The sequence below is a fragment of the Pseudomonas palmensis genome, from assembly GCF_017848315.1.
GTDB classification, from domain to species: Bacteria; Pseudomonadota; Gammaproteobacteria; order Pseudomonadales; family Pseudomonadaceae; genus Aquipseudomonas; species Aquipseudomonas palmensis.
On the sequence record NZ_JAFKEC010000035.1, the window covers coordinates 1 to 51,756 of the forward strand.

A 51,756-nucleotide genomic window follows, 5' to 3' on the forward strand; every position below is an offset into this window, starting at 1 on the left:
GTAGGCGCCAGCAACGCTGGCGCCTACAGGTTCACGCGGCCTGCCGCAGGAGCCAGCGTTGCCGCCAAGCGGGCTTCAGTCAAACACCTTCTTCAAAAACACCTGCAGGTCTGCCCACGAGCTTTCATCGGCGGCCTTGTCATAGCCGATATCCGGCCCGCCGTGCTCGCCGTGGCTCAGGCGGTCGGCATCCGGGTTGGTGAAGCCATGCTTGGCCCCCGGGATGCTCACGAACTTCAGGTCGGCGCCGGCTGCCTCCATCTCCTTCCTGAACGCAGCCACCTGCTCGGGCGTGACCATGCTGTCGCTGGCGCCATGCTCCACCAGCAACGGCGCCTTCACACTGCCGCTGGTTGCCGGCGTGGCCGTCACCAGCGCTCCGTGAAAGCTCGCCACCCCCGCCAGCGGCTCACTGCGCCGCGCAGCGTCCAGCACCACCTTGCCGCCGAAGCAGTAGCCGATGGCGGCGATCTTGTCGGGGTTGGTCTGCGGCTGGATCTTCAGCAACTCGACCCCGGCATCGAAGCGTATTGCCGCCGTTTTCGGGTCTTTCAGGGCCGTCGCCATGAACGCCTGCGCATCGGCCGGGTGCTCGGTGTTCTTGCCGTCGCCATACATGTCGATGGCCAGCGCGCTGTAGCCCAGCCCGGCCAGGTCGCGGGCACGGCGCTTGGCATAGTCGTTCAGCCCCCACCATTCGTGCACCACCACCACCCCGGGACGTTCGCCCTTCACGGCGTCGTCATAGGCGTAGTAGCCCACCAGGCGCTTGCCGTCGGCGTCCTGGTAGTCGATCTGGCGGGTTTGCACCGCGGCCTGGGCCAGGCCAGTGGCGCCGATCAGGGCAAGTGCGAGCAGGTAACGCATGGTCAGTCTCCTTTTTTCCGTTGATGCCCGCTCGTTCAGCCGGGGTTCAGCCAGCATTCAGCGGCGGTTCAGGGCGCCCTGCTTACTCTAGCTCCCACACAAACACCGCGCATCACTCTGGAGTACACACTCATGAAAAGCCTCAATACCGTACTGATCGCCATCACCATGCTGGGTGCCAGCTCCCTGGTACAGGCTGCCGACACCACCTTCGCCGGCCTCACCTACGGCCAGACCAGCGACAAGATCAAGAAGTCCGGCTTGCTCAGCAGCAACACCGACCACCTCAACACCGACGGCATCATCAGCAAGGACGGCACCTGGGGTGCGCGCATTGGTCAGCAGAACGACCAGGGCCGCTACTACCTCACCTACGACAACGTCTCCAACAACCACAGCGGCCTGAAAATGCGCCAGGAAAACCTGCTGGGCAGCTACGACGTGTTCTATCCGCTGGGTAGCAGCACCAAGGCATTCGGCGGTGCGAGCCTGGGCGTGACCAAGCTCAGCCAGGAATCCTCCGGCTACAGCCGCGACACCGACACCGGCTACGCCTACGGCCTGCAGGCTGGCGTACTGCAACAGGTCAGCAGCAATGCTTCGGTCGAACTGGGCTACCGCTACCTGCGCAGCAACGCCACCACCGAACTGTCCGAGCACGACGGCGACAAGCTCGGTGCCCTGCGCCTGAAAAGCAGCGCGCAAACCTACCTGTCGGCCAACTACCTGTTCTGAACCCCCGCGCAATACCCGAACCGGCCTTCACTCTGGCCGGTTCGCTGTTATTCTGCCGTTATGTAGCGAGATGCCCGGCCAAGCAGGCCGGGCCTGGTTATGGAGGAGCGTATGAAACTGCTGGTGGTCGAGGATGAAGCCCTGTTGCGGCATCACCTGTTCAGCCGTCTGAGCGAAAGCGGGCATGTGGTCGAAGCGGTGGCCAATGCCGAGGAGGCGCTGTACCAGGCCGAACAGTTCAATCACGACCTGGCCATCGTCGACCTGGGCCTGCCGGGCATGAGCGGGCTGGACCTGATCCGCCAACTGCGCAGCCAGGGCAAGACATTTCCTATCCTGATTCTCACCGCCCGTGGCAACTGGCAGGACAAGGTCGAAGGCCTGGCCGCCGGTGCCGACGACTACGTGGTCAAGCCGTTCCAGTTCGAAGAGCTGGAGGCGCGCCTGAATGCGCTGCTGCGCCGCTCCAGCGGCTTCACCCAGTCGACCATCATCGCAGGCCCCCTGCGCCTGGACCTCAACCGCAAGCAGGCGCTGCTCGATGACCAGCCCCTAGCATTGACTGCCTACGAATACCGCATCCTCGAATACCTGATGCGCCATCACCAGCAGGTGGTGGCCAAGGACCGTCTGATGGAGCAGCTGTACCCCGACGACGGCGAGCGTGACCCCAACGTGATAGAAGTGCTGATCGGCCGCCTGCGCCGCAAGCTCGAGGGCGACAACGGCTTCAAGCCCATCGACACGGTACGTGGCCTGGGCTACCTGTTCACCGAGCGCTGCCTGTGATTCGTTCGCTGCGCCTGCGTCTGATGCTGGCCGCAGCGGTGCTGGCGCTGCTGTTCATGCTGGCCCTGTTGCCGGCCCTGCAGAAGGCCTTCAGCCTGGCCCTGCAGGAGTCCATCGAGCAGCGCCTGGCCTCGGACGTGACCACGCTGATCTCGGCGGCGCGCATAGACGGCGGCAAGCTGCAGATGCCCGATCTGCTGCCGGACGAGAAATTCAACCTGCCCGACAGCCGCCTGCTCGGCTACATCTACGACCGCCAGGGCAACCTGGTGTGGCGTTCGCGTGCCACCAACGACGAGAACATCAACTACACACCCCGCTACGACGGGCGCGGCAACGAGTTCGCGCGCATCCGCCAGGACCACGGCGAGGAGTTCTTCGTCTATGACGTGGAGGTCAAGCTGCTGGGTGGCAAGAGCGCGGCCTTCAGCATCGTTGCCCTGCAACCGGTGCGCGAGTACCAGCAAACCCTCAACGGCCTGCAAGAGAAGCTCTACCTGGGCTTTGGCGCGGCGCTGCTGGCCCTGATGCTGCTGCTCTGGGCCGGGCTGACCTGGGGCCTGCGCTCGCTGCGGCGCATGAGCGTGGAGCTGGACGACGTGGAGTCCGGCGCCCGCGAGGGCCTCAGTGCCGAACACCCGCGCGAGCTGTTGCGTCTGACCGGCTCGCTCAACCGCCTGCTGCGCAGCGAGCGCGAGCAGCGCGGGCGCTACCGCGACTCGCTGGATGACCTGGCGCACAGCCTCAAGACCCCGCTGGCGGTGCTGCAAGGGGTCAGCGAAAGCATGGCCCAGCGCGAAGGCGAGCGCGAGCAGGCGCGGGTGCTGCAGAGCCAGATCGAGCGCATGAGCCAGCAGATCGACTACCAGTTGCAGCGCGCCAGCCTGCGCAAGAGCGGCCTGGTGCGCCACCAGGTGGCCTTGCACCCGCTGCTCGACAGCCTGTGCAGCACCCTGGCCAAGGTCTACCGCGACAAGCAGGTGCACATCACCTATGCAGTGCCCGACCAGGCACTGGTACCCATGGAGCAGGGCGCATTGCTCGAACTGCTCGGCAACCTGCTGGAAAACGCCTACCGTCTGTGCCTGGGGCAGATCCGCATCAGCCTGCGGGTCAGCGACACGGCGCTGGAGCTGTGTGTCGAGGACGACGGCCCGGGCGTACCGGTGCACCAGCGCGAACGTATCCTGCAGCGGGGCGAGCGCCTCGATCGCCAGTACCCGGGGCAGGGCATCGGCCTGGCGGTGGTCAAGGACATCATCGAGAGCTACGACGCCACCCTCACTCTCGACGATTCGCCCCTGGGCGGCGCTGCCTTCCGTATCCGCTTTCCGCTCGACTGAGCGCCTGCCACATTCCGCCCAGTGGGCGGATTACCGCCATCATCGGGTCTATTCTTTGAGTGCCGGGCGGAAATCCGCCAACTGGCGCGTCCTGCCTTGCTGCCTTGCGGTGCACGAAATGCCCTGAAACAGGGTGTTTGCACCGCCTTGGCACATCCTGGCATCAGCCTTGCTATTGACTCCGCAGAGCATTGCCACGCAGCTCGACACAACAAATCCCTCCAATGCAGGAGGGTTCGCGCTTTAGGTGCCGATCGCCTCCTGGGAAGGATGGGCCGGCACATTGAGGAAAATAGCCATGACGACGCGTCAGCCGCTGTACAAATCGCTGTATATCCAGGTGATCATCGCCATCACCATCGGTATCTTGCTGGGTCACTTCTATCCCGACACCGGTGTGGCGCTCAAGCCGCTGGGTGACGGTTTCGTCAAACTGATCAAGATGGTCATCGCCCCCATCATCTTCTGCACCGTGGTCAGCGGCATCGCCGGCATGCAGAGCATGAAATCGGTCGGCAAGACCGGCGGCTACGCGCTGCTCTACTTCGAAATCGTCTCGACCATCGCGCTGATCATCGGCCTGGTCGTGGTCAACGTGGTCAAGCCGGGTGCCGGCATGCACATCGACGTGACCACCCTCAACGCCAGCAGCGTGGCTGCCTATGCCGCCGCCGGTGCACAGCAGACCACCGTCGGCTTCCTGCTCAACATCATCCCCAACACCGTGGTCGGTGCCTTCGCCAACGGCGACATCCTGCAGGTGCTGATGTTCTCGGTGATCTTCGGTTTCGCCCTGCACCGCCTGGGTGCCTACGGCAAGCCGCTGCTGGACCTGATCGACCGCTTCGCCCACGTCATGTTCAACATCATCAACATGATCATGAAGCTGGCTCCGATCGGTGCCTTCGGTGCCATGGCCTTCACCATCGGCCAGTACGGCGTGGGTTCGCTGGTGCAGCTGGGCTACCTGATGGCCTGCTTCTACATCACCTGCCTGCTGTTCATCCTGGTGATTCTGGGCGGTATCGCCCGTGCCCACGGCTTCAGCGTACTCAAGCTGATCCGCTACATCCGTGAAGAGCTGATGATCGTGCTCGGCACCTCGTCGTCCGAGTCGGCCCTGCCACGCATGCTGGCCAAGATGGAGCGTCTGGGCGCGAAGAAATCGGTGGTTGGCCTGGTGATCCCGACCGGCTACTCGTTCAACCTGGACGGCACCTCGATCTACCTGACCATGGCTGCGGTGTTCATCGCCCAGGCCACCGACACCACCATGGACATCACCCACCAGATCACCCTGCTGCTGGTGCTGCTGGTGGCCTCCAAGGGTGCTGCAGGCGTTACCGGCAGCGGCTTCATCGTGCTGGCCGCGACCCTGTCGGCGGTCGGCCACCTGCCGGTTGCCGGCCTGGCGCTGATCCTGGGTATCGACCGCTTCATGTCCGAAGCCCGTGCCCTGACCAACCTGATCGGCAACGCGGTGGCAACCGTGGTGGTGGCCAAGTGGGTCAACGAGCTGGACGAAGACAAGCTGCAAGCCGAGCTGGCTTCGGGTGGTTCGCCGCTGGTCGACACCCGTCCTACCGACGACCTGGGTGTCGCCGAAGGTGCGGTACGCCAGGGCTGAGGTTAGCCAAACGCAAAAAGCCCATCTTCGGATGGGCTTTTTTTTGTGCCTGTGCAGGCGTCTTCGCCGCAAGGCCGGCTCCTGCAGGGCGCTGGCTTGCCGGCGAAGCGTCTACTCCACCCGCGTCTCGCCGGTGAACACCAGCGTCTGCCGACACCGCCGGCACAGATACCGCCGCCCCTGGCGCACCAGCCCGTGGCGCTGCGCCGAGAACGGAAAGTCACTGCCCGCACATGGGCACTTGTAGATGTAGCGGGTCACGCTGCGGCGCTTGACTGCATAGTTGTGGCAGCGGTTGGGTGGCAGCTCGTACACCCCGCGCATGATCAGCTGCCACTCCTCGCCATGGGGCTGGATGCGGTCGCCGAACAGTTGATGCGCCACCAGGTGCGCGACTTCGTGTGGCACGGTCTGGCGCAGGAAGTCTTCACTGTTCTCGCGGTACAGCTGCAGGTTGAAGCGCAGCAGGTTTTCGTGCAGGTGCGCGACACCGGCCTTCTGCCCGCGCAGCTTGAAGCTCACCTCGGGACGCAGGAAGGGGCGCTTGAAAAAACTTTCGGCTTGCTGGTAACAGCTTTCGACGCGGGAATTGAGCAGCTCTGGCATATCGGTTGGACACTCCTGGCCGGCAATTATGCCGCAACCCGGGCGGCGCTGCCGAGACCGCTGGTCCGCACAGCATCAAGCCGCCTTGCGGCGGCCTGATGGGTACAGCCCCTAGGTTGGCGTATTGTCTAGCTGGTATAGACGGGCCCCACGCCCAGTCCCCAGACGATCACGGTGAAGGCCATGATGGCAACCAGCACCACCAGCCCCACCGCCAGCACCGAACTCGAGAACAGAAAGCCCTCGTCGGACGGGATGTTCATGAAGGTCGGCAGGCCCACGTACAGCAGGTACACCGTGTAGCAGATGGCTGCCGTGCCGACGATCATTCCCAGCCACAGGTGCGGGTACAGCGCCGCCAGGCCGCCGATGAACAGCGGGGTGGCGGTGTAGGTGGCGAACGCGATGCATTGGGCCATGCTCGGGGTGGCGTCGTAGGTGCGCGCCATCCAGTGGATGAAGGCGCCCATCACCGCGACGCCGCCCAGCATGGCCAGGTAGGACATCACGGTCATCCAGATCGCGCTGTCGACGGTGAGCATGACCGGTGCGCGGTTGCCGATCACCCAGCCCACCTGGGTGGTGCCGATGAACGCGGAAACGGCGGGTATCGCCGCCAGTATCAAGGTGTGGGTCAGGTACATGTGGCTGATGGTTTCGTCTTCGCCACGGATTTCTTTCCATTCCTGGTCAGGATGGGTGAACAGCCCCAGAACGTGATGGATCATGCCAGTCACTCCCTCGTTGTTGCCATCGCCCCCCAGCGGAGCGCTTGCGCGGCCCAGTGGCTGGGCCTGACGGGATCAGGTCACGCTTGCTGTGGCCTTATGACGCAGTATAGGAAGGGGTTCGCTGCACAAATCCGCTTTTTTAGAGCAAATTGCGCTGTAAGCGCGGCGCTTCATTTCCTTGCAGTCTTTATCGGATGGGCTACGCGAGCGTCAGGTTTGTGCGTAAAATGTGCCGCTTTTGTCACACCTTGCGGATTCAATCGCCATGGGCACCCTTTCGGTCAACCAGAACAAACTGCAAAAACGCCTGCGTCGCCTTGCCGGCGAAGCCGTCGCCGACTTCAACATGATCGAAGAGGGCGACAAGGTCATGGTCTGCCTGTCGGGCGGCAAAGACAGCTACACCATGCTCGATGTTCTGCTGCACCTGCAGAAAGTGGCGCCGATCAAGTTCGACATCGTCGCGGTCAACATGGACCAGAAGCAGCCAGGCTTCCCCGAGCACATCCTGCCGGCCTACCTCGCGACCCTGGGCATCGAGTACCACATCGTCGAGAAAGACACCTATTCGGTGGTCAAGGAACTGATCCCGGAAGGCAAGACCACCTGCTCGCTGTGCTCGCGCCTGCGTCGCGGCACGCTGTACACCTTCGCCGACGAGATCGGCGCGACCAAGATGGCCCTGGGGCATCACCGCGACGATATCGTCGAGACCTTCTTTCTCAACATGTTCTTCAACGGCACGCTCAAGGCCATGCCGCCCAAGCTGCGCGCCGACGACGGTCGCAACGTGGTGATCCGTCCGCTGGCCTACTGCGCCGAGAAGGACATCCAGGCCTACTCGGACATGAAGCAATTCCCGATCATCCCGTGCAACCTGTGCGGCTCGCAGGAAAACCTGCAGCGCCAGGTGGTCAAGGACATGCTGGTGGAGTGGGAGCGCAAGACCCCGGGACGCACCGAGAGCATCTTCCGCGGCCTGCAGAACGTGGTGCCGTCGCAGCTGGCGGACCGCAACCTGTTCGACTTCACCAACCTGCGCATCGATGAAACCGCCACCCCACGGTTCGTCGATGTTCTGAACCTCTGACCGGCATGCGCGATTATCAGTGGCTGCATGAATTCTGCCTGAACCGCTTCGGTTCGGCGGCGGCGCTCGAGGCGCACCTGCCCGAGCCGTTGAGCCCGGCGCAGCTGCGCCAGATCAGCGACGACCGCTACCTCTCGACCATGGCCCTGCGGGTGTTTCGCGCCGGGCTCAAGCACAGCCTGGTGGACGCCAAGTGGCCGGCGTTCGAGCAGGTGTTCTTCGGCTTCGACCCAGAGAAGGTGGTGCTGATGGGCGCCGAGCACCTGGAGCGGCTGATGCAGGACACCCGCATCATCCGCCACCTGGGCAAGCTCAAGAGCGTGCCGCGCAATGCGCAGTTCATGCTCGACGTGGCCAGGGAGAAGGGCAGTTTCGGTGCGTTGATCGCCGACTGGCCGGTGACCGACATCGTCGGCCTGTGGAAGTACCTGGCCAAGCAGGGCAACCAGATGGGCGGGCTGTCGGCGCCGCGTTTTCTGCGCATGGTCGGCAAGGACACCTTCGTGCCGAGCAATGACGTGGTGGCGGCGCTGGTGGCGCAGGATGTGATCGACCGGCAGCCGACCAGCCAGCGCGACCTGGCCACCGTGCAGCAGGCGTTCAACCAGTGGCATGCCCAGAGCGGGCGGCCGATGTGCCAGTTGTCGATGATGCTGGCGTATACCGTCAACCATTGAGAACGACGGTGTCGCAATCGCCTGTAGGAGCTGGCCTTGCCAGCGAAGGCCGCAACGCGATTCAGTCTGATGCTACAGGGCTGCGTTGCAGCCCTTCGCCGGCAATGCCGGCTCCTACATTGCCACCCGCCGCTCATACTGAAAGCGCCAGCGCACAAACAGCAGCGCACTCACGAACAGCACCAGGCTGATCCCCACTTCCAGCCACCCCAGCAGCGCCCGCGCCGGGTCGAACGCGGCCAGCACGCCCTTGATGAAGTACAGGTTCACCACGAAGCACGTCCACGCATGGGCCCGTGCACTGCCCATCAGCATGCCCGGCAGCACCAGCAGCAACGGCACCAGCTCGATGGCCAGGATCACCCCCACGCGCGCGCCGTGCAGGTTGGCGAACCACAGGTTGTTCACCGTCAGCAACGCCATCAGGCTGAAAAACGCCACCAGGCTCAGCACCCGGGTAGCGCGCACACGTGGCTCCAGCCACTCCAGCGGCGGCAGCACCTTGGGCTTCTTAGCCACGGCCGTTCTCCAGCAGTTTGGCAGTGCTCGCCAGGCGCTGGCCCAGGGCACGGCACAGGGCGATCTCGTCGGCGTCCAGGTCGCGCTTGCCATCGGCCCCGGCATGGTGGCTGGCGCCATACGGCGTGCCGCCGCCCCGGGTGTCGAGCAACGCCGATTCGCTGTAGGGCAGCCCCATGATCAGCATGCCGTGGTGCATCAGCGGCAGCAGCATCGACAGCAGGGTCGACTCCTGGCCGCCATGCAGGCTGGCCGTGGAGGTGAACGCCGCCGCCGGCTTGCCCACCAGCCCGCCACTCAGCCACAGGCTGCTGGTGCCGTCGATGAAATACTTGAGCGGCGCGGCCATGTTGCCGAAGCGCGTCGGGCTGCCCAGGGCCAGGCCCGAGCAATGGCGCAGGTCGTCGAGGGTGGCATACAGCGCGCCGTTCTCGGGGATGTCGGGGGCCACCGCTTCACACTCGGTGGAAATCGCCGGCACCGTGCGCAGGCGCGCCTCCAGCCCACCCAGTTCGACGCCACGGGCAATCTGCCGGGCCATTTCGCTGGTGGAGCCGTGGCGGCTGTAGAACAGGATCAGGATATAGGGCGCGCTCACGGCAGAATCTCCAGCACCTTCTCGGGCGGCCGGCCAATCACGGCCTTGTTGCCCGCCACCAGGATCGGGCGTTCGATCAGCTTGGGGTGCCGGGCCATGGCGTCGATCAACTGGTCGTCGCTCAGGGCCGGGTCGGCCAGGCCCAGGGTCTTGTATTCGTCTTCGCCACTGCGCAGCAGCTGGCGCGCGCCGATGCCCAGCTTGCCGAGCAGGGCCTTGAGGGTGGCGGCGTCGGGTGGGGTTTCCAGGTAGCGCACCACCTCCGGGGTCAGGCCACGGGCTTCGAGCAATTCCAGCGCGCCACGGGACTTGGAGCAGCGCGGGTTGTGATACAGGGTCAGTTCGGTCATGTTCGGGGTCGCATCCGGCAGGGGGTGGCGGCTATTCTAACCGCAGCGAATTGGCATTTTGCCTGAATCTTGAAGAAGGATTGACCCATGACAAGGCGATTGGCAGCAGCCCTGGCCATCACCGCGAGCCTGTTGCTCGGCGGATGCGGTGTGGACTACGGCCTCGACCAGAACGGCAATGCGGTGAAAGCCGAGCAGATCGAAGGGCGCTGGGTGGTGCTCAACTACTGGGCCGAATGGTGCGGGCCGTGCCGCACCGAGATCCCCGAACTGAACGCAGCCGCCAAGGACTGGCAGGCGCAGGGGATCACCGTACTGGGGGTGAATTTCGACGGCTTGCGCGGCGATGAGCTGAAAAAGGCCAGCCAGGCGCTGGGCATCGACTTCACCGTGCTCGCCGACGACCCGGCCGAGCGCTACGACCTGCCGCGCAGCGAGGCACTGCCGGTGACCTACATCATCGACGACAAGGGCAAGGTGCGTGAGCAGTTGATGGGCGAGCAGACGGCCGAGGGGCTGGCCGAGAAGATCAAGGTGCTAAAGGGCGCCTGATCGGCGGTGCGCCGATCGCGGGTCAAGCCCGCTCCCACAGCGTTGTGGGGCGGGCCTGGCCCGCGATGCAGGCGATGCGGGCTGTCAGCCTTCCTCAGGCCAGAAGCGCAGCGGCTTGCCCTGTTCGGGCCAGAAGCGCACCTGCTCGATCGGCGAAATGTCCCAGCGCTGCACGGTCTCCAGCGCCTTCAGAAAGCGCTTTTCCTGCTCCATCAGCGCCGGCGCGCACTGCTTGCGCGTGCTGCCCACCGGGCCAAAGCTGAGTTTCTCGCCGTCCAGCGTATACGGCGCAAACCAGTGGTTGCAGCCGGCATTGCCATACGCCCGGCCATCCTCGGCCAGCGTCAGGGTCAGGTGGCTGTAGTCGATCAGCGGACGTTCGCCAATCCACTCCAGCACGTAGCTCTGTTCCTGTTGCAGCTTCATCGGCTCGGCTGCGCAACCGGCCAGGGTCGCGACCACCGCTGCACAGACCATCACGGGTTTCACTTTGCAGCCTCCTGGCATTTCGGGCACAGGTGCTTGTCGCCCTGTGTGCGCCAACCCAATTCGGCGATGCGCGCCACGGCCGCCGGCTTCTGCGCCTTGGTGCCCAGCTTGGCATCCACGGCGAATTCGAAGTCCAGGGTGGCCTGGCAGCCATCGCAGTTGACCTGCCATGCATGAATCGCCAGCTCGCCGAACACCGGGCCCGCCGCTACCGCCACCCACTGGCCGGTGGGGTTGATCAGGTGGCGCACGGTCTCGACCGTCAGGCGCATCGACAGGGTCTTGCTGCCCTTGAGGGTCACCAGCAGTACGTCGCCTTTCTGGATCGAGCCACCGTTGCCGGTGACCTGATAGCGACCGGGTACCAGCGAGCGGCATTCGATCAGGGTGTGTTGCGGATTGAACAGGGTGTAGCGGAAATCGTGTTCGACCATGGGTCCTCCAAATATGGCGCGTATCCTAGCATCATCCCTCGACCAGATTCTGCGGATTGCCTGCCGCCCAGCGGGCAATGTTCTCCAGCGTGGTGGCGGCGATCGCCGCCAGTGCCTCGCGGGTCAGGAAGGCCTGGTGCGCGGTCACGATCACGTTGGGGAAGGTCAGCAGCCGCGCCAGCACGTCGTCCTGCAACGGCAGGTCGGAGCGGTCCTCGAAAAAGATCTGCGCCTCCTCCTCGTACACGTCCAGCCCCAGGTAGCCGAGCTGGCCGCTCTTGAGCGCGTCGATCAGCGCCGGTGTGTCGACCAGCGCGCCGCGCCCGGTATTGATCAGCATGGCGCCCGGCTGCAGGCTGGCCAGGCTCTGCGGGTTGATCAGGTGCCGGGTCTGCGGCGTGAGCGGGCAGTGCAGGCTGATGATGCGCGATTCGCGCAGCAGCTCCGGCAGGTCCAGGTAACGTGCACCCAGCGCCTCCACCTCGGGGTTGGGGTAGGGGTCGTACGCCAGCAGCTGGCAGCCGAAGCCTGCCATGATCCGCGCAAAAGCCAGGCCGATCTGGCCGGTGCCGACCACGCCGACGGTCTTGCCGTGCAGGTCGAAACCGGTCAGCCCGTGCAGGCTGAAATCGCCCTCGCGGGTGCGGTTGTAGGCACGGTGCAGGCGGCGATTGAGGGCAAGAATCAGGGCCACGGCGTGTTCGGCCACCGCATGCGGCGAGTAGGCCGGCACCCGCACCACCGTCAGCCCAAGGCGCTTGGCGGCGGCCAGGTCGACATGGTTGTAGCCGGCCGAGCGCAGCGCGATCAGGCGCGTGCCGCCGGCCTTGAGGCGGCTCAGCACCGGCGCCGAGAGGTCGTCGTTGATGAACGCGCACACCACCTCGTAGCCTTCGGCCAGTGCCGCGGTGTCTTCGGTCAGGCGCGCGCCTTGAAAGTGCAGCGCCAGTTGCGTGGCCCCTGGCGCGCTGCTGAAGCTGTCCTGGTCATAGTGTTGGCTGCTGAAGAGCAAGGCTTGCATGGCATGGTTCCCAAGGGTCGGATGCCGTCAGTGTAACCAACCGGCAAGGCCCGGGCCTTGCCAGAGATCAGGCGCTCTGGCGGGCCACGGTCGTCAGGCGGTTGATGGCCTGGTCCAGTTCGTCGAGGGCACGCTGGGCCTCGGGGTCGTCCTGCTTGAGCAGGGTTTCGCTGCGCTGGCAGGCGGCGCGCAGCTGCGGTACGCCGCAATAGCGCGTGGCGCCATTGAGGCGGTGCACGCGCTCGATGGTGGCGTGGCGGTCGTCGGCCTCGCGGGCGCAGCGGATCGCGTCGCGGTCGGCATCCAGCGAAGCCAGCAGCATGGCCAGCATGTCGGCGGCCAGGTCCGGCTTGCCTGCCGCCAGGCGCAGGCCTTCCTCAGGGTCCAGCACCTTCAGGTCGTTGCCGTCGACCGGCAGTTCGGCGCCGCGCTCGTTGGTCGGGCTGCCCAGTTGCAGGCCGGTCCACTTCAGCACCACCTGGGCCAGCTGGCGCTCACTGATCGGCTTGGTCAGGTAGTCGTCCATGCCGCTGTGCAGCAGGGCGCGCTTCTCGTTGGCCATGGCATGCGCGGTCAAGGCCACGATCGGCAAGGCCGGGGCGCTGCGCGTGGCCTCCCACTGGCGGATCTGTTCGGTGCATTCGCGCCCGTCCATCACCGGCATCTGTACGTCCATCAGCACCAGGTCGAAGTGCTCGTCCTGCACTGCGCTGATCGCCGCATGGCCGCTGTCCACCGCCAGCACATCGGCGCCGAGGTCTTCGAGCAGGGTCTGCACCAGCAGCAGGTTGGCCGGGTTGTCGTCCACGCACAGCACGCGGGGTTGGCGCTGGCCGCTGGGCACCTTGTATTCGCCGCTGGTACGCCTGGGCTGCACCAGCTCGAGCAGGGCCCGGCGCACCTTGCGCGTACACGCAGGCTTGGCGTGCAACTGGCCGTGGGCATTGGGCAGGTGCGGGTGGTACAGCGCCTGTTCGGTGGTGGGGCGCAGCACCAGGGCCTGACAGGCAAAGTGCTCCAGGCGCTGGATGTACTGGCCCAGGCGCTCGGGCGCCAGCGATTGCAGGTTGACCCCCATGATCGCCAGCTCGAACGGCTGGCCGGCAAGGAAGGCGGCCTCGATGCCCTTGAGCAGCTGCTCGCTGGTGGTGAAGGTGGTCACGTCCAGGCCGCAGTCCTGCATCTGGTGCGCCAATGCCTGGCGGGCCAGTTCGTGGTCGTCCACGATTGCCATGCGCCGGCCTTGCAGCGCCTGGGGTGGCAGGTCCTCGGCGTCGTCGCGGGCCTTGGGCAGGTTGAGGCTGATCCAGAACTGCGACCCCTCGCCCGGGGTACTGTCGACGCCGATCTCGCCGCCCATCTGTTCGATCAGGCGCTTGGAGATCACCAGCCCCAGGCCGGTGCCGCCGGGCTGGCGCGACAGCGAGTTGTCGGCCTGACTGAAGGCCTGGAACAGGGCACGCACATCCTGGCTGGACAGGCCGATGCCGGTGTCCTGCACGCAGATGCGCAATTGCACGCTGTCTTCGGTTTCGTCATCGAGCATGGCGCGGGCAACGATGGTGCCTTCGCGGGTGAACTTGATCGCGTTGCTCACCAGGTTGGTGAGGATCTGCTTGAGCCGCAGCGGGTCGCCCACCAGCGACAGCGGGGTGTCGCGGTACACCAGGCTGACCAGTTCGAGCTGCTTGGCGTGGGCCGCCGGGGCGAGGATGGTCAGGGTGTCCTGGATCAGGTCGCGCAGGTTGAACGGGATGCTGTCGAGCACCAGCTTGCCGGCCTCGATCTTGGAGAAGTCGAGGATCTCGTTGATGATGCCCAGCAGGCTGTCGGCGGATTTTTCGATGGTACCCAGGTAGTCGAGCTGGCGCGGGGTCAGTTCGCTTTTCTGCAGCAGGTGGGTAAAGCCCAGGATGCCGTTGAGCGGCGTGCGGATCTCGTGGCTCATGTTGGCCAGGAATTCGGACTTGATGCGGCTGGCTTCCAGGGCTTCCTTGCGCGCCATGTCCAGCTCGATGTTCTGGATCTCGATGGTCTCAAGGTTCTGGCGCACGTCCTCGGTGGCCTGGTCGATGCTGTGCTGCAGCTCTTCATGGGCGTTGTGCAGGGTTTCGGCCATGCGGTTGATGCCATTGGCCAGTTCATCCAGCTCATGGCTGCCCAGGCTCGGCAGGCGCTGTTCGAGGTTGCCGTCCTTGAGCTGGTTGACCGCGAACTTGATCTGCCCGATGGGGCCGTTGATGGTGCGGCTCATGCGCAGCGCCAGCAGGGCGGTCGCGCCCAGGCCCACCAGAATCAGCAGCAGGCTGGCGAACAGGCTGCGGTAGCCGCGCAGCAGCGTGCCATCGTGGGACAGCTCGATCTCGACCCAGCCCAGCAGGCGGTCGGCTTCACCGGGAACCCGTTCGCCGGCCAGCTCGCGATGGCGGCCGAACACCGGCAACAGGTAGCGCGTGGCATCGTTGCCGCTGCGTTGCAGCAACTGGGTGCCGCCACCGCTGGGCTGCTGGTTGAGCATGCTCGGGCCGGCGTGGGCCAGGTGGCTGCGGTCGGGGTGCAGAAACGACACGGCGCGCACGTCGGCCTGCTCCAGCGCCTCGGCGGCGATGCGCTCGAGCTGCGCCGAATCGTTGCGGGCCAGCACCGGGGCCACCAGGGGCGCCAGTTGCTCGGCGATCATGCGACCGCGTTGCAGCAGCTGGGCCTGCAGTTCGCTTTGCTGCAACCAGGTGAAGTAACCACCCAGCACCAGCGCCATCATGCTGGCCGGGAGCAGGGCGAGCAGCAGTACGCGGCTTCTGATTCCCAATCGATTCAGCACGCCCACTCTCCTGTGCTCGGTTAGCGCTGTAGGACCTTCGTCGGCATGTTCCGACGACCCAACTCTGAAAATTACCGCGACTGTGTATCTAATGCACTCATTTGTATCTGTTTTTGTCGATTGTAGGAGGCGCAGGTGCTTTTGTCGGCGCGTGTTGCTTGCATGGGGGGAATGCTCAATAATCGAGCGATTGAGAATTGCTAGCACCCGCCAATGAATCCCGTCGCCATTAACGCCTCAAACATACTTGCCATCGAGGATGATCCGGTCCTGGGTGCCCACCTGCACGAGCAGCTCGAGCGCAGCGGGTTTCTGGTGACCTGGTGCCGCGATGGCCGCGAAGGGCTGCAGATGGCTCGCCAGCGCAGCTTCGATGTGGTGCTGATGGATATCCTGCTGCCCGGCCTGAACGGGCTGGATGCCCTGGCGCGGCTGCGCGAGAAGAGCTCGATACCGGTGATCCTGATGTCGGCGCTGGGCGCCGAAGGCGATCGCATCACCGGCTTCCAGCGCGGCGCCGACGACTACCTGCCCAAACCGTTCAGCATGGTCGAGCTGCGCGTGCGCATCGAGGCGATCCTGCGGCGGGTGGCGCTGGAGCGCCGGCACCAGCCGGGGGAGGGCACGCCCGCGGGCGAACTGGTGTTCGATGAACTGGCCTGCGATGTGCTCCACGGGCAGCAGCGGGCCGGCCTGACCTTAAGCGAGTACCGCCTGCTCGACACCCTGCACCGCAGCCATGAAGAGGTGTTGAGCAAGGCATTCCTTTATCAGCACGTATTGCAGCGCGGCTATGCCCGGCATGACCGCAGCCTGGACATGCACGTGAGCCAGATCCGCCGCAAGCTCAAGGCCATCGGTTACCTGGAGCGCCAGGTGCGCACGGTGTGGGGCAAGGGCTATGTGCTCAGCGCCAGCGAGGACCTGTAGGTGCTCAGCCGTCATTCCCTGTTCTGGAAGCTGGCCTTGCTGCTGGTGGTGTTCTGCCTGCTGATGATTGCCCTGAGCTGGCAGTGGGGCCGGCACATGGAGATCCGCAACGCCTACCTGTCGCCCAAGGCGCGCGCCACCCTCGAAGACTACGCCCGCGAGGCCGAAAACGCCGTGCGCCGCGGCGGGCAGGCCGGCGTGGATGCGTGGCTGACGCAGATGCACGAGCGCGAGCGCGGTTTCGTGGGCGTGATCGGCAGCGACCTGCAATCGCTGGGCAGCGTGCCGCTGACCGACGCCCAGAGCCAGCGCCTGACGTTTCTGCGCGGCACCGACTGGCCGGTAAGCCGGCATTCGGCGCGCTCGCCATGGATGCTCGTGCCGTTCCCGGACGACTCCAGCCTGGGCAGCCTGGTGATCGAACTGCCGCAGCGGCTGATGCCGGGGCGCCTGAACATGCTGTTCTGGCGCATGGTCACCAACGGCCTGATCCCCGGCTTGCTGACCCTGGTGTTCTGCGTGGGCCTGTATCGCATGCTGATTCGCCCGCTGAGCCAGTTGCGCGAGCAGGCCAATGCCTGGCGCGCCGACCGGCTCACCGCGCGGGTGGCCAGCGACACCACCAGCCGCAAGGACGAGTTCGGCGAGCTGGGGCGCGCCTTCGACGACATGGCCGAGCGCCTGCAGGGCACGGTGGCCCTGCAGCAGCAGTTGCTGCGCGACCTGTCCCATGAAATGCGCACGCCGCTGAGCCGCCTGCGGGTGGCCAGCGAGGGCGAGACCGACCTGGAGGCGCTGCGCGAACGCCTCGGCCGGGAAGTGGACAACATGCAGCGCCTGGTGGAAGACGCCCTGCAACTGGCCTGGCTGGACGCCGAGCGCACGCAGTTGGTCAGCGAACCGATCCAGGTGCAGGCGTTGTGGGAGATGCTGGCGGAGGATGCCTGCTTCGAAAGTGGCTGGCCGCGGGAGCAACTGGTGTGCACGCTGGGGGCCGACTGCTGGGTGCAGGGCAACCTCAACAGCCTGGCCCAGGCGTTGGAGAACATTCTGCGCAATGCCATTCGCCACTCGCCGCCGGGCGGGGTGATACGCCTGGCGGGAAGCCGCCAGGGGGGCCAGTGGCTGCTGTGGCTGGAGGACGAAGGCGGAGGCGTGGACGAGGCCCAGCTGGAACACATCTTCGCGCCGTTCACCCGCCTGGACGACTCGCGGCCGGGGAACGGCGGCTTCGGCCTGGGCCTGAGCATTGCGCGCAATGCCCTGCAGCGTCAGAGCGGGCAGCTGTGGGCGCAGAACAACGCCAAGGGCTTGCGGGTGAACATGCAGCTGCCGGCGGTGATCTAGCACCGCTGCGGCTGTAGGTGCCGGCCTTGCCGGCCAATGCACCACCACCGTTTCAAGTTGCTGCGCGCGGGCTGCTTATATCCCTCGGCTATAACCCTCAACCATTGCGTGATATGGGCCAAAGCCGTTTGCCGGTATGATAGGCGCCCCCGCAGTCTGGATTGCGAAATACGCCATGACCTTGCAGTACCCTACCATCGCCGATTGCGTCGGCAACACGCCCCTGGTTCGCCTGCAGCGCATGGCCGGCGAGACCAGCAATACCCTCCTGCTCAAGCTCGAAGGCAACAATCCGGCAGGCTCGGTCAAGGACCGGCCGGCGTTGTCGATGATCACCCGTGCCGAACTGCGCGGGCAGATCAAGCCAGGCGCCACGCTGATCGAGGCGACCTCCGGCAACACCGGTATCGCCCTGGCGATGGCAGCGGCGATCAAGGGCTACAAGATGATCCTGATCATGCCCGACAACTCCAGCGCCGAACGCAAGGCCGCCATGACCGCCTACGGCGCCGAGCTGATCCTGGTCAGCAAGGAAGAAGGCATGGAGGGCGCCCGCGACCTCGCCGAGCGCCTGCAGGCCGAAGGCCGTGGCCAGGTGCTCGACCAGTTCGGCAACGGTGACAACCCCGAAGCCCACTACGTCAGCACCGGCCCGGAAATCTGGCAGCAGACCGGCGGCAGCATCACCCATTTCGTCAGCTCCATGGGCACCACGGGTACCATCATGGGCTGCTCGCGCTACCTCAAGGAGCAGAACCCCAACGTGCAGATCGTCGGCCTGCAACCGATGGAAGGCTCGGCGATCCCCGGGATCCGCCGCTGGCCCCACGAGTACCTGCCGAAGATCTTCGACGCCAGCCGCGTCGACCGTGTGGTCGACATGGCCCAGAGCGAAGCCGAAGAAACCACCCGCCGGCTGGCCCGCGAAGAGGGCATTTTCTGTGGCGTGTCCTCCGGTGGTGCGGTGGCGGCCATGCTGCGCCTGTCGCGCGAGCTGGAAAACGCGGTAATGGTGGCGATCATCTGTGACCGTGGCGACCGTTACCTGTCGACCGGCATCTTCGACGCGGCCAACTGATGTCCAAGGCCAAACGCAATGGCGGCCTGCGCTTCCAGCCGACCGGTGGTACCCGTGCGCCCCAGGTGCCAACGGGCAAGAAGCAGCGCTTGAGCATCGAGCGCCTGGCCGGTGACGGCCGCGGCATCGCCTTCTTCGAAGGGCGCACCTGGTTCGTCAGCGGCGCCCTGGCCGGTGAAGAGGTCGAGGCACGGGTACTCAATGCCCACGGCAAGGTGGTCGAGGCACGCCTGGAGCGTGTGTTCAGCCCCAGCGAGGCGCGGCGCCCGGCGCCGTGCAAGCACTTCGATCGCTGTGGCGGCTGCAACCTGCAGCACCTGCCCCATGCCGCTCAGCTCGAACTCAAGCAGCGCCTGCTGGTCGAGCAGTTGCAGCGGGTGGCCGGCGTGGTGCCCGAGCAATGGGCCGCGCCGTTGTCCGGCCCCGAATTCGGTTACCGCCGGCGCGCCCGCGTTGCGGTGCGCTGGGACGCCAAGGCCCGGAAGCTCGACGTGGGCTTTCGCGCCGAAGCCAGCCAGGACATCGTCGCCATCGACGACTGCCCGGTGCTGGTACAACCCTTGCAGTCGATACTGCGTCACCTGCCGCTGCTGTTGCAGAGCCTGAGCAAGCCACAGGTGGTGGGGCACGTGGAGCTGTTCAGCGGTACCGCCCTGGCACTGCTGCTGCGCCATACCGCGCCACTGGTCGAGGCCGACCTGGCACGTTTGCAGGCGTTCTGCAGCGAGGCGGGTGTACAACTCTGGTTACAAGGTGAGGGGCAACCGGCCCCGGCCAATCCAGCGGACACGCTAGGGTTTACCCTGGAACCGTGGAACCTGGAATTGGCCTACAGGCCAGGTGACTTCGTGCAGGTCAATGCCCAGGTCAACACCGCGATGATCGAGCAGGCCCTGGCATGGCTTGCGCCACAGGCCGACGAGCGTGTGCTGGACCTGTTCTGCGGCCTTGGCAACTTCGCCCTGCCGCTGGCCCGGCAGGCCCGCGAAGTGGTGGCGGTGGAAGGGGTGCAGGCCATGGTCGATCGGGCCGCGGCCAATGCCCAACGCAACAAACTGCATAACACGCAGTTTTTTCAGGCCGATTTATCCCAGCCTCTGGCGACTTCAGGCTGGGCGGCAGGAGGCTTTTGTGCGGTACTCTTGGACCCACCGCGCGACGGTGCCTTCGAGGTGGTGCGCAACATCGCCGCACTTGGCGCCCGACGTCTGGTCTACGTGTCGTGCAACCCGGCGACGCTGGCCCGCGACACCGTCGAGCTGGTCAAGCAGGGGTACCGGTTAAAATGTGCCGGGATCCTCGACATGTTTCCGCAGACTGCGCATGTCGAGGCCATGGCGTTATTCGAGGTGGGTTAGCGACGCTGGCCCGCCCGGTGTAGCCCCTTCGATCTGGCAGGGGCGACACCCGTGTTTTCAAGCGCATGAGCATGCGCTGTAGGGAAAGGTAAACAAAGATGGTACAGGTGAGAGTGCACCAGCCGGTCAACACCGACGGCAGTATCAATCTCGAAGCATGGCTGGATCATGTGGTCAGCGTCGACCTGGCGCTGGACCGGGAAGCCCTCAAGGCGGCCTGCGAGTTCGCTCAGGACATAGAGAAAAAAGGTAACCCGGCCAAGCATTCCTGGGCCGACGGTACCTCGAGCTTCCAGGCGGGCCTGGAGATCGCCGAGATTCTCGCCGACCTCAAGCTCGACCAGGACTCCCTCGTGGCGGCGGTCATCTACCGTGCGGTGCGTGAAGGCAAGGTGACCCTGGCCGAGGTGGGCCAGCGTTTCGGCCCGGTGGTGTCCAAGCTGATCGACGGCGTGCTGCGCATGGCGGCCATCAGTGCCAGCCTCAGCCCGCGCCATTCGCTGGTGCTGGGCTCGCAGGCGCAGGTCGAGAACCTGCGCAAGATGCTGGTGGCGATGGTCGACGACGTGCGCGTGGCGCTGATCAAGCTGGCCGAACGAACCTGCGCCATTCGTGCGGTGAAGGGCGCCGACGACGAGAAGCGCAACCGCGTGGCCCGCGAGGTGTTCGACATCTACGCGCCGCTGGCCCACCGCCTGGGCATCGGCCACATCAAATGGGAGCTCGAAGACCTCTCGTTCCGCTACCTGGAACCCGACCAGTACAAACAGATCGCCAAGCTGCTGCACGAGCGCCGGCTCGACCGCGAGCGCTTCATCAGCGACGTGATGAACCAGCTGCAGAACGAGCTGCTGGCCACGGGCGTCAAGGCCGACATCAGCGGCCGGGCCAAACATATCTATTCGATCTGGCGCAAGATGCAGCGCAAGGGCCTTGAGTTCAGCCAGATCTACGACGTGCGCGCCGTGCGCGTGCTGGTGCCCGAGATGCGCGACTGCTACACCGCGCTGGGCATCGTGCATACCCTGTGGCGGCACATCCCCAAGGAGTTCGACGACTACATCGCCAACCCCAAGGAGAACGGCTACCGCTCGCTGCACACCGCGGTGATCGGCCCCGAGGGCAAGGTGCTGGAGGTGCAGATCCGCACCCATGCCATGCACGAGGAGGCCGAACTGGGCGTTTGCGCGCACTGGCGCTACAAGGGCACCGACGTCAAGCCCAGCTCCAACCACTACGAGGAGAAGATCTCGTGGCTGCGCCAGGTGCTGGAGTGGCACGAGGAACTGGGGGACATCGGCGGCCTGGCCGAACAGCTGCGCGTGGATATCGAGCCGGACCGGGTGTACGTGTTCACGCCCGACGGCCACGCCATCGACCTGCCCAAGGGCGCCACGCCGCTGGACTTCGCCTACCGCGTGCACACCGAGATCGGCCACAACTGCCGGGGCGCCAAGATCAACGGGCGCATCGTGCCGCTCAACTACAGCCTGCAGACCGGCGAGCAGGTGGAGATCATCACCAGCAAGCACGGCAACCCGAGCCGCGACTGGCTGAACTCGAACCTGGGCTACGTCACCACCTCGCGGGCGCGGGCCAAGATCGTGCACTGGTTCAAGCTGCAGGCCCGCGACCAGAACGTCGCCGCCGGCAAGACACTGCTCGAGCGCGAACTCAACCGTCTGGGCCTGCCGCAGGTGGACTTCGAGCGCCTGGCCGAAAAGGCCAACCTCAAGACTGCCGAAGACATGTTCGCCTCGCTGGGCGCCGGCGACCTGCGCCTGGCGCACCTGGTCAACGCCGCGCAGCAACTGGTGGAGCCGGACCGCATCGACCACATCGAGCTGGTGCCGCGCAAGGCCACCGGCTACAAGCCGGGCAAGCGCGGGGATATCCAGATCCAGGGCGTTGGCAACCTGCTGACGCAGATGGCCGGGTGCTGCCAGCCGCTGCCGGGCGATGCCATCGTCGGCTACATCACCGTGGGCCGTGGGGTGACCATTCACCGCCAGGACTGCGCCTCGGTGCTGCAACTGGCCGGTCGCGAGCCGGAGCGCATCATCCAGGTCAGCTGGGGCCCGGTGCCGGTGCAGACCTACCCGGTGGACATCATCGTGCGTGCGTATGACCGCCCGGGCCTGCTGCGTGACGTGTCGCAGGTGCTGCTCAACGAGCGCATCAACGTGCTGGCGGTGAATACCCGTTCGAACAAGGAGGACAACACCGCGCTGATGTCGCTGACCATCGAGATCCCGGGCCTGGACGCCCTGGGGCGCTTGCTGGGGCGCATTTCGCAGTTGCCCAACATCATCGAGACGCGGCGCAACCGTACGCCTTGAGGGCGCCATTGCGGGCAGGCCCGCTCCTGCAGGATCCTTGTGGGAGCGGGCTTGACCCGCGATGAGGCCAGACCTGCCGAACAGAGAGCACACGATGTACACCCTAGACGACCTGCTCCACCTCATGGCCCGCCTGCGCGACCCGCAGTACGGCTGCCCGTGGGACCTCAGGCAGACCTACGCCACGATCATCCCGCACACCCTCGAAGAAGCCTACGAGGTGGCCGACGCCATCGAGCGCAGCGACTTCGAACACTTGCAGGGCGAACTGGGCGACCTGCTGTTCCAGGTGGTGTATTACGCCCAGCTGGCCCGTGAAGAGGGCCGTTTCGAATTCGCCGGGGTGATCGACAGCATCACCCGCAAGCTGATCCGTCGCCACCCGCACGTGTTCCCCACCGGCGAGCTCCATGCGCCGCTGGACCTGCCACGGCTCGATGAAGAACAGGTCAAGCAGCGCTGGGAAGAGATCAAGGCCCAGGAGCGCGCCGAAAAGGGCGAGCCCGAACAACTGTCGCTGCTCGACGACGTGCCGGCGGCCTTGCCGGCCCTGTCGCGTGCGGCCAAACTGCAAAAGCGTGCGGCCCAGGTCGGATTCGACTGGGACGACCCGTTGCCGGTGCTGGACAAGGTGCGCGAGGAGCTCGACGAAGTACTCCAGGCCATGGCCGACAACGACCCGGCGGCGCTGGCCGACGAGGTGGGCGATTTGCTGTTCGCCACCGTCAACCTGGCCCGCCACCTCAAGCTGGACCCGGAAAACGCCCTGCGTGGCGCCAATCGCAAGTTCGAACGACGTTTCCGTTTTATCGAACAGGCATTGCGCGACATGGGGCGTCCGATTGAAGATTGCACCCTCGAAGACTTGGACGCGCTCTGGGGCGAAGCCAAACGTCAGGAAAAGAACCTGCCCAGCTGCGGCTGAGCTGTTGCATAAGTGAGTGAACACCGATGAGCCTTTCCCTTCGTGACCAACTGCTCAAAGCCGGCCTGGTCAACCAGAAGCAGGTCAAGCAGGTCAGCAAAGAACAGAAGAAACAGAAACGCCTGGAGCACAAAGGCCAGGTCGAAGTCGACGACACCCAGCAGCGCCTGGCCAAGGAAGCCATGGCCGAGAAGGCCAAGCGTGACCAGGAGCTCAACCGCCAGCAGCAGGAAAAGGCCGAGCAGAAGGCCCGTGCCGCCCAGGTCAAGCAGTTGATCGAGGTGTCGCGCCTGCCCAAGCTGACCACCGAGGACTACTACAACTTCGTCGACGACAAGAAGGTCAAGCGCCTGTCGGTCAACGCGTTGATGCGCAGCAAGCTGAGCAGCGGCTCGCTGGCGATCGTGCAGCATGGCGGTGGCTACGAGGTGATCCCGCGTGAGGCCGCGCTGAAGATCCAGGAGCGCGATCCGCAGCGCATCGTGCTGCTCAACACCCAGGTCGAAGCGCCGGATGCGGACGACCCGTACGCCGCCTACGTCATCCCGGATGACCTGATGTGGTAAGCCTGCTGGGCTAGACACGACAAACCCCGCCTCGGCGGGGTTTGCTGTTTCTGAAGACGGGGAATTACTGGGGTTGGCGCTTGGCTTCGAGGTACTCCAGTTCGATCCGGTAGCTGTGGGCTTCCTGTTCGTTGTGGAACATGCCGACCAGCTGGTCCTGCTGATGCACATCCCAGATACGCACGCCTGCGGCCAGGCCTTCGTGGGACAGTTTCGATTCATCGCGCTCAGTTACTTTGACAGTCATCTGCTAACTCCAAATCCAGTTAACTGCGGCACCGTGTCGCAGGTCTCTTTTATAGAATTTGTTAGCAGCCTAAGTAAATGCTTGGCGAATGAAACATCTTTCATGCCGCACGGTCGAGGCGACTCCTTCGCCAGCAAGGCTGGTGTCTGCAGGGAGGGCCACGCCACAAAAACAAAACCCCGCACAAGGCGGGGTTTCGGGTAATGCACGCTAGCGGCCTGTCAGATGCCCTTGACCGACTTGCCGTCGACCGTGCCGTCCTGCAGCACGATCACGTACTCCTTGCCGTCGGTCTCGACCTGGCGCAGTTGCACCAGCAGGTAGTCCCAGTCCTTGGCGAACCACAGCTCGGTGACGCGCTTGCTCTGGCTCGGGTCGCGCACGCGCTCGACCTTGATCGCATCGACCTGGCCGGTCTTGGTGCTGACCTTCTCGGTACCCAGCACGCGGAAGTCGTAGGTGTCGATCTCGTCGCCATCCACCACCTGGTAGGTCATGCTCTTCTTGCCGGCTGCCACGTCATGCTGCAGGGCCAGCTGGTAGGACGACTTGTCCAGCACGCCGCGGTTGAGCGGCAGGTTGACCGCGTCGCCACGGTCGGAGCCGGTGATCTTCTTGCTCGACCAGTCGAAGTCCAGGTCGACCTTCTTGGCCTTGCCCAGGCCGCCACGTTCGAAGTGGTAGGTCTGCGGCAGCAGGGTGTCCTTGTCCAGGCGCAGGGTACTTTGCTCGGTCAGGCTGGCAATCATCATCGAGGCCTTGAAGTTGAGGCTCCAGGTCCCGTTGGCGTTCTTGGCCAGGCTGCGCTCGGCGGTGCCGCTCATGGGCAGTTGCTTCCAGTCGGCGGTGTAGCTGGCCGAAAAAGGCTTCAGATCGGCTGCCTGAAGCGGCAGTGCAAGCACGGCAAGTGCGAAGAGCAGGGCACGACGCATAAAATCTCCTAGGGTCGAATCAAGTGGCCGCTGGCCGCCAAGGGCTGGCCATCCAGTAGAGCACCGTGCTCGCCAAGGCGCAAACGGCCTTCGGCGAACCAGCGCACCGCCAGCGGATAAATCAGGTGTTCCTGGCTGTGAACCCTCTGGGCCAGTTGCGCCGGCGTGTCATCCGAGACTACCGGTATCACAGCCTGTACGACCAGTGGCCCGCCATCGAGTTCCTCGGTGACGAAGTGCACACTGCAGCCATGCTCGGCATCCCCGGCTTCCAGCGCCCGCTGGTGGGTATGCAGGCCCTTGTACTTGGGCAGCAGGGAAGGATGGATATTGAGCAGGCGGCCGTGGTAATGGCGCACGAAACCGGCACTGAGGATACGCATGAAGCCGGCCAGCACCACCAGCTGCGGGGCAAAGCCGTCGATCAGCTCGACCAGCGCCGCGTCGAAGGCCTCGCGGCCGTCGAAGGCCTTGTGGTCGAGCACGGCGGTGTCGATGCCCGCATCGCGGGCGCGCTGCAGGCCGTAGGCATCGGCGCGGTTGGAGATCACCGCGCGGACCCGCACCGGGCTGTCGCCGGTGCGGGTACTGTCGATCAGGGCCTGCAGGTTGCTGCCGGTGCCGGACAGCAGCACCACTACATCACAAGACGTGCTCGGCATCAGTGCGCCTTGAGGTTCTTCAGCTCGACCTGGGCGGCGCCTTCGGCAGCGGTGGCGATCTGGCCGATCACCCAAGGCTGCTCGCCGGCTTCGCGCAGCACGTTCAGGGCGTTGTCGACCTGATCCTGACCCACGCAGATCACCATGCCCACGCCGCAGTTGAGTACGCGGTGCATTTCGGTCTCGTCGACGTTGCCCTGCTGCTGCAGCCAGTCGAATACCGCCGGGCGCTGCCAGCTGGCCACGTCGACCACGGCCTGGGCGCCTTTTGGCAGCACGCGCGGGATGTTGTCGAGCAGGCCGCCACCGGTGATGTGGGCCATGGCCTTGACCGCGCCGGTGTCCTTGATCAGCTTGAGCAGCGGCTTGACGTAGATGCGGGTCGGGGCCATCAGCAGTTCGGTCAGCGGCTTGCCGTCGAGCTGGACGTTCTGGATGTCGGCGCCGGCCACTTCGATGATCTTGCGGATCAGCGAGTAACCGTTGGAGTGCGGGCCCGACGATGGCAGGGCGATCAGGGCGTCACCGGCAGCCACCTTGGAGCCGTCGATGATCTCGGCCTTTTCCACCACGCCGACGCAGAAGCCGGCCAGGTCGTAGTCTTCGCCTTCGTACATGCCCGGCATTTCAGCGGTTTCGCCGCCTACCAGCGAGCAGCCTGCCAGTTCGCAGCCGGCGCCGATGCCGGTGACCACGTCAGCCGCGGTGTCGACGTTGAGCTTGCCGGTGGCGTAGTAGTCGAGGAAGAACAGCGGCTCGGCGCCGCACACCACCAGGTCGTTGACGCACATGGCGACCAGGTCCTGGCCGATGGTGTCGTGCTTGTTCAGGTTCAGTGCCAGGCGCAGCTTGGTGCCCACGCCGTCGGTGCCCGAAACCAGCACCGGCTGCTTGTAGCCGGCCGGAATTTCGCAGAGGGCGCCGAAGCCCCCCAGGCCGCCCATGACTTCCGGGCGCGCCGTGCGCTTGGCGACGCCTTTGATGCGTTCGACCAATGCTTCACCGGCGTCGATGTCTACACCGGCGTCCTTGTAGCTCAGGGAGGGTTGCTTGCTCATGATCCAGGCCTTTAGGGGGAGGGATTCGGGGGAATCGACCGGCACCTGCCAGGCATTGCGAGGGTTTTCCTGCTGCCTGAGCGTCGCCGGTCTGCGAAGGCGCGCGATTTTATCAGGGTTACCCGGTAGCGGCCATCCTCAGGCCGACGGGCAGGGCCTCATTCGACATAAAAACATTGATTCGGTATGGCCGCTGGTTGCCGCGCCATGGGCTGTATAAGGTATAGGTAATGAAATTTGACCGCAGGGCTGAATGTTTTACCCGCGGGGGTGGTCAGAGCTTCACTTTTCACTGACCGCGCTTTCTATTTACCTGGACAGGAATCCTCCATGCGTTTGCGTTCATACCTGGCCGTTGGCTGCCTTGCCCTGTTTGGCCTGAGCGTTCAGGCCGAAACCCTCACTGGCCTTTATCAGGTGCGCGAGCCGGTCAGCGGCGAGGGCACCGAAGCCCGCGCCCAGGCCACCCAGAATGCCCTGAGCACCCTGGTGGTGCGCCTCACGGGCGACCCCAAGGCGCCGCAGAGTGCGGGCCTGGCAGGGCTACGCAAGGACCCGCAGCAAATCATCAGCCAGTTCGGTTTCGAGGCCGGCCCGCCGGAAACCGTGCTGGTGGATTTCGACCCCGGCAGCACCGACCGGGCTTTGCGCCAGGCCGGGCTGGCCCTGTGGGGCAGCAACCGGCCGGCCATCCTCGGCTGGTGGTTGAACGACAGCGTGGGCGGTTCGAGCCTGGTGGGCGATGGCCAGAGCAGCGCCGAACCGCTGCGCCGCGCCGCGCAACACCGTGGCTTGCCGCTGCGCCTGCCCATGGGCGACCTGAACGAGCAACTGGTGGCCACTGCCAAGAACCTCGAAGGCACCGACCCCGCGCCCCTGCGCGAGGCCTCCGAGCGCTACGCGGCCGATGCGTTGCTGGCGGTGCATGCCACCGAGGGCGAGGGCAAATGGCAGGGCACCTGGCGCCTGTGGCTGGGCGACCAGCGCGAGCAGGGCAAGGTCGAAGGCGCCGATCAGGACGCCCTGGCCGATGCGGTGATGCTGGCCGTCAGCACGCGCCTGGCGCCGCGCTTTGTCGCGCGGCCGGGCACCGGTGGCGAAAACCAGATACAGGTGCAGGGCATGACCCTGGAGCGCTATGCGCAGCTTTTGCAGACCCTTGAGCCGCTGGGCGGGCGCCTGACCTATGTGGACGGCGATACCCTGACCTACACCGTCAGCGGCACCCCCGAACAGGTGCGTGCGCAACTGGGCCTGGCCAGGCTGCAGGAGGTGCCGGCAGAGGCCGTCGCCCCAGCGCCGGTCGCACCCGCAGCCCCAGGCGAGGCCCAGGTGGCTGCGCCCGCACCGTTCACCGGTTTGCGGTTTCGTTGGCAGGGAGCGTGACTGAATGATGGATACACGCCGTTGGGTATGGGTGTTGGGGGTGCTGGTAATCGGCACGCTGCTGTACTTCTTGCACGGGATCCTCTCGCCCTTCCTTATAGGTATCGGCCTGGCGTACCTGGCCGACCCGCTGGTGGACCGGCTGGAGCGCGCCGGGCTGTCACGCACCTGGGGCGTGGTGGTGGTGTTCGCCCTGTTCACCCTGATGTTCATGGCGATGCTGCTGGTGCTGATCCCGATGCTGGCCAAGCAGTTGGTGCGCCTGTACGAGCTGGCACCACAGATGCTCGACTGGTTGCAGCATGTGGCGCTGCCGTGGGTGCAGACGCGCCTGGGGCTGGCCGATGGCTTCTGGAAGTTCGACAAGATCAAGTCGGCGATCAGCGAGCACATGGGCCAGACCACCGACATCGTCGGCATCGTGCTCAGCCAGGCTACCGCGTCCGGGCTGGCGCTGATCGGCTGGTTGGCCAACATGGTGCTGATCCCGGTGGTGGGCTTCTACCTGCTGCGCGACTGGGACCTGATGATGGCCAAGCTGCGCCGCCTGTTGCCGCGCCAGCGCGAAGAGCAGGTGGTGTCGCTGGCCCTGGAATGCCACGAGGTGCTCGGTGCGTTCGTGCGCGGGCAGTTGCTGGTGATGCTGGCGCTGGGGGTGATCTACGCCGCCGGGTTGATGCTGGTGGGCCTCGAACTGGGCCTGCTGATCGGTATCATGGCCGGGCTTGCGGCCATCGTGCCGTACATGGGTTTCATCATCGGCATCGGCGCGGCATTGATCGCCGGCATGTTCCAGTTCGGCGGCGACCTGTACCCGATGCTGGGCATCGTCGCGGTGTTCATGGTCGGCCAGGCCCTTGAAGGCATGGTGCTCACGCCGTTGCTGGTGGGCGACCGCATCGGTCTGCACCCGGTGGCGGTGATCTTCGCGATCCTGGCCGGCGGCGAGCTGTTCGGGTTCACCGGGGTGTTGCTGGCGCTGCCGGTGGCGGCGGTGATCATGGTGTTGCTGCGGCACATGCACGACCTCTATAAAGAGTCGGACATGTATGCTGGTGAAATCGACCCGGACCTTTGAAGGACACCCTGAGTGATGGAACATGAAACCGAGCACGCCTGTGCATTGGCAGGCGTGATGGATGCATTGCCGCTGCTGGCCGATGACCTCGACGAGGATGAGGTGGCAGCGGCCCTGCAGCAGCAGGGCTACTCGCGGCACGCGGCCGAGAAGCTCACGATGTTCGTACCCTCGGCATTTTCCTGGGTGGTGCTCAAGCGTCTGGGGCTCAAGGCGCTGCCCAGTCATTTCACGGCCTATGACCAGGACGACAATGCGGTGCGGATCCCGGTCGCCAATCAGCACTACTTCACCGCGGCGCTGACCCTGGCCTACAACACCTTCGAGAATGGCTGGAGCGCCGCACTACCGCGCAGCACCTTCCAGCGCGTTGCCGGGCGCAGTTCGGAGATGAACGCGGCCAACCAGGTACTGGATAAGGAAGGCTCGCTCGAAGGGGCGAGCATCAACACCGTGGAGCTGTTTCGCCTGAGTGCAGAGGAACTGCTGGAGGATTGACCCATGCCTGCCCCATATGCCGCGCAAGCCTTTGATTTTGCTAACGCATTGTGCGGTTGGCGTCACGGGTATAGACTTTGCGGACTTTTCACCAAAGGCCCCTTGCGGTTCCTCGGGACTGCCCAGCCAGCATGAAACCGATCCAGTTGCCCCTGGGTGTGCGTCTGCGTGATGACGCCACCTTCATCAACTACTATCCGGGTGCCAACGCCGCCGCATTGGGCTACGTCGAGCGACTCTGCGAAGCCGACGCCGGCTGGACCGAAAGCCTGATCTACCTGTGGGGCAAGCAGGGCGTAGGGCGTACCCACCTGCTGCAGGCCGCGTGCCTGCGCTTCGAGCAACTGGGCGAGCCTGCGGTGTACCTGCCTCTGGCGCAACTGCTCGATCGCGGCGTGGAACTGCTCGACAACCTGGAACAGTACGAACTGGTGTGCCTGGACGACCTGCATGTGATTGCCGGCAAGCCGGACTGGGAAGAGGCCATGTTCCACCTGTTCAACCGCCTGCGCGACAGCGGCCGCCGCTTGCTGCTGGCAGCGTCCAGCTCCCCCCGGGAATTGCCGATCAAGCTGGCCGACCTGAAGTCGCGCCTGACCCTGGCGCTGATCTTCCAGATGCGCGCCCTGTCGGATGAAGACAAGCTGCGTGCCCTGCAATTGCGCGCCTCGCGCCGGGGCCTGCACCTCACCGACGAAGTCGGGCATTTCATCCTGACCCGAGGCACGCGCAGCATGAGCGCACTGTTCGACCTGCTCGAACGCCTCGACCAGGCTTCACTGCAGGCGCAGCGCAAGCTGACCATCCCGTTTTTGAAAGAGACATTGGGCTGGTAGGGCCGGCCCAGAGCCTCGGCACATAAAAGTCACATTTTTTTCGATTGAATTTGCAAATCGATCCGATAGAAGGCATAGTCTCGGCTTCATCAAATTCAAGCCACGGTCGTGCCCATGCTAAATCGCTTCGCACCCCTCGTGCCCCTCGCACTTGTGACCTTGCTGTTCGGCTGCGCGACCACCGGTCCCGTCACCCACCAGCAGGCTCCCGCTCCAGTTGCTGCCCAGGCTGCCGCCAAGCCTTCCACCGCTGCGTCGGTGTTCGAAGAAGAGCTGGCCACCGAGCAGGACCTGGAAGCGTTCTCCTCCAGCACCAAGCCCTACGAACTGCCAGCCCTGGCCGACAACATTCTCGAACGTGGCATGTCCCTGATCGGTACCCGCTACCGTTTCGGCGGCACCTCGGAGAAGTCCGGCTTCGACTGCAGCGGCTTCATCGGCTACCTGTTCCGCGAAGAGGCCGGCATGAACCTGCCGCGCTCCACCCGCGAAATGATCAACGTGAAAGCCCCGCTGGTTGCGCGCAACAAGCTCAAGCCAGGCGACCTGCTGTTCTTCAGCACCAATGGTCGCGGCCGCGTCAGCCACGCCGGCATCTATCTGGGCGACGATCAGTTCATCCACTCCAGCAGCCGCCGCAGCGGTGGCGTGCGCATCGACAACCTCGGTGACCGCTACTGGAGCAAGACCTTCATCGAAGCCAAGCGCGCGCTGGCCATGGCACCGACTACCCTGTCGCGTAACTGAGTCTGCGCGTGATGTCCCGCACGGCGGCGTAGCTGAAAAGCTCGCCGCCGTGCGTGTTTACAGAAAACGTCTAATCTAGTTTCTCACCTATTTCCGACTTGGGGTCGGGCGGCTTCAGACAGGATGTTCTGACTATGTCGATACTCGCGCGCGTTGCTGTACTTTCCCTGGCGGCCCTGCTGGGTGCCTGCTCCAGCCATGCCCCGCAGAAACCTCAGGTGGCCGAACCGAAGGTGATGGCGCCCCAGGTGTATTTCTCGCCAGTGGCCGAGGATGTGCTGTTCCGGGCCCTGGGCCTGGTGGGCACGCCTTACCGCTGGGGCGGCAATACCCCGGACTCGGGGTTCGATTGCAGCGGGCTGATTGGCTACGTGTACCGGGACGCGGCGGGTATCGCCCTGCCGCGCTCAACCCGCGAGATGATCGGCATTCGTGCCCCGGACATCGACAAGGGTGCGTTGCAGTCGGGCGACCTGGTGTTCTTCGCCACCAATGGCGGCACCCAGGTGAGCCATGCCGGTATCTACGTGGGCGAGGGGCGTTTCGTGCATGCACCGTCAACGGGCGGTACGGTGCGCCTGGACTACCTGTCCAACAGCTACTGGCAGAAGACCTACCTCAACGCCAAGCGCGTGCTGCAGCCGGCGCACCTGGCGCGCAATCCCTGACAGCGTGGCCTGCAAAGCCGGCTCCAGCAGGAGCCGACCTTGCCGGCGAACACGTCAGCGCAGTGCTACTGCGCCTTGCTCACCCGCCAGATCACATTGCCCACGTCGTCGGCCACCAGCACCCCGCCACGCTGATCGTTCACCACGCCGACCGGGCGCCCCATGGCCTTGCCGTCCTCGTCGAGAAACCCGGTCAGCAGATCAATGGGCTTGCCCGACGGTTTGCCCGCCGTGCTGAACGGCACGAAGATCACCTTGTAGCCACTGTGCGGCTTGCGGTTCCATGAGCCGTGCTGGCCGATGAACGCGCCCTGGTCGAACGGCGCCGGCAAGGCGTTCGGCACGGTAAACGCCAGCCCCAGCGAGGCGGTGTGCGGCCCCACCGCATAGTCCGGCGCTATCGCGCTGGCCACCAGCTTTGCATCCTGCGGCTGTACGCGCTCATCCACATGCTGCCCGTAATAGCTGTAGGGCCAGCCATAGAAGGCGCCGTCCTTCACCGACGTGATGTAGTCCGGCACCAGGTCGCTGCCGATCTCGTCACGTTCGTTCACCGCCGTCCACAGCTGCTGGCTATTGGGTTCCCAGGCCAGGCCGTTGGGGTTGCGCAGGCCGGTGGCGAACAGGCGCTGGCTGCCGGTGGCCGGGTCGACCTCCCAGATCGCGGCGCGGCCTTTCTCCTGCTCCATGCCGTTCTCGGCCACGTTGCTGTTGGAGCCCACGGTCACGTACAGCTTCTTGCCGTCGGGGCTGGCGATCACGTTCTTGGTCCAGTGGTGGTTGAGCGTGCCGCCCGGCAGGTCGACCACCTTGGTGCCGCTGCCCTGCAGGCGGGTGGCGCCTGGCTCGTAGGTGAAGCGCAACAGCCGATCGGTGTCGGCCACATAGAAGTCGTTGCCCACCAGGGCCATGCCGAACGGCGAGTTCAGCCCCTCGATGAAGGTGGTGCGGGTGTCGGCCACGCCGTCCTTGTCGCTGTCACGCAGCAGGGTGATGCGGTTGGGGCTGGGCACTCCGGCACCGGCGCGGCCCATCACCTTGCCCATCACCCAGCCCTTGATGCCCTTGCCGTCATCGGGCTTGGGTGGCGCGTTGGTCTCGGCCACCAGCACGTCGCCGTTGGGCAGCACGTACAGCCAGCGCGGGTGGTCGAGCTTGTCGGCGAAGGCCACCACCTGGGTGCCTGCCGCAGCCTTGGGTTTGCCGCCCTCTGGCCAGCCGATGGCCGGCGCGATGTTTACCGTGGGGATGAGGGTCTTGTTCGGTTCGGGCAGGCGCGGCGACGGGCCGGTGCCATCGGTGACGTCCAGGTGGGCGTTCTCGCCGCAGGCCACCAGCCCGGTGGTGAGTGCCAGCAGTACAGCAATGCGCATGTTGCCCATGATCGGTGTCCCTCGCGAAGTTGGCCGTGTCCAGTAAGGTAGAGGCGGGCACGTCGGCGAGGTTCCCTCGACAGGGGCTCAGGCCTGCTTGAGCAGCAGCGCGATGCCGGGGTGGTAGCGGCCCACGTCGTCGTGCAGCTTGCGGTAGCCATAGGGGAACACCCAGGCGATGGCGCATGCATTGTGCTTTTGCAGGTCGTCGACCAGGTCCTGAAGCTCTTCGGGGCTGGCGTGTTGCCCGGCCTTGTACGGGCTGACGAACAGCGCGGCGACCTTGAGCTGGCTGGCATAGCCCACCAGGCGAGCCTGGGCGACGCTTTCCTGCAGGGCATCGGTGAGGTCGAGCTTGCCGACCCGTGGCCAGCGCTGGGTGGCCTGCAGGTAGGCGGTCTCTTCCTTGCTGGCGATCACCAGGTCGCAGTGCGCCGCACGCTCGCCTTCGTCGCGCTGCTTCTTGGTCTGCGCACCCTGCAAGGTCACCAGCTCCGCCTGCCAGGCCGCCGCGCCCAGCACGCCAAGGTTGCTTTGCACGCCTTGCCAGTAGGGGGCGTCGCTGTCGCCCAGGGTCTGGTTGTAGCGCTCCAGGCACTCGGCCCAACGTTCCAGGGCGGGGCGCAGGAACTCCAGACGCGGGTTGTTGATGATCAGACCTTGCATGCCGTGCTCCATTGTTATTGTGGATCGGAGAGGTGCGGATAATGGCTATGTGATATCACTGCAGTGAGTGTGACACAAGATGACATAAATGCCATTGATCCAGACCGCTTCGCAGCGCCTTTGATTGACGCTCATGGCCCAACCCTCTAACCTTCGCGACTTGTTTCAGGTGCTCTGCGGCCAAGGTGCCGGCAGGGTGAAACAGGGAAGCCGGTGGGCACGTGCAACGTGCGATTCCGGCGCTGCCCCCGCAACGGTAAATGAGTCGGGATCGCGCAGGGCCACTGGGTGCAACAGCCCGGGAAGGCGCGCGATCCGGGTCGATCAGACCCGCCCATGAGCCCGGAGACCGGCCTGTCACAGATCAACGGCATCACGGAGGGTGATGCGCGGTTCTCCCGGCCAGTGGCAGGGCCTGCGCGTTTTCCGTGTGCCATCGCCAACCTGCTGTCGCGCCGACTCGATCCCCCCGGTCCCTGTGCGCGCCAGTTGCCCACGGAGCCTCCGATGACCGACACCACCGATCGCGACGAACGCCATCTGGCGCGCATGCTGCGCAAAAAAGCGGTAATCGACGAACGCATTGCCAACTCGCCCAACGAATGCGGCCTGCTGCTGGTACTCAGCGGCAACGGCAAGGGCAAGAGCAGCTCGGCCTTCGGCATGCTGGCGCGGGCCCTGGGCCACGGCATGCAATGTGGCGTGGTGCAGTTCATCAAGGGCCGCAACAGCACCGGCGAGGAGCTGTTCTTCCGCCGCTTCCCCGAACAGGTGCGCTACCACGTGATGGGCGAGGGCTTTACCTGGGAAACCCAGGACCGCCAGCGCGACATCGCCGCCGCCGAGGCTGCCTGGGCGGTTTCGCGCCAGTTGCTGCAGGACCCGGCCATCGGTTTTGTAGTGCTCGATGAGCTCAACATCGCCCTCAAGCACGGCTACCTCGACCTCGATCAGGTGCTCGGCGACCTGCAGGCACGCCCACCGATGCAGCATGTGATCGTCACCGGCCGCGGCGCCAAGCCCGAGATGATCGAGCTGGCCGACACCGTGACCGAGATGGGCATGGTCAAGCACGCCTTCCAGGCCGGCATCCGTGCCCAGAAGGGCGTGGAACTATGAGGCAAACCCGTCATTGCCCGGCGGTGCTGATCGCGGCACCTGCATCTGGCCAGGGCAAGACCACGGTGACGGCCGCACTGGCGCGCCTGCACCGCAACCAGGGGCGCAAGGTCCGGGTGTTCAAGTGTGGCCCGGACTTTCTCGACCCGATGATTCTGGAGCGCGCCAGTGGCGCACCGGTGTACCAGCTGGACCTGTGGATGGTCGGCGCCGAGGAAAGCCGGCGCCTGCTGTGGGAAGCCGCCGCCGACGCCGACCTGATCCTGATCGAAGGGGTGATGGGGCTGTTCGACGGTACGCCGTCCAGCGCCGACCTGGCGCGGCATTTCGGCGTGCCGGTGCTGGCGGTGATCGACGGCACGGCCATGGCCCAGACCTTCGGCGCGCTGGCCCTGGGCCTGGCGCGCTACCAGCCCGACCTGCCGTTTGCCGGCGTGCTGGCCAACCGGGTGGGCTCGCTGCGTCACGCGCAACTGCTCGAAGGCAGCCTGACCGAAGGCCTGCGCTGGTACGGCGGGCTGTCGCGGGAAACCGGCATCGAACTGCCCAGCCGCCACCTGGGCCTGGTGCAGGCCAGTGAACTGACCGACCTGGACCTGCGCCTGGACGCCGCCGCCAACGCCCTGGGCGACAGCTGCGAGTCGGCCCTGCCGCCGGCGGTGGCCTTCGATGCGCCGCAGCCGCGCAGCATCGAGCCACTGCTGGCCGGCGTGCGGATCGGCGTGGCGCGCGACGAAGCCTTCGCATTCACCTATGGCGCCAGCCTGGACCTGTTGCGCGAGATGGGCGCACAGCTGAGCTTCTTCTCGCCGATCCACGACCGCCTGCTGCCAGACTGCGACAGCCTGTACCTGCCCGGCGGCTACCCTGAGCTGCACCACCATGCGCTGGCCGCCAACACGCCGATGCTGGCGGCGATCCGGGCCCATCACCAGGCCGGCAAGCCCTTGCTGGCCGAATGCGGCGGCATGCTCTACCTGCTCGATGCACTGACCGATGTGGCCGGCGAACGGGCCGAACTGGCCGGCCTGCTGCCGGGCGAGGCGGTGATGCAGAAGCGCCTGGCGGCCCTGGCCCTGCAAGCGGTAGAGCTGCCCGAGGGCACCCTGCGCGGGCATACCTATCACCATTCGCTGACCAGCACCGCGCTCGAACCCATCGCCCGCGGGCAAAGCCCCAACGGCGGGCGCGGCGCCGAGGCGGTGTACCGTTGCGGCCGGCTGACGGCCTCGTATGTGCATTTCTACTTCCCGTCCAACCCGTCTGCGCTGGCGGCGCTGCTGGCACCATGAGCGACCAGGCCTTCAACGACGCCGAGCGCGCGGCGGTCTACCGCGCCATCGGCGAGCGCCGCGACATGCGCCATTTCAGCGGCGGCGAGGTGGCCCCCGAGCTGCTGGCACGCCTGCTGCAGGCGGCGCACCAGGCCCCGAGCGTGGGTCTGATGCAGCCCTGGCGTTTCATCCGCATCACCCGTCGCGAGCTGCGCCAGCAGATCCAGGCGCTGGTGGAGCAGGAGCGGGTGCGCACCGCCGAGGCACTGGGGCAGCGTTCTGACGATTTCATGCGGCTCAAGGTCGAGGGCATCAACGATTGCGCCGAGGTGCTGGTGGCGGCGCTGATGGACGGGCGCGAGGCGCACATCTTCGGCCGTCGCACCTTGCCGGAAATGGACCTGGCCTCGCTGTCGTGCGCCATCCAGAACCTGTGGCTGGCGGCCCGTGCCGAGGGCCTGGGCATGGGCTGGGTGTCGCTGTTCGAACCGCAGGCACTGGCCGACCTGCTGGGCATGCCGGCCGGTGCCAAACCGCTGGCGGTACTGTGCCTGGGCCCGGTCGAGGCGTTCTACGAGGCGCCCATGCTGGTGCTCGAAGGCTGGGCCCGCGAGCGGCCATTGAGCGAGATGCTCTACGAAAACCATTGGGGAGAGCGTTGATGAGTGTGGCCTTGCTGAGTGTGGCCGGGGTGGCGCTGGATGCCTTGCTGGGCGAGCCCCGGCGTGCGCACCCGCTGGTCGCGTTCGGCCGTTATGCCGGACGCCTGGAACAACGCTTCAATGCCGGCGGTCGTGGCTGGCGCAGCCATGGCGTCACCGCGTGGTTTCTGGCGGTGGTGCCCCTGACCCTGCTGGTGACTGTGCTGTCGTGGCTGCCCTACATCGGCTGGCTGGTGGAGATACTGGCGCTGTACTGCGCGCTGGGCCTGCGCAGCCTTGGCGAACATGTACGGCCCGTGGCCGAGGCGCTGCGTGGCGGCGACCTGGACGAAGCGCGCCGCCGCGTGGGCTACCTGGTCAGCCGTGAAACCGGCGAACTGGATGACACCGCCGTGGCGCGTGCCGCCACCGAATCGGTGCTGGAGAACGGTAGCGATGCAGTGTTCGCCGCCCTGTTCTGGTTCGTGGTGGCGGGGGCGCCAGGTGTGGTGCTGTATCGCCTGAGCAATACCCTGGATGCCATGTGGGGCTATCGCAACGAGCGCTTCGAGCGCTTTGGCTGGGCCGCAGCGCGCATCGACGATTTGCTCAACTATATTCCGGCGCGGCTGGTGGCCCTGACCTACGCGGTGCTGGGCAGGACGCGCCTGGCACTGAGCTGCTGGCGCCGTCAGGCGCCGTTGTGGGACAGCCCCAACGCCGGCCCGGTGATGGCAGCTGGCGCCGGTGCGCTGGGTGTCGAGCTGGGCGGCGCGGCGGTGTACCACGGCGAGCTCCACCAGCGCCCGCAACTGGGCGAAGGCCCGCCGGCCGATGCCTACGCCATCGAGCGTGGCTGGCAACTGGTGTGCAAGGGCGTGTGGTTGTGGTTGCTGCTGTTGTGCGTGGGGGCGCAATTCTATGCTTGAACACGGTGGTCGTTTGCAACGGGCGGTGCTGGAGTACGGCATCGCAGTGCAGGACTGGGTCGACCTGTCCAGCGGCATCGCGCCGTGGCCCTTCGCGATCCCCGAGATCCCGTTGCGCGCCTGGGCACGCCTGCCCGAAACCGACGATGGCCTGGAGCAGGCGGCCCGCGAGTACTACGGCGTGCCGCAACTGCTGCCGGTGGCCGGGTCCCAGGCCGCCATCCAGGCCCTGCCGCGCTTGCGTCGCAGTGGCAAGGTCGGTGTGCTGTCGCCGTGCTACGCCGAACATGCCGAGGGCTGGCGGCGCGCCGGGCACCGCGTGCGTGAAGTCGGCGAGGCCGAGGTGGAGTTCTTTCTCGACAGCCTCGATGTGCTGGTGGTGGTCAACCCCAACAACCCCACCGGGCGCCTGTTGAGCGCCGAGCGCCTGCTGGGCTGGCACGCCCGCCTGGCCCAGCGCGGTGGCTGGCTGGTGGTGGATGAAGCGTTCATGGACAACACCCCGCAACACAGCATCGCCGCCGAAACCTGGCGCAACGGGCTGATCGTGCTGCGCTCGTTCGGCAAGTTCTTCGGCCTGGCCGGTGTACGCCTGGGCTTCGTGCTGGCCGAACGCCAACTGCTGCAGCTGCTGGCCGAACAACTGGGGCCCTGGTCGATCGCCGGGCCCACGCGGGTGCTGGGCCAGGCCTGCCTGCTCGACCATGGCGCCCAGCAGCGCCAGATCACCCGCTGCGCCGAGGCCAGCACACGCCTGGCGCAGGTACTCGATGCTGCCGGCTTCACGCCGACCGGCGGCTGCGACCTGTTCCAGTACCTGGAGCTTGCCCACGCCGCGCAGTTGCACCAGTTCATGGCGCGGCGCGGCATCCTGCTGCGCCTGTTCGAGCACCTGGGCAGCCTGCGTTTCGGCCTGCCGGCCACCGACACCGATTGGCAGCGCCTGGTCCAGGCGCTGGACGACTACCGCAAGGAACACCCATGACCACCCTGATGGTGCAAGGCACCACCTCCGATGCCGGCAAGAGCACCCTGGTGACCGCGCTGTGCCGCTGGCTGGCGCGCCAGGGCGTGGGTGTCGTGCCGTTCAAGCCGCAGAACATGGCACTCAACAGTGCGGTGACGGCCGACGGCGGCGAAATCGGCCGCGCCCAGGCGGTGCAGGCCCAGGCCGCCGGGCTGGCGCCGCACACCGACATGAACCCGGTACTGCTCAAGCCCAACAGCGAGACCGGAGCCCAGGTGATCGTGCATGGCCGCGCGGTCACCAGCATGAACGCGGTGGCCTATCACGACTACAAGGCCATCGCCATGCAGGCGGTACTGGCCTCGCACCAGCGCCTGAGCGACGCCTACCCGGTGGTGATGGTGGAGGGCGCGGGCTCGCCGGCCGAAATCAATCTGCGGGCCGGGGACATCGCCAACATGGGGTTTGCCGAGGCGGTCGACTGCCCGGTGATCCTGATCGCCGATATCAACCGCGGCGGGGTGTTCGCACACCTGGTCGGCACACTGGAGCTGCTGTCGCCCAGCGAGCAGGCGCGGGTCAAGGGCTTCGTGATCAACCGCTTTCGTGGCGACATCGCCCTGCTGCAGCCCGGCCTGGACTGGCTCGAGGCGCGTACCGGCAAGCCGGTGCTGGGCGTGCTGCCGTATGTGCTGGACCTGCATCTGGAAGCCGAGGATGGCCTGGACCGGCGCCAAGGCCAGAAAGCCGCGCAGGTGCTCAAGGTGATCGTGCCGGTGCTGCCGCGCATCAGCAACCATACCGACTTCGACCCGCTGCGCCTGCATCCGCAGGTGGATCTGCAGTTCATCGGGCCGGGCGACGCGATACCGCCGGCCGACCTGATCATCCTGCCGGGCTCCAAGAGCGTACGCAGCGACCTGGCGCACCTGCGCGAGCGCGGCTGGGAGGAGGCGATAGCCCGCCACCTGCGCTACGGCGGCAAACTGCTGGGCATCTGTGGTGGCCTGCAGATGCTCGGGACCCACGTGCATGACCCACTGGGCCTGGAAGGCGCCGCCGGCAGCAGCGCGGGCCTGGGCTGGCTGGACTACAGCACGCAGCTGGAGGCCGAGAAGCAGCTGCGCAATGTCAGCGGCACGCTGAACCTGGAGCAGGCGCCCGTCAGTGGCTACGAGATCCATGCCGGGGTCACCCGCGGGCCGGCGCTGGCGCAGCCCGCCGTACAGTTGGCCGACGGTCGCAGCGATGGCGCGGTCAGCGCCGACGGGCAGATCCTGGCCACCTACCTGCACGGCCTGTTCGAGTCGCCGCATTCGTGCACGGCGCTGCTGCGCTGGGCTGGCCTGAACGATGTGCAGCAGGTGGACTACCATGCTCTGCGTGAACTGGACATCGAACGCCTGGCCGACCTGGTGGACACGCACCTGGACGGCGCCCGGCTTCGTCAACTCTGCGGGCTGGACTGACATGCTCAAGCTGATTCTTGGCGGCGCCCGATCGGGCAAGAGCCGCCTGGCCGAACAATACGCCGTCGACAGCGCGCTGGCGGTGACCTATATCGCCACCAGCGAGCCGCTGGACGGTGAAATGAATGCCCGCGTGCAACTGCACCGTGCGCGTCGCCCTGCCGAGTGGGCGCTGATCGAGGAGCCGCTGGCGCTGGCGCAGGTGCTGCGCGAAACCGCCGCGCCCGAGCGTTGCCTGCTGGTGGACTGCCTGACCCTGTGGCTGACCAACCTGCTGATGCTCGAAGACCCCGAGCGCCTGGCCGCCGAGCGCGATGCACTGCTGGACTGCCTGGCGCAGTTGCCGGGTGAAATCATCCTGGTCAGCAACGAGACCGGCCTGGGCGTGGTGCCCATGGGCGAGCTGACCCGTCGTTACGTCGATGAAGCCGGCTGGCTGCATCAGGCCATTGCCGAACGTTGCCAGCACGTGGTGCTGACCGTTGCCGGCCTGCCACTTACGCTCAAGGGAGCCTGAACATGAGTCAAAACTGGTGGCAGAACGCGTGTCAGCCGATCAATCTGGCTGTGCGCGAACAGGCGCTGGAGCGCCAGCGCGAGCTGACCAAGCCAGCCGGCTCACTGGGCCGGCTGGAGCAGGTTGCGGTGGAGCTGGCCGGCTTGCAGGGCAAGCTCAAGCCTGGCGTGCGGCAGGTATGGATCGCGATTTTCGCGGGCGATCACGGCGTGGTGGCCGAGGGGGTTTCGGCCTATCCGCAGGTGGTCACCCGGCAGATGCTGCAGAACTTCGTCGGCGGCGGCGCAGCCATCAGCGTGCTGGCCCGCCAGTTGGGTGCGCAGCTGGAGGTGGTCGACCTGGGGACGGTCGACCTGACCCTGGAACTTGCCGGTGTACGCCATCTGCGCATCGGGGCGGGCACCGCCAACTTCGCCCAGGTGCCGGCAATGACCGCCGAGCAGGGGCGCCTGGCGCTGCAGGCCGGGCGCGAGAGCGCCTTGCGTGCGCGTGATGCCGGGGCGCAACTGTTCATCGGCGGCGAAATGGGCATCGGCAACACGGCCTCTGCCAGTGCGGTGGCCAGTGCATTGCTCAAATGCACCCCTGGCGAGCTGACCGGCCCCGGCACTGGCCTGAATGCTGCCGGTGTCGAACACAAGACCCGCGTGATCGAACGCGCGCTGCTCACCCACGCGGCGCTGGCCGACGACCCATTGGAGCAGCTGTTGTGCTTTGGCGGCTTCGAGATTGCCGCGCTGGTGGGGGCGTACCTGGCGTGCGCGCAGCAAGGCATCGTGGTGCTGGTGGACGGTTTTATCTGCACCGTGGCGGCGCTGGTTGCAACGCGCATCAACCCCGGTTGCCGGGCCTGGCTGCTGTTCGGTCATCGCGGCGCCGAGCCCGGGCACCAGCGGGTGCTCGAAGCGTTGCAGGCGCAACCGCTGCTGGAGCTGGGCCTGCGCCTGGGCGAGGGCAGCGGGGCGGCGCTGGCGGTACCGCTGCTGCGCATGGCCTGCGACCTGCACGGGCAGATGGCGACCTTCGCCGAGGCGGCGGTGGCGGACCGCGATACATGATCGTCGACCTGCTGCGTCATGGTGAAACCGAACTGGGCGGTGGGCTGCGCGGCAGCCTGGACGACGCGCTGACCGAACTTGGCTGGGCGCAGATGCGTGCGGCTGTGGTCGAGGGCGGGCCGTGGACGCGGATCATCAGCTCGCCGCTGCAGCGCTGCGCGCGATTTGCCGAAGAACTTGCCGGCCAAGTGGGCGTGCCCATGCAACTGGAGGCCGGCCTGCAGGAGCTGCACTTCGGCGACTGGGAGGGGCGCAGCACCGCCGACCTCATGCTTACCGACGAACAGGGCCTGGGGCTGTTCTGGGCCGACCCTTATGCCTTCACGCCGCCGGGTGGCGAGCCGGTCACGGCGTTTGCCGAGCGGGTGCTGGCGGCCATGGCGCGGGCGTACCAGGCCCACGTCGGCGAGCGCGTGCTGCTGGTGACCCACGGCGGCGTGATGCGCCTGCTGCTGGCCCGTGCCCGCGGCCTGCCGCGCGAGCAGCTGCTGCAGGTGGTGGTCGGGCACGGCGCGGTGCACCGTCTGCATTGCGCGGCCGACGGTCGTTTCGCGGAAATCGCCTGATGCAGGCGTTCTGGATTGCCCTGCAGTTTCTCAGCAGCCTGCCGGTGCGCCTGGCGGGCATGCCCGCGCCCGAGCAGATGGGGCGCTCCCTGCTGTGCTACCCGCTGGTGGGGCTGTTGTTCGGCGGGGTGCTGTGGGCGGCCAGCGCGCTGCTGGCGGGCAGCCCGCCGATGCTGCAGGCGGCCCTGCTGCTGTGCATCTGGGTGTGGTTGAGCGGTGCGTTGCACCTGGATGGCCTGGCCGACAGCGCCGATGCCTGGCTGGGCGGGTTCGGCGATCGCGAACGCACCCTGACGATCATGAAGGACCCGCGCAGCGGGCCGATTGCGGTGGTGACGCTGGTACTGGTGCTGCTGCTCAAGTTCTGCGCGTTGCTCGCGCTGGTCGACAGCGGGCAGGCGGTGGGCCTGCTACTGGCACCGGTACTGGGGCGGGCGGCGATGCTGGGGTTGTTCCTGTGCACGCCGTATGTGCGCGCAGGCGGCCTGGGACAGGCGCTGGCCGAGCATCTGCCGCGTGGCGAAGCCAAGGCCGTGTTGCTGGCGACCGGTTTGGGGTGCCTGGTGCTGGCGGGATGGAACGGTATCCTGGCCGTGGGCGTGGCGCTGCTGGTGTTCGCGCTGCTGCGCCAGGTGATGCTCAAGCGCCTGGGGGGCACCACCGGGGATACAGCAGGGGCGTTGTTGGAGCTGCTGGAGCTGGCGGTGGTGGTAAGCCTGGCACTCTGAAGGGGCTGTCAGGAGCTCTTCGCTGCGGTCATGAATCTGTAGTGTTTTGCAACTGAATGCAGCACGTTGTCAGCCTTCGCAAGCGCTAGCCTTACGTTCCTCTGTCTTTGCGGGGTGCCCCGATGCGCAACCAGCTGCTGGCCTGCCTTATTGCCTGTTCGTCCCTGCCGGCCCACGCCGCCGACCTGATCGACTTCTGGAACACGCCGCGCCATGGCGGCAACAGCTTCAACCGCCTGCCGCCCGACCAGGCCTATTTCGAGGCGCTGCACGGCTACGGGGCGAGCTGGGTGCGGTTGTCCTATGACAAGTGGCAAGCGGCGCAGCGTGATTTTCTGCTCGGTAATGCCGATACCTACCAAGGGCTGCCGGCCGCCGACCTTGCCACGCTCAAGGCCACCCTGGACCGCGCGCACGCCGCAGGCCTCAAGGTCGTTATCACGCCCCTCTCACTGCCCGGCATGCGCTGGGCACAGAATAACGCCGGCCAGTTCGATGACCGGCTCTGGCAGGACAAGGCCTACTGGGCCCAGGCCGCCGACTTCTGGCGTGACCTGGCGCGGGCGCTCAAGGACCATCCGGCGGTGGCGGCCTACAACCTGATCAACGAACCGGCGCCCGAGAAACTCGGCGGCCTGGCCGAGCACGCCAGCGCCGAGCAGATGCACGCCTGGTACCGACAGCGGCAGGGCAGCACCCGCGACCTGCCGGCGCTGTATCGCCAGTTGGTGGCGGCGATACGCGAAGTCGATCCACTTACCCCGATCATGCTCGATGCCGGCTGGTACGCCGCGGCCGATGCCTTCGAGTACTGGCCTGGCGCGCTCGACGACCAGCGCCTGCTCTACAGCTTTCACATGTACGAACCCTACGCGGCCACCAGCGCGCCCAACCTGCAGCGCGCCACGCCCTATGCCTACCCTGGGCCCGCGCCCTTTGGCGGTAGCGTTGCGCAATGGAACAAGGCCCGGGTGCAGCAGTATCTGCAGCGCCCGCTGGACTGGGCCGGCAGGCACGCGGTGCCGGCCAATCGCCTGGTGGCCGGCGAGTTCGGCTGCATGCGCCGCTGGGCGGGCTGTACCGCCTATCTGGAGGATGTACTGGGCACCCTCGATCGCCAGCAGGTGCACTGGGCCTTCTACAGCTTTCGCGAAGACAGTTGGGACGGGATGGACTACGAGCTGGGCAGCGCCAAAGTGCCGTGGGCTTATTGGCAGGCGATCGAAAAGGGCCTGCCGGACCCGCTCAAGCGCACGCCCTCCAACCTGTTGGAACCGATTCGAAAACGCCTTGCCCTCAATGGCGTACCCCACTGAACGCTTGCATCCTGGAAACTCCGGGTATATACACGCATCTATGTTGAAGAGCCATTGCATCTGTACTCATCTGCGCCGGGCCGCCCGTGGGGTCAGCCGGCACTATGACGAAGCCCTTGTGGGCTTCGGCATCAATGTCGCCCAGTTTTCCCTGCTGCGGCATCTGCAGCGTCTCGATCAGCCCAGCATCTCGGTGCTGGCCGAGTCCATGGGCCTGGATCGCAGCACGCTGGGTCGCAACGTGCGGGTGCTGGAAGCCGACGGCCTGGTGGCGTTGGCCGAAGGTGTCGACTTGCGCAACCGCATCGTACTGCTGACGGAGAAGGGCCTGGCGCGCCTGGTAGCCGCCACGCCTGCCTGGGAGCAGGCCCAGGATGCCCTGGTGAGCAACCTTGGCGAAGGGCAGCGCGATGAACTGGTGCGCCTGTTGGAACAGTTGGCTTGAGCGTATTACACCAATAAGCGGGTATATACCCGTGTAACCTTGCGGCGGTCTGGGAGAACAAGAATGACATCGGTATGGCGCACGAGCGGTTGGGTGCTGTTGGGGGCGGCGCTGATCCTGGCATTGTCGCTGGGGGTGCGGCATGGCTTCGGCCTGTTCCTGGCGCCGATGAGCGCCGAATTCGGCTGGGGGCGCGAAGTGTTCGCCTTCGCCATCGCCTTGCAGAACCTGATCTGGGGCCTGGCCCAGCCGTTTGCCGGTGCCCTGGCCGATCGCCTGGGCGCGGCCAAGGTGGTGATCATCGGCGGCATTCTCTACGCCGTGGGGCTGGTGATGATGGGCATGGCGGACTCGGCGTGGTCACTGTCGCTCAGTGCCGGGCTGCTGATCGGCATCGGCCTGTCGGGCACCTCGTTCTCGGTGATCCTGGGTGTGGTAGGACGTGCCGTGCCGGCAGACAAGCGCAGCATGGCCATGGGCATCGCCAGCGCCGCAGGCTCCTTCGGCCAGTTCGCGATGCTGCCGGGCACCCTGGGCCTGATCGGCTGGCTGGGCTGGTCGGCGGCATTGCTGGTGCTGGGCCTGCTGGTGGCCTTCATCGTGCCGCTGGTGGGCATGCTGCGCGATAACCCGCTGCCCAGCCAGGGGCACGAACAGACCCTGATGCAGGCGCTGCGCGAAGCCTGTTCGCACTCGGGCTTCTGGTTGCTGGCGCTGGGCTTTTTCGTGTGCGGTTTCCAGGTGGTGTTCATCGGCGTGCACCTGCCGGCCTACCTGGTCGACCAGCACCTGCCGGCCACCATCGGCACCACGGTGCTGGCACTGGTCGGGCTGTTCAATATCGTCGGCACCTACACCGCCGGCTGGCTGGGCGGGCGCATGTCCAAGCCGCGTCTGTTGACCACCCTGTACCTGCTGCGGGCGGTGGTGATCGTGCTGTTCCTGTGGGCGCCGGTGACCCAGTTCAGCGCCTACCTGTTCGGTATCGCCATGGGCCTGCTGTGGCTGTCGACGGTGCCGCTGACCAACGGCACCGTCGCCACCCTGTTCGGGGTGCGCAACCTGTCCATGCTGGGCGGCATCGTCTTTCTGTTCCATCAGTTGGGCGCATTCCTGGGCGGCTGGCTGGGCGGTGTGGTGTACGACCGTACCGGCAACTATGACCTGGTGTGGCAGATCTCGATCCTGCTCAGCCTGCTGGCTGCCGCGCTCAACTGGCCGGTGCGCGAGCGCCCGGTGGCGCGGCTGCAGGCGCGGCCGGAGGCGGCATGACCGCGCGCCTGGTAGCGTTGGTGCTGGCTGGCCTGGTGCTGGCGCTGGTGTGGTGGGGCTGGCACCAGGGCGGTCTGGCGCTGATGCAGTTGGGCATGGGCGTGTGCTAGGCGTAAGCTGAACCCCTGCACTCAGGCAAGGGAGACGCACCATGTACGCACGCTGGCTGTTGGTACCGCTATTGATACTGGCTGGTTCGGGGGCCGTGCTGGCCGCCGACTGCCCGGCCTTGCTGCAGGGCGAGTTGCCCAAGCTGCGCGCCAAGGAACAGGTGAACCTGTGCGAGCGCTTCGCCGGCAAGCCGCTGGTGGTGATCAACACCGCCAGCTATTGCGGCTTCGCGCCGCAATTCGAAGGGCTCGAGAGCACCTACAAGGCTTATCACGGGCAGGGCCTGGAAATGCTCGGGGTGCCGTCCAACGACTTCAAGCAGGAAGACGCCGACAGCGAGAAGACCGCCAAGGTGTGCTATGCCAACTACGGCGTGACCTTCACCATGACCGAGCCACAGAAGGTGCGCGGCGACGACGCCACGCCGCTGTTTCGCGAGCTGGCCAGGCAGAGCAATGCGCCCAGGTGGAATTTCTACAAGTATGTGGTCGATCGCCAGGGCAAGGTGGTGGCCAGCTTCTCCAGCCTGACCAAGCCGGACGACCCGGCGTTCAGGGCTGCCATCGAGAAGGCCATCGCCTCGCAGCCCTGAGGCGGGCTCAGGCCTTGCCCGGGTGGACGGTCCAGGCCACCAGCTTGAGCACGATCGGCCGTACCACCAGCACGCAGGCGAAGGCCACCGGCATGGCCAGTTGGTAGGCCTTGAGCACATTGGCCAGGTAATGCTCGCCGACGCCGCTGTTGGCGCCGGTGATCACGAAGCACATCAGCAGCGCCATGATCGACGACATGTAGAACGCGAATACGTAGGGGGTGGCGCGTACGCCGAGTTTCAGGCGTGGGCGAGGGCGGGTCTGGCTGGTCATGCAGGCTCCTGAGGGTAGGGGAGGCGCCAGACTAGCAGGCTGCCAGGGTACGAGGTAGACGACGCCAGCTTAGGTCTTTATAAAGAGAACCTTACGAATCCTGGAGTTTGGCCGTGAACCTGTTGGGCTCGATACGCAGTTTCATCAAGGTGGTCGAGGCTGGCAGCATCGCCGGTGGGGCCCGCACCCTGGGCTTGAGCGCCGCCGCAGTGAGCCAGAACATCGCGCGCCTGGAAGCCCATCTGCAAGTGCGCCTGCTGGCCCGCACCACCCGCAGCATGGCGTTGACGCCCAATGGTCGCGCCTATTACGACAAGGTCAGGCATGTGGAGCGTGATCTGGAGCTGGCGCAGCTGGCCGTCACGGCCGATGACGGCGAACCCCAGGGCCGGTTGTGCATCTCCTCTTCTTCGGCCTTCGCGCGCTATGTGCTGGCGCCACTGATGCCGGCATTCAACCTGCGCTATCCGCAGCTTTCAATTGAATTGCTTACGAGCGACCGGCGTGTGGACCACGCGCGCGAGTCGATTGACGTGAGTGTGCGCATCACCCCCCAGCTGGAAGACGGCCTGCTGGCGCGGCACGTTGCCCAGATCCCGTTCATCTGTTGCGCAGCGCCTGCCTACCTGGAGCGTGCCGGCCGGCCCGGCACCCCGGAAGCCTTGAAGGGGCATCGCTGCCTGGTGTTCCGTTACCCGGTGGACGGCCGCTTTCTGCGGTGGGGCTTTGTGCGTGACGGCCTGCGTTTCGATGCCGAGTTCGGGGATGTGTCGATCAGCGATGACATCGACGTGCTGGCGCAGATGGCGGTGATGGGGGGTGGGATCGTGCGCCTGGCCGAGTTCGTGGCGCGGCCTTACCTGGAGAACGGGCAACTGGTGCCGCTGTTCGAATATGCCCAACCCCACCAGGCCTATGCACAGACCTCGCCAATGGACATCTATCTGTGCGTGGCCGACCGCTCGGCGCTGACGCCCAAGGTGCGGGCCTTCATGGCGTATGTGGAGGACTGCCTGGCGCAGGCCTGGCGCGTGCGCGCGCGGGCATAAAAAACCGCCTTTGGAAGGCGGTTTTTTCATGCAACAGCGATCAGAAGCGGTAGGTCAGCGAAGCACCCAGGCCGTGTGCACTGTTTTCGTACTTGGCGTTGTACGAGCCCTTGAACGAAGGGTCGGTGATGGCGGTGCTCTGGTGAATCTTGACGTCTTCTTCCATCAGGTACGAGTAGGCCACGTCGATGGTCATGTCGTCGCTCGGGTTCCAGCCGGCGCCCAGGCTGAACACCTTGCGGTCGCCGGTTGGGATGCGTGGCGAACGGTTCTGGTTGTTGGCTGGCGACTGGTCGACGGAGAAGCCGGCGCGCAGGGTCCATTCCTTGTTCAGCTTGTAGGCAGCGCCGATGGCGTGGGCCCAGGTGTCGTGCCAGTTCTGTTCTTCGGCGATCTGGCCCAGTGCCGGTGCCAGTGGCCCGGTGCCCTCGTTGTTGACCACGATGGACTCCAGGCGGCTCCAGCGGGTCCAGGTGCTGCCCGCGTACAGGGTCCAGTTGTCATCCAGTTCGTGGGTGACCGAGAAGTCGACCGACTCGGGGGTCTTGATCTTCAGCGAGGCGTCGAACTTGCTGCCGCTGAACGGGCCGAAGCCCGGGCCGCTGATCTTGGTGTCGCCCTTGAGCTTGTAGTCGACCATCGAGTGGTAGGTCAGGCCGACGCGGGTTCTGTCGGTGGCCTGCACCATCACGCCGATGTTGTAGCCGACGGCGGTGTCGTCACCGGTGATCTTGACCTTGCCGTCGTTGCTGCCTGGGGTGGCGCGGTTCAGCGCGGCGGACTCCAGGGTGCCGTCGATACGGTTGATGGTCGGGCCGAAACCGATCGAGACCTTGTCGTTGAAGGCGTAGCTGATGGTCGGTTGCAGGGTCACGACCTGAACTTCGCTCTTGCTGCCGAAGTAGCGGCCGGCAAAGCCGTGCTCGTAGTCGGTGATCAGGCCGAAAGGCACGTAGACCCCGAAGCCGAATGCCCAGTGGTCATCGATCGGCTTGACGTAGTAGCCCATCGGTACGCCAACCACGGGGACCATGTCGCCGTCGTTGCTGCCACCGAAGGTGCCGCTGCCCTTGATGTCGGACTTGGCAATGATGGCCGCGCCGCCGACGGTCACTTGTTCGCGTTTGAGGCGGGACATACCGGCAGGGTTGCCAAACACGGTGCTGGCGTCATCGGCAGAAGAAGAACGACCCGCGAAACCTGTGCCCATGCCGCTGATGCTTTGCTCGTTGAGGGCAAAACCGCTGGCGAAGAGTTGAGTTGATGCGAAAGCGACAGCGAGGCCGAGTGAGGATTTGAGTATTACTTTTTTCATTATTAGAACTCCATGGGATCACCGGAGCGCAAAGTATCAATAATTTTGGACGTGCGCTATAGGCTCTAAATCAGGAGATACCGCGTTTTTGTAGGACAATCCGACCAGATTCGCTGATTTTATCCGGTTGTTTGAAAATGGTTCTCAGCAGGCCTGGAGCGCCGGTTTGCCGACGCATGCCTGCCAGGCCTGGGTGAAGTCGCGTAAACGGGCGTGGGGCTGGAATGTTTGACGCCAGATTCTTGCGAGACCTAGCAGGTCGTCGGATTCTGGTAGCGGCAGCGCCTTTTCTTCGACCAGCATCCAGGCGATGGCGGTGGCGTAGCGCAGGTTGACGGTCAGTTCCAGGTGCGGGCCGCTGAGGAACGCGTGCTGGCTGGCGAGGCCGCGGACCAGGCTGGCCAGTTCGGGGTCGTGGGCCAGGTACTGGTCCCAGATCGATTGGTGGCGCAGTTCGCCGATGCGGTACAGGCCGTGGCCACGGCGGTCGTGCAGGGCCGAACCCATGCCCGACTGGCTGGCTGCGATGCCCAGCAGCAGGGCTTCGGCGCTGGGGCAGTAGCGGCCCAGGTACAACAGGGTGGGGCGGATGACGAATTCACTCAACTCGCTCGCGGCGATAGCCATAATGCCCTCGAACTTCGTAAATGGCCGGCGGGACGCTGGTGCTTGGCAGCAGGTGGGTCGGGTCAGGCCCGCCGGAAGCGGGCAAGGCCGCTTGAGTTGAAGTGTAGTGTCATATCTATGCTGTAAAGGACTGTTTTTAAATCGATTGTGGTGGCTTGGCATAACCCATATGACGCTTGGGTATTAGGCCGTGGGGGTTAAAGCGCTTTCGGTGGTTGGGGTTTGGCCAATGAATCCGGGCCTTGCAGAGGGCAGGTCGAGCGCGGCGGTCACTGAATTTCAGGCATAAAAAAGCCCCGCCAATCGGCAGGGCTTCTTGCGTCTCAGACGACCATCAGGCAACCAGTGCCTGGCGAGTCCGGTCAATCACCGCTTGCAGCGGCTCAGCACTCTCGTACTGCTCCGGATACAGACGCTCGCTGTGACGAGCAATGCCGTGTTCATTGACCAGGGTAAAGCTGAAGCTGCCCTTGCGCGCCGCATGGATCATGCAGTTCAACGGGGCAAATGCCTGGCTAAGGGTGCGAATGGCAGCCTGAGTATGGATGGATGTATTCATAGTTATTAGATGTTCCTGCAAAAGACACAGCATAAGAGCCGTGTTCATATAAAACGTTCCAGTAACGCAAAGCTTTAGGGCTAGAGCGAAGAACCTGACTGGAACAGGGCAGCCAGAGGTAAGCGCATTGATTAGGTGGCGCCAGGGCTGACTGGTAGGTACTAGGAAGACAGGCAACACGTCAGGGCTAAGGTTCTGCGCCGCTGTGTGAAGATCCTGTTCAATCTGCAGGGTGACTCGCCAAGAGTAGGTAATGGTTACCTGGGAGTCATCAAGTGGGCCGGTCCTGGTTTCAACAGGTGCTGTTCCGTTGTCGGATCAGGACGCTGCAAGGACTGCTTTGGCCAGAATTGAGTTTCAGCTTGGTACTAACGCTGGCAACACTACAGCAGTTTTCAGGTTGTGGCAACCCTTTGTGCTTTTCGTGCGCCAAGCCGGCCATTATCTCGATTTCAGGCTGTTCTGTGAAGAGGGCCCCAGGAGGCACCACCGCGCGTGCGGAGCATTTTCGTGCAATCCCGTGCCTCGCTTTGGGGCACCTGTCCACACCTGTAACACCTCTTGTCAATGTGGCGCTACACCGCGGCAGGGCCCTGGCGATGACCAGTTCGAAAGTACAAGTCAATGAAAAAAAACACTTTTTTTAGCTGGTGAAAAAATCGTCAGTTTGAGCGCGGGCCCCATTCTACCGGGGTTTGCGGGGTGTAGGAGGGGGTTGTCCACCGAGTTATCCACAGCTTCTGTGGATTGTCATGCGGGTCTGCTCTAGGACGCGGGTGCCAGCAATGCAGGAAGTGTCTGACAATTTTCGCGGCGCATTTCGGCTCGCGCGAAATGTCTACTGACGTGTCAAAAAAAAACATCGCCTGAAGGAAAAAAAGCCTCGAATTCCCTCGGGCCATGCACGAGAAAATCCGGTAGAGTGGCGCGCCTCTCGAGTTGCCTTCGCCGTTTTTTATGAAGTTTCGCAGCAAAACCCCAAGCC

At 65.4% G+C, this 51,756-nt stretch carries 55 protein-coding genes and 1 riboswitch; of the genes, 35 read left to right on the top strand and 20 right to left on the bottom strand.

The window, feature by feature from the left end; all coding sequences use genetic code 11:
* Nucleotides 1–75 precede the first annotated feature (75 nt).
* On the bottom strand, nucleotides 76–867 hold the full coding sequence (locus JZZ72_RS17585) for a dienelactone hydrolase family protein (protein WP_210014773.1): 792 nt from the start codon (nucleotides 865–867) through the stop codon (nucleotides 76–78).
* 132 nt (nucleotides 868–999) lie between these two features.
* Here JZZ72_RS17585 and JZZ72_RS17590 point away from each other — a divergent pair, with 132 nt between their 5' ends.
* The 4 genes from JZZ72_RS17590 (at nucleotide 1,000) to JZZ72_RS17605 (ending at nucleotide 5,361) form a co-directional block, all read left to right on the top strand.
* Nucleotides 1,000–1,602, top strand: a complete 603-nt coding sequence (locus tag JZZ72_RS17590) for a membrane protein (RefSeq protein ID WP_043862576.1) — start codon at nucleotides 1,000–1,002, stop codon at nucleotides 1,600–1,602.
* A gap of 111 nt (nucleotides 1,603–1,713) precedes the next feature.
* Complete coding sequence (locus JZZ72_RS17595) at nucleotides 1,714–2,391, top strand: response regulator (protein WP_043862575.1); 678 nt, start codon at nucleotides 1,714–1,716, stop codon at nucleotides 2,389–2,391.
* Nucleotides 2,388–3,734: an ATP-binding protein gene (locus JZZ72_RS17600; RefSeq protein WP_043862574.1), complete on the top strand. Its 1,347-nt coding sequence runs from the start codon at nucleotides 2,388–2,390 to the stop codon at nucleotides 3,732–3,734. The genes JZZ72_RS17595 and JZZ72_RS17600 overlap by 4 nt, the downstream gene beginning before the upstream one ends.
* A 298-nt stretch (nucleotides 3,735–4,032) precedes the next feature.
* On the top strand, nucleotides 4,033–5,361 hold the full coding sequence (locus tag JZZ72_RS17605; RefSeq protein WP_054914705.1) for a dicarboxylate/amino acid:cation symporter: 1,329 nt from the start codon (nucleotides 4,033–4,035) through the stop codon (nucleotides 5,359–5,361).
* Between the two features lie 111 nt (nucleotides 5,362–5,472).
* Here the strand turns inward: JZZ72_RS17605 and JZZ72_RS17610 are convergent, their stop codons facing one another.
* Both JZZ72_RS17610 and JZZ72_RS17615 read right to left on the bottom strand, forming a co-directional pair.
* A complete protein-coding gene (locus JZZ72_RS17610; RefSeq protein ID WP_043862572.1) occupies nucleotides 5,473–5,967 on the bottom strand; it encodes a SprT family zinc-dependent metalloprotease in 495 nt (164 codons plus the stop codon).
* 128 nt (nucleotides 5,968–6,095) lie between these two features.
* Nucleotides 6,096–6,695, bottom strand: coding sequence for a Yip1 family protein (locus JZZ72_RS17615; RefSeq protein ID WP_043862571.1), 600 nt, complete (start codon nucleotides 6,693–6,695; stop codon nucleotides 6,096–6,098).
* Between the two features lie 268 nt (nucleotides 6,696–6,963).
* Between JZZ72_RS17615 and ttcA the strand changes: the two genes are divergently transcribed.
* Together ttcA and JZZ72_RS17625 are read left to right on the top strand one after the other, a co-directional pair.
* Nucleotides 6,964–7,788, top strand: coding sequence for a tRNA 2-thiocytidine(32) synthetase TtcA (ttcA, locus tag JZZ72_RS17620; RefSeq protein ID WP_054914704.1), 825 nt, complete (start codon nucleotides 6,964–6,966; stop codon nucleotides 7,786–7,788).
* A 5-nt stretch (nucleotides 7,789–7,793) separates the two neighbouring features.
* Nucleotides 7,794–8,465: a DNA-3-methyladenine glycosylase I gene (locus JZZ72_RS17625; RefSeq protein WP_054914703.1), complete on the top strand. Its 672-nt coding sequence runs from the start codon at nucleotides 7,794–7,796 to the stop codon at nucleotides 8,463–8,465.
* A 114-nt stretch (nucleotides 8,466–8,579) separates the two neighbouring features.
* Here JZZ72_RS17625 and JZZ72_RS17630 read toward each other — a convergent pair whose 3' ends face one another.
* Genes JZZ72_RS17630 through arsC form a run of 3 tightly spaced genes read right to left on the bottom strand, consistent with a single transcriptional unit; the run spans nucleotide 8,580 to nucleotide 9,932 of the window.
* The gene (locus JZZ72_RS17630; RefSeq protein ID WP_058540998.1) at nucleotides 8,580–8,984 is read right to left on the bottom strand and encodes a DUF2069 domain-containing protein; all 405 of its coding nucleotides are present in this window, start codon (nucleotides 8,982–8,984) and stop codon (nucleotides 8,580–8,582) included.
* On the bottom strand, nucleotides 8,977–9,582 hold the full coding sequence (gene wrbA, locus JZZ72_RS17635) for an NAD(P)H:quinone oxidoreductase (RefSeq protein WP_043862567.1): 606 nt from the start codon (nucleotides 9,580–9,582) through the stop codon (nucleotides 8,977–8,979). The genes JZZ72_RS17630 and wrbA overlap by 8 nt, the downstream gene beginning before the upstream one ends.
* Entirely contained in the window at nucleotides 9,579–9,932 is a 354-nt protein-coding gene (arsC, locus tag JZZ72_RS17640) for an arsenate reductase (glutaredoxin) (RefSeq protein WP_054914702.1), read from the bottom strand. Before arsC ends, wrbA begins: the two co-directional genes overlap by 4 nt.
* 87 nt (nucleotides 9,933–10,019) lie before the next feature.
* Between arsC and JZZ72_RS17645 the strand changes: the two genes are divergently transcribed.
* Nucleotides 10,020–10,484: a TlpA disulfide reductase family protein gene (locus tag JZZ72_RS17645; protein WP_043862565.1), complete on the top strand. Its 465-nt coding sequence runs from the start codon at nucleotides 10,020–10,022 to the stop codon at nucleotides 10,482–10,484.
* A gap of 84 nt (nucleotides 10,485–10,568) precedes the next feature.
* Here the strand turns inward: JZZ72_RS17645 and JZZ72_RS17650 are convergent, their stop codons facing one another.
* From JZZ72_RS17650 to JZZ72_RS17665, 4 genes are all read right to left on the bottom strand, one after another.
* Nucleotides 10,569–10,961, bottom strand: coding sequence for an META domain-containing protein (locus tag JZZ72_RS17650; RefSeq protein WP_078479811.1), 393 nt, complete (start codon nucleotides 10,959–10,961; stop codon nucleotides 10,569–10,571).
* A gap of 8 nt (nucleotides 10,962–10,969) precedes the next feature.
* Nucleotides 10,970–11,407, bottom strand: coding sequence for a hypothetical protein (locus tag JZZ72_RS17655; RefSeq protein WP_043862563.1), 438 nt, complete (start codon nucleotides 11,405–11,407; stop codon nucleotides 10,970–10,972).
* 31 nt (nucleotides 11,408–11,438) lie between these two features.
* Nucleotides 11,439–12,428, bottom strand: coding sequence for a 2-hydroxyacid dehydrogenase (locus JZZ72_RS17660; protein WP_043862562.1), 990 nt, complete (start codon nucleotides 12,426–12,428; stop codon nucleotides 11,439–11,441).
* A gap of 67 nt (nucleotides 12,429–12,495) precedes the next feature.
* On the bottom strand, nucleotides 12,496–15,249 hold the full coding sequence (locus tag JZZ72_RS17665; RefSeq protein ID WP_210014774.1) for a response regulator: 2,754 nt from the start codon (nucleotides 15,247–15,249) through the stop codon (nucleotides 12,496–12,498).
* 213 nt (nucleotides 15,250–15,462) lie between these two features.
* Here JZZ72_RS17665 and JZZ72_RS17670 point away from each other — a divergent pair, with 213 nt between their 5' ends.
* The 7 genes from JZZ72_RS17670 to JZZ72_RS17700 all read left to right on the top strand — a co-directional run bounded on the left by JZZ72_RS17670 (nucleotide 15,463) and on the right by JZZ72_RS17700 (nucleotide 23,792).
* Nucleotides 15,463–16,179 carry a response regulator transcription factor gene (locus JZZ72_RS17670; protein ID WP_043862560.1) on the top strand — a complete coding sequence of 239 codons (717 nt, stop codon included), beginning with the start codon at nucleotides 15,463–15,465 and terminating at the stop codon, nucleotides 16,177–16,179.
* Nucleotides 16,180–16,242: 63 nt separating this feature from the next.
* Entirely contained in the window at nucleotides 16,243–17,526 is a 1,284-nt protein-coding gene (locus JZZ72_RS17675; protein ID WP_078479810.1) for a HAMP domain-containing sensor histidine kinase, read from the top strand.
* A gap of 175 nt (nucleotides 17,527–17,701) precedes the next feature.
* Complete coding sequence (gene cysM, locus JZZ72_RS17680; RefSeq protein ID WP_162484876.1) at nucleotides 17,702–18,604, top strand: cysteine synthase CysM; 903 nt, start codon at nucleotides 17,702–17,704, stop codon at nucleotides 18,602–18,604.
* A complete protein-coding gene (gene rlmD / locus JZZ72_RS17685; protein WP_210014775.1) occupies nucleotides 18,604–19,962 on the top strand; it encodes a 23S rRNA (uracil(1939)-C(5))-methyltransferase RlmD in 1,359 nt (452 codons plus the stop codon). Before cysM ends, rlmD begins: the two co-directional genes overlap by 1 nt.
* A 98-nt stretch (nucleotides 19,963–20,060) precedes the next feature.
* Entirely contained in the window at nucleotides 20,061–22,301 is a 2,241-nt protein-coding gene (relA, locus tag JZZ72_RS17690) for a GTP diphosphokinase (RefSeq protein WP_054914700.1), read from the top strand.
* Between the two features lie 94 nt (nucleotides 22,302–22,395).
* Complete coding sequence (gene mazG / locus JZZ72_RS17695; RefSeq protein ID WP_043862555.1) at nucleotides 22,396–23,226, top strand: nucleoside triphosphate pyrophosphohydrolase; 831 nt, start codon at nucleotides 22,396–22,398, stop codon at nucleotides 23,224–23,226.
* A 26-nt stretch (nucleotides 23,227–23,252) separates the two neighbouring features.
* Nucleotides 23,253–23,792, top strand: coding sequence for a DUF2058 domain-containing protein (locus JZZ72_RS17700; RefSeq protein ID WP_043862554.1), 540 nt, complete (start codon nucleotides 23,253–23,255; stop codon nucleotides 23,790–23,792).
* Between the two features lie 64 nt (nucleotides 23,793–23,856).
* Here JZZ72_RS17700 and JZZ72_RS17705 read toward each other — a convergent pair whose 3' ends face one another.
* The 4 genes from JZZ72_RS17705 to purM form a co-directional block, all read right to left on the bottom strand.
* On the bottom strand, nucleotides 23,857–24,039 hold the full coding sequence (locus JZZ72_RS17705; RefSeq protein ID WP_043862553.1) for a hypothetical protein: 183 nt from the start codon (nucleotides 24,037–24,039) through the stop codon (nucleotides 23,857–23,859).
* Nucleotides 24,040–24,260: 221 nt separating this feature from the next.
* Nucleotides 24,261–24,971, bottom strand: a complete 711-nt coding sequence (locus JZZ72_RS17710) for a DUF3108 domain-containing protein (RefSeq protein ID WP_210014776.1) — start codon at nucleotides 24,969–24,971, stop codon at nucleotides 24,261–24,263.
* Nucleotides 24,972–24,979: 8 nt separating this feature from the next.
* On the bottom strand, nucleotides 24,980–25,633 hold the full coding sequence (gene purN, locus JZZ72_RS17715; RefSeq protein ID WP_210014777.1) for a phosphoribosylglycinamide formyltransferase: 654 nt from the start codon (nucleotides 25,631–25,633) through the stop codon (nucleotides 24,980–24,982).
* The gene (gene purM / locus JZZ72_RS17720) at nucleotides 25,633–26,691 is read right to left on the bottom strand and encodes a phosphoribosylformylglycinamidine cyclo-ligase (protein ID WP_043862550.1); all 1,059 of its coding nucleotides are present in this window, start codon (nucleotides 26,689–26,691) and stop codon (nucleotides 25,633–25,635) included. Before purM ends, purN begins: the two co-directional genes overlap by 1 nt.
* A 330-nt stretch (nucleotides 26,692–27,021) precedes the next feature.
* Here purM and JZZ72_RS17725 point away from each other — a divergent pair, with 330 nt between their 5' ends.
* The 6 genes from JZZ72_RS17725 (at nucleotide 27,022) to JZZ72_RS17750 (ending at nucleotide 31,904) form a co-directional block, all read left to right on the top strand.
* Nucleotides 27,022–28,077: a DUF2066 domain-containing protein gene (locus JZZ72_RS17725; RefSeq protein WP_210014778.1), complete on the top strand. Its 1,056-nt coding sequence runs from the start codon at nucleotides 27,022–27,024 to the stop codon at nucleotides 28,075–28,077.
* Between the two features lie 4 nt (nucleotides 28,078–28,081).
* Entirely contained in the window at nucleotides 28,082–29,155 is a 1,074-nt protein-coding gene (locus JZZ72_RS17730; protein WP_210014779.1) for an AI-2E family transporter, read from the top strand.
* Between the two features lie 15 nt (nucleotides 29,156–29,170).
* Nucleotides 29,171–29,653 (top strand): hypothetical protein, encoded by a 483-nt coding sequence (locus JZZ72_RS17735; protein ID WP_210014780.1) that lies wholly within the window; start codon nucleotides 29,171–29,173, stop codon nucleotides 29,651–29,653.
* A gap of 131 nt (nucleotides 29,654–29,784) precedes the next feature.
* Nucleotides 29,785–30,489 carry a DnaA regulatory inactivator Hda gene (gene hda / locus JZZ72_RS17740; RefSeq protein WP_043862546.1) on the top strand — a complete coding sequence of 235 codons (705 nt, stop codon included), beginning with the start codon at nucleotides 29,785–29,787 and terminating at the stop codon, nucleotides 30,487–30,489.
* Between the two features lie 114 nt (nucleotides 30,490–30,603).
* The gene (locus tag JZZ72_RS17745) at nucleotides 30,604–31,236 is read left to right on the top strand and encodes a C40 family peptidase (protein ID WP_043862545.1); all 633 of its coding nucleotides are present in this window, start codon (nucleotides 30,604–30,606) and stop codon (nucleotides 31,234–31,236) included.
* 134 nt (nucleotides 31,237–31,370) lie between these two features.
* Nucleotides 31,371–31,904, top strand: a complete 534-nt coding sequence (locus JZZ72_RS17750; protein ID WP_210014781.1) for a C40 family peptidase — start codon at nucleotides 31,371–31,373, stop codon at nucleotides 31,902–31,904.
* 65 nt (nucleotides 31,905–31,969) lie between these two features.
* Here the strand turns inward: JZZ72_RS17750 and JZZ72_RS17755 are convergent, their stop codons facing one another.
* Entirely contained in the window at nucleotides 31,970–33,286 is a 1,317-nt protein-coding gene (locus JZZ72_RS17755) for a PQQ-dependent sugar dehydrogenase (RefSeq protein ID WP_210014782.1), read from the bottom strand.
* Between the two features lie 78 nt (nucleotides 33,287–33,364).
* Nucleotides 33,365–33,943, bottom strand: a complete 579-nt coding sequence (locus JZZ72_RS17760; protein ID WP_043862542.1) for a hypothetical protein — start codon at nucleotides 33,941–33,943, stop codon at nucleotides 33,365–33,367.
* Between the two features lie 150 nt (nucleotides 33,944–34,093).
* Nucleotides 34,094–34,315: riboswitch (cobalamin riboswitch) on the top strand.
* A 135-nt stretch (nucleotides 34,316–34,450) separates the two neighbouring features.
* Between JZZ72_RS17760 and cobO the strand changes: the two genes are divergently transcribed.
* The 14 genes from cobO to JZZ72_RS17830 all read left to right on the top strand — a co-directional run bounded on the left by cobO (nucleotide 34,451) and on the right by JZZ72_RS17830 (nucleotide 46,947).
* A complete protein-coding gene (gene cobO / locus JZZ72_RS17765; protein ID WP_054914693.1) occupies nucleotides 34,451–35,062 on the top strand; it encodes a cob(I)yrinic acid a,c-diamide adenosyltransferase in 612 nt (203 codons plus the stop codon).
* On the top strand, nucleotides 35,059–36,354 hold the full coding sequence (locus JZZ72_RS17770; protein WP_043862540.1) for a cobyrinate a,c-diamide synthase: 1,296 nt from the start codon (nucleotides 35,059–35,061) through the stop codon (nucleotides 36,352–36,354). The genes cobO and JZZ72_RS17770 overlap by 4 nt, the downstream gene beginning before the upstream one ends.
* Nucleotides 36,351–36,998 carry a 5,6-dimethylbenzimidazole synthase gene (bluB, locus tag JZZ72_RS17775; protein WP_043862539.1) on the top strand — a complete coding sequence of 216 codons (648 nt, stop codon included), beginning with the start codon at nucleotides 36,351–36,353 and terminating at the stop codon, nucleotides 36,996–36,998. The genes JZZ72_RS17770 and bluB overlap by 4 nt, the downstream gene beginning before the upstream one ends.
* Nucleotides 36,998–37,906 carry an adenosylcobinamide-phosphate synthase CbiB gene (gene cbiB / locus JZZ72_RS17780; protein WP_210014783.1) on the top strand — a complete coding sequence of 303 codons (909 nt, stop codon included), beginning with the start codon at nucleotides 36,998–37,000 and terminating at the stop codon, nucleotides 37,904–37,906. The genes bluB and cbiB overlap by 1 nt, the downstream gene beginning before the upstream one ends.
* The gene (cobD, locus tag JZZ72_RS17785) at nucleotides 37,899–38,891 is read left to right on the top strand and encodes a threonine-phosphate decarboxylase CobD (protein WP_210014784.1); all 993 of its coding nucleotides are present in this window, start codon (nucleotides 37,899–37,901) and stop codon (nucleotides 38,889–38,891) included. Before cbiB ends, cobD begins: the two co-directional genes overlap by 8 nt.
* Nucleotides 38,888–40,342, top strand: a complete 1,455-nt coding sequence (locus tag JZZ72_RS17790; protein WP_058541008.1) for a cobyric acid synthase — start codon at nucleotides 38,888–38,890, stop codon at nucleotides 40,340–40,342. Before cobD ends, JZZ72_RS17790 begins: the two co-directional genes overlap by 4 nt.
* Nucleotide 40,343: 1 nt before the next feature.
* Nucleotides 40,344–40,859, top strand: a complete 516-nt coding sequence (gene cobU, locus JZZ72_RS17795) for a bifunctional adenosylcobinamide kinase/adenosylcobinamide-phosphate guanylyltransferase (protein WP_043862535.1) — start codon at nucleotides 40,344–40,346, stop codon at nucleotides 40,857–40,859.
* A gap of 2 nt (nucleotides 40,860–40,861) precedes the next feature.
* Entirely contained in the window at nucleotides 40,862–41,917 is a 1,056-nt protein-coding gene (cobT, locus tag JZZ72_RS17800) for a nicotinate-nucleotide--dimethylbenzimidazole phosphoribosyltransferase (RefSeq protein WP_088514024.1), read from the top strand.
* Nucleotides 41,914–42,483, top strand: coding sequence for an alpha-ribazole phosphatase family protein (cobC, locus tag JZZ72_RS17805; protein ID WP_210014785.1), 570 nt, complete (start codon nucleotides 41,914–41,916; stop codon nucleotides 42,481–42,483). Before cobT ends, cobC begins: the two co-directional genes overlap by 4 nt.
* Complete coding sequence (locus JZZ72_RS17810; RefSeq protein WP_210014786.1) at nucleotides 42,483–43,211, top strand: adenosylcobinamide-GDP ribazoletransferase; 729 nt, start codon at nucleotides 42,483–42,485, stop codon at nucleotides 43,209–43,211. Before cobC ends, JZZ72_RS17810 begins: the two co-directional genes overlap by 1 nt.
* A 122-nt stretch (nucleotides 43,212–43,333) precedes the next feature.
* Entirely contained in the window at nucleotides 43,334–44,527 is a 1,194-nt protein-coding gene (locus tag JZZ72_RS17815) for a glycoside hydrolase family 5 protein (RefSeq protein ID WP_210014787.1), read from the top strand.
* A 40-nt stretch (nucleotides 44,528–44,567) separates the two neighbouring features.
* Nucleotides 44,568–44,972 carry a MarR family winged helix-turn-helix transcriptional regulator gene (locus JZZ72_RS17820; protein ID WP_043862530.1) on the top strand — a complete coding sequence of 135 codons (405 nt, stop codon included), beginning with the start codon at nucleotides 44,568–44,570 and terminating at the stop codon, nucleotides 44,970–44,972.
* Nucleotides 44,973–45,035: 63 nt separating this feature from the next.
* Entirely contained in the window at nucleotides 45,036–46,244 is a 1,209-nt protein-coding gene (locus JZZ72_RS17825; protein WP_043862529.1) for an MFS transporter, read from the top strand.
* Between the two features lie 151 nt (nucleotides 46,245–46,395).
* Nucleotides 46,396–46,947, top strand: coding sequence for a glutathione peroxidase (locus JZZ72_RS17830; protein ID WP_043862528.1), 552 nt, complete (start codon nucleotides 46,396–46,398; stop codon nucleotides 46,945–46,947).
* A gap of 7 nt (nucleotides 46,948–46,954) precedes the next feature.
* Here JZZ72_RS17830 and JZZ72_RS17835 read toward each other — a convergent pair whose 3' ends face one another.
* Nucleotides 46,955–47,221, bottom strand: coding sequence for a DUF2798 domain-containing protein (locus tag JZZ72_RS17835; protein WP_210014788.1), 267 nt, complete (start codon nucleotides 47,219–47,221; stop codon nucleotides 46,955–46,957).
* A gap of 113 nt (nucleotides 47,222–47,334) precedes the next feature.
* Between JZZ72_RS17835 and JZZ72_RS17840 the strand changes: the two genes are divergently transcribed.
* Nucleotides 47,335–48,270 carry a LysR family transcriptional regulator gene (locus JZZ72_RS17840; RefSeq protein WP_054914683.1) on the top strand — a complete coding sequence of 312 codons (936 nt, stop codon included), beginning with the start codon at nucleotides 47,335–47,337 and terminating at the stop codon, nucleotides 48,268–48,270.
* A gap of 40 nt (nucleotides 48,271–48,310) precedes the next feature.
* Here the strand turns inward: JZZ72_RS17840 and JZZ72_RS17845 are convergent, their stop codons facing one another.
* From JZZ72_RS17845 to JZZ72_RS17855, 3 genes are all read right to left on the bottom strand, one after another.
* Complete coding sequence (locus JZZ72_RS17845; RefSeq protein ID WP_043862525.1) at nucleotides 48,311–49,585, bottom strand: OmpP1/FadL family transporter; 1,275 nt, start codon at nucleotides 49,583–49,585, stop codon at nucleotides 48,311–48,313.
* Between the two features lie 144 nt (nucleotides 49,586–49,729).
* Nucleotides 49,730–50,212, bottom strand: coding sequence for a hypothetical protein (locus tag JZZ72_RS17850; RefSeq protein WP_043862524.1), 483 nt, complete (start codon nucleotides 50,210–50,212; stop codon nucleotides 49,730–49,732).
* 334 nt (nucleotides 50,213–50,546) lie between these two features.
* On the bottom strand, nucleotides 50,547–50,771 hold the full coding sequence (locus tag JZZ72_RS17855; protein ID WP_043862639.1) for a hypothetical protein: 225 nt from the start codon (nucleotides 50,769–50,771) through the stop codon (nucleotides 50,547–50,549).
* Nucleotides 50,772–51,756: the final 985 nt, after the last annotated feature.

Coding starts and splice junctions, on each gene's coding strand:
- cobD (WP_210014784.1), top strand. CDS start 37,899: ATGCTTGAACACGGTGGTCGTTTGCAACGGGCGGTGCTGGAGTACGGC.
- JZZ72_RS17725 (WP_210014778.1), top strand. CDS start 27,022: ATGCGTTTGCGTTCATACCTGGCCGTTGGCTGCCTTGCCCTGTTTGGC.
- JZZ72_RS17830 (WP_043862528.1), top strand. CDS start 46,396: ATGTACGCACGCTGGCTGTTGGTACCGCTATTGATACTGGCTGGTTCG.
- JZZ72_RS17835 (WP_210014788.1), bottom strand. CDS start 47,221: ATGACCAGCCAGACCCGCCCTCGCCCACGCCTGAAACTCGGCGTACGC.
- JZZ72_RS17745 (WP_043862545.1), top strand. CDS start 30,604: ATGCTAAATCGCTTCGCACCCCTCGTGCCCCTCGCACTTGTGACCTTG.
- JZZ72_RS17610 (WP_043862572.1), bottom strand. CDS start 5,967: ATGCCAGAGCTGCTCAATTCCCGCGTCGAAAGCTGTTACCAGCAAGCC.
- ttcA (WP_054914704.1), top strand. CDS start 6,964: ATGGGCACCCTTTCGGTCAACCAGAACAAACTGCAAAAACGCCTGCGT.
- JZZ72_RS17615 (WP_043862571.1), bottom strand. CDS start 6,695: ATGATCCATCACGTTCTGGGGCTGTTCACCCATCCTGACCAGGAATGG.
- mazG (WP_043862555.1), top strand. CDS start 22,396: ATGTACACCCTAGACGACCTGCTCCACCTCATGGCCCGCCTGCGCGAC.
- arsC (WP_054914702.1), bottom strand. CDS start 9,932: ATGACCGAACTGACCCTGTATCACAACCCGCGCTGCTCCAAGTCCCGT.
- cbiB (WP_210014783.1), top strand. CDS start 36,998: ATGAGTGTGGCCTTGCTGAGTGTGGCCGGGGTGGCGCTGGATGCCTTG.
- JZZ72_RS17650 (WP_078479811.1), bottom strand. CDS start 10,961: ATGGTCTGTGCAGCGGTGGTCGCGACCCTGGCCGGTTGCGCAGCCGAG.
- JZZ72_RS17605 (WP_054914705.1), top strand. CDS start 4,033: ATGACGACGCGTCAGCCGCTGTACAAATCGCTGTATATCCAGGTGATC.
- hda (WP_043862546.1), top strand. CDS start 29,785: ATGAAACCGATCCAGTTGCCCCTGGGTGTGCGTCTGCGTGATGACGCC.
- JZZ72_RS17730 (WP_210014779.1), top strand. CDS start 28,082: ATGATGGATACACGCCGTTGGGTATGGGTGTTGGGGGTGCTGGTAATC.
- JZZ72_RS17585 (WP_210014773.1), bottom strand. CDS start 867: ATGCGTTACCTGCTCGCACTTGCCCTGATCGGCGCCACTGGCCTGGCC.
- purM (WP_043862550.1), bottom strand. CDS start 26,691: ATGAGCAAGCAACCCTCCCTGAGCTACAAGGACGCCGGTGTAGACATC.
- JZZ72_RS17850 (WP_043862524.1), bottom strand. CDS start 50,212: ATGGCTATCGCCGCGAGCGAGTTGAGTGAATTCGTCATCCGCCCCACC.
- relA (WP_054914700.1), top strand. CDS start 20,061: ATGGTACAGGTGAGAGTGCACCAGCCGGTCAACACCGACGGCAGTATC.
- rlmD (WP_210014775.1), top strand. CDS start 18,604: ATGTCCAAGGCCAAACGCAATGGCGGCCTGCGCTTCCAGCCGACCGGT.
- JZZ72_RS17815 (WP_210014787.1), top strand. CDS start 43,334: ATGCGCAACCAGCTGCTGGCCTGCCTTATTGCCTGTTCGTCCCTGCCG.
- cysM (WP_162484876.1), top strand. CDS start 17,702: ATGACCTTGCAGTACCCTACCATCGCCGATTGCGTCGGCAACACGCCC.
- JZZ72_RS17820 (WP_043862530.1), top strand. CDS start 44,568: ATGTTGAAGAGCCATTGCATCTGTACTCATCTGCGCCGGGCCGCCCGT.
- JZZ72_RS17660 (WP_043862562.1), bottom strand. CDS start 12,428: ATGCAAGCCTTGCTCTTCAGCAGCCAACACTATGACCAGGACAGCTTC.
- JZZ72_RS17810 (WP_210014786.1), top strand. CDS start 42,483: ATGCAGGCGTTCTGGATTGCCCTGCAGTTTCTCAGCAGCCTGCCGGTG.
- cobU (WP_043862535.1), top strand. CDS start 40,344: ATGCTCAAGCTGATTCTTGGCGGCGCCCGATCGGGCAAGAGCCGCCTG.
- JZZ72_RS17655 (WP_043862563.1), bottom strand. CDS start 11,407: ATGGTCGAACACGATTTCCGCTACACCCTGTTCAATCCGCAACACACC.
- JZZ72_RS17590 (WP_043862576.1), top strand. CDS start 1,000: ATGAAAAGCCTCAATACCGTACTGATCGCCATCACCATGCTGGGTGCC.
- JZZ72_RS17735 (WP_210014780.1), top strand. CDS start 29,171: ATGGAACATGAAACCGAGCACGCCTGTGCATTGGCAGGCGTGATGGAT.
- JZZ72_RS17705 (WP_043862553.1), bottom strand. CDS start 24,039: ATGACTGTCAAAGTAACTGAGCGCGATGAATCGAAACTGTCCCACGAA.
- JZZ72_RS17750 (WP_210014781.1), top strand. CDS start 31,371: ATGTCGATACTCGCGCGCGTTGCTGTACTTTCCCTGGCGGCCCTGCTG.
- JZZ72_RS17645 (WP_043862565.1), top strand. CDS start 10,020: ATGACAAGGCGATTGGCAGCAGCCCTGGCCATCACCGCGAGCCTGTTG.
- JZZ72_RS17825 (WP_043862529.1), top strand. CDS start 45,036: ATGACATCGGTATGGCGCACGAGCGGTTGGGTGCTGTTGGGGGCGGCG.
- JZZ72_RS17625 (WP_054914703.1), top strand. CDS start 7,794: ATGCGCGATTATCAGTGGCTGCATGAATTCTGCCTGAACCGCTTCGGT.
- JZZ72_RS17770 (WP_043862540.1), top strand. CDS start 35,059: ATGAGGCAAACCCGTCATTGCCCGGCGGTGCTGATCGCGGCACCTGCA.
- JZZ72_RS17595 (WP_043862575.1), top strand. CDS start 1,714: ATGAAACTGCTGGTGGTCGAGGATGAAGCCCTGTTGCGGCATCACCTG.
- JZZ72_RS17790 (WP_058541008.1), top strand. CDS start 38,888: ATGACCACCCTGATGGTGCAAGGCACCACCTCCGATGCCGGCAAGAGC.
- JZZ72_RS17710 (WP_210014776.1), bottom strand. CDS start 24,971: ATGCGTCGTGCCCTGCTCTTCGCACTTGCCGTGCTTGCACTGCCGCTT.
- cobC (WP_210014785.1), top strand. CDS start 41,914: ATGATCGTCGACCTGCTGCGTCATGGTGAAACCGAACTGGGCGGTGGG.
- JZZ72_RS17760 (WP_043862542.1), bottom strand. CDS start 33,943: ATGCAAGGTCTGATCATCAACAACCCGCGTCTGGAGTTCCTGCGCCCC.
- JZZ72_RS17755 (WP_210014782.1), bottom strand. CDS start 33,286: ATGGGCAACATGCGCATTGCTGTACTGCTGGCACTCACCACCGGGCTG.
- JZZ72_RS17855 (WP_043862639.1), bottom strand. CDS start 50,771: ATGAATACATCCATCCATACTCAGGCTGCCATTCGCACCCTTAGCCAG.
- purN (WP_210014777.1), bottom strand. CDS start 25,633: ATGCCGAGCACGTCTTGTGATGTAGTGGTGCTGCTGTCCGGCACCGGC.
- JZZ72_RS17670 (WP_043862560.1), top strand. CDS start 15,463: ATGAATCCCGTCGCCATTAACGCCTCAAACATACTTGCCATCGAGGAT.
- cobO (WP_054914693.1), top strand. CDS start 34,451: ATGACCGACACCACCGATCGCGACGAACGCCATCTGGCGCGCATGCTG.
- JZZ72_RS17700 (WP_043862554.1), top strand. CDS start 23,253: ATGAGCCTTTCCCTTCGTGACCAACTGCTCAAAGCCGGCCTGGTCAAC.
- cobT (WP_088514024.1), top strand. CDS start 40,862: ATGAGTCAAAACTGGTGGCAGAACGCGTGTCAGCCGATCAATCTGGCT.
- bluB (WP_043862539.1), top strand. CDS start 36,351: ATGAGCGACCAGGCCTTCAACGACGCCGAGCGCGCGGCGGTCTACCGC.
- JZZ72_RS17675 (WP_078479810.1), top strand. CDS start 16,243: ATGATTGCCCTGAGCTGGCAGTGGGGCCGGCACATGGAGATCCGCAAC.
- JZZ72_RS17845 (WP_043862525.1), bottom strand. CDS start 49,585: ATGAAAAAAGTAATACTCAAATCCTCACTCGGCCTCGCTGTCGCTTTC.